We start from the raw sequence: 57504 nt of genomic DNA on the forward strand, positions 1-57504 counted from the left end.
TTTGGTGGGTTTGGTGGGTTTGGTGGGTTTGGTGGGTTTGGTGGGTTTGGTGGGTTTGGTGGGTTTGGTGGGTTTGGTGGGTTTGGTGGGTTTGGCGGGTTTGGCGGGTTTGGCGGGTTTGGCGGGTTTGGCGGGTTTGGCGGGTTTGGCGGGTTTGGCGGGTTTGGCGGGTTTGGGCGTTGTGACCCGAGGATGTGAAATTTGGCGGCCCGTTTACTTTTCCAATGATGCCCGTTTGCATGGAATCATGGACTACGGGATGCCCCATCGGGGCAGGATGAAATAGCCCAGGGCATGGCCCTGGGATTGGTGTCACCAATGATATTGAGCCCTGTAAGGGCGAAACCTAACGCGGTCCTGTCGTTCGACTTACTCCGGATTTTCCGCGCGAATGGCTTCCAGCTCTTCCCAACGGGCATAAAGACCGGTGACGTGGGTTTTGGCGGCTTCGAGCTTTTCCACCATGACCGGGATTTCGTTGAAATTCGCAGCTTGGAACGCGGGGTCGTTGAGCTTGGTTTCGAGCTCGGAAACTTCCTCTTCAGTTGCGAGGATGGATTCCTCCATGGTCTCAAGTTCAGCCCGCTCTTTGAAGGTCAACTTGCGGGGCTTGTTTTTGGCAGGCCGGGCGGGCGCTGGATTCGCCTTCTTGCTCCACGCCAACGCCTGCGCTTTCGCCGCCGCTTCGCGCGATTGGCGTTTTTCCAAATAGTAGGAGTAATTTCCTTCCTGCAACACTACGCCGTCGTCTTCAAAGGCAATGATCTGGTCGCAAATCCGATCGAGGAAATACCGATCGTGGGAGACGACGATCACAGAACCATCATAGTCAGCGAGCGCTTCCTCCAGCATCCGCAGCGATGGCAAATCGAGGTCGTTGGTCGGCTCGTCGAGGACAATCACGTTGCCGCCGTTTTTCAAAACCTTCGCCAACATCAAGCGCGCGCGCTCGCCGCCGGACATGAGATCGACCCGTTCGTTGATGCGTTGATCGTTGAAAAGAAACCGCCGCAGGTAGGCGCGGGCACCCAGCGTTTGATCGCCGAACTGGACCTTTTCGTTGCCGTCGGAAATTTCGTCGAGCAGCGAGCCGGTTCCATCGAGTTGCATCCGCGTCTGGTCGATGTAGTTGACCTTGACCCGTTTTCCAACGACGGCCGTGCCTTCGCTCGGAGTAATCTGGCCAAGGCAAAGTTTGAGCAAGGTCGTCTTGCCGACGCCATTACGACCGATGATGCCGGTGCATTGGCCCGGGCGCAGACTGAGCGTCAGATGACGAAACAACCAGCGCGGCGACCGTTCATCGCCGACGTTGATGCCGGCGTCTTCCAGTTCCACCACGACGTTGCCGAGGTCCGGCGGCGGCGGGATGAGCAGGTCCATCTCGCGCTCTTCCGGCGGGGCTTCGATGCCCTCGACTTCGTAAAACTGGTCCAATCGATGCCGCGATTTGGTGCCGCGCGCTTTGACCCCGGAGCGCACCCATTCCAGCTCGGTGCGCAAAAACCGCTGGCGGCGGCGTTCGGTTTGTTCGGCGATCTGCGCCCGAATCGCTTTTGATTCCAGGTAGGCGGTGTAGTTTCCGGGGTGGGAAAACGCTTTGCCCTGATCGATCTCGATGATGCGGGTGGCGATGACGTCGAGGAAATACCGATCGTGAGTGACGAAGATCACCGCGCCGCCGAAGCCTTTGAGATAATCCTCGAGCCAGCGGATCGATTCCGCATCAAGGTGGTTGGTCGGCTCGTCGAGCAAAAGCAGATCCGGCTGGCAGGCGAGCGCGCGGCACAGGGCGACGCGGCGTTTTTCTCCACCCGAGAGCGGGCCGACCGGTGCATCGAGCGGCGGAGTGCCGAGGGCCGTCGCGGCGGCTTTGATGCGCGCATCGAGATTCCAGCCATCGGTGTGATCGATGAAATGCAGCACTTCCGCGAGCTCGATTTCCGTGCCTTCGCCCGCTTCGTAGCGCCGGATGGCTTCGACGATGTCAGCTGCTCCTGCGGCGATGTTTTCCTGCACGGTCAGCGAGGGATCGAGCTCGAATTCCTGGGGCAGGTAGCCGATGCGAATGCCGCGCCGCAGCGAAATATCACCCGAGTCCGCATTTTGTTCGCCGGTCAGGATTTTCAGCAGCGAGGTTTTGCCGCAGCCGTTCCGGCCGACCAATCCGACCTTTTCGCCGGCGGCGACAGCGAGCGTGACGCCGTCCAGCAAGGTTTGATAACTGTAGGCGAGGCGAATTTCGGTGGCGGAGATGAGCGACATGAACAGCGGCAGACTCAGAGTTGCGGGCGCAACAAGCAAGTGAAGAGGTGGTGCGCCGATCGGGCGAATTGCAGCAATTCACCGGAAAATCGATTTTGGATCGTCATCCCGGCGAAATGTGTTTGGACTGAGAGCATTCCGATATTGAACTATGGATTCCGATTCTGAACCGACCAACGATCAACCGAAGCCATCGCTGCCTAAGCCAAGCATGCCGCCGCCTTCTCTGCCGAAGGTGCCCGCGCCATCGCTGCCGCCAGTGTCGATCAATCACCCATCGCCCGGAGAAGCACCTCCACCGCCGCCACCGCCAAAGGGGGATCCATCCATGGCTCCGTCTCCTGCCAAGGCTGAACCTGAAGAGGAAATCGTGCCTCGGATTGGTGAGGCGACCTTGGGTAGCCGGGTTGTTGGCGGGGTCATCGATATGGTGATTGCCATTTTGATCTTCGCGGTCTTTGGCAGGTTCAGTGGTGCGCTTGGGTTCCTGCTTTCGGTAGGTTATGTCCTGGTGAAAGATTCGCTGCCGTTCCTTGATGGCCAGAGTATTGGCAAAAAGGCTGTTAAAACCAAAGCGGTCACCGAAGAAGGCGAGAGCCTTTCCGGCAACTGGAAGGCAGGGGCGATTCGCAATGCATCCCTCTGCGTTTGGTTTTTCTCATGGGTCGAGCTGATCGTGCTTTTGATCAACAAAAACGAAGCGATCGGCCTCCGCCGCTTGGGTGACCAATGGGCGAAGACCAAAGTCATCACCTGGCCGCCCGTTGAGCAGCCAGAAGTGGTAGTGTCCGAGCCGGAAGCTTAAGCGAGGCTCTCAATTCTGAAAACCACCGGCGTGCTGTTCACGCAATCGAGTTCCTCGACGGCGTGCAGCGCGCCTTGCAATTTGCCGAAAGTGCAGGTGTGGAGCAGAAACACCATGTCGACGAAATCGGCATCCGGGTTGGATGGATTCACCGGCGAGTGAGTTCCCGAAATCCCGATGCCGTGGTCGGCCAGGATTCGCGCGATTTCCGCGACCACACCAGGGCGGTCGGTGACATCGAATCGCACGTAATACGGCGTCGAAGTTTCTTCCACTGGCAACAGTTCGCCCGATTCCTGATAGGGCAGGAATCCGCGGTGGCCACTGGGCTGTCGCAGCGTGCGGGCAGCCTCGACCAAGTCTGCCACGACTGACGAAGCGGTTGGGTCCTGGCCTGCGCCGCGACCGTAAAACAAGGACTCTCCGGCCGCGTCGCCGTGGACGGCGATGGCGTTGAACACGCCGTGGACCGAGGCAAGGATGTGGGCTTGCGGGATGAAAGAAGGCTGAACGCGCAGCTCGACCGCGCCGCTTGGATGTTCCCGGATCACCGCCAGCAGCTTCACCACGTAACCGAGGTTTTTGGCGAAGGTGATGTCGGTCGGGCGCACTTGCTCGATCCCTGAAACATGGATTTTTTCCGGATCGACGGTGAAACCGTAGGCCAGCGCGGCCAACAAAATCGCTTTGTGCGCCGCGTCCCAGCCGTTCACGTCCAATGCGGGATCGGCCTCGGCGTAGCCAAGGTTTTGCGCTTCCTGCAAGGCTGCTGCAAAGCTCAGCCCGGCATCGGTCATACGGCCGAGGATGTAATTCGACGTGCCATTGATGATTCCGGAAAAGGATTTGATGCGATTGCCAATGAACGAGGCCTGCACCGCATGGATGATCGGAATGCCGCCGGCCACCGCAGCCTCGAAATGGATCGGTGTGTCGGTTTCCCGGGAAATGGCGAACAATTCCGGCCCGCGCTCGGCCAAGAGAGCTTTGTTGCCAGTGACGACCGGTTTTTTCGCCCGAAGGGCGGCGGCGACGATGTCGAAAGCGTCGGTGGTGCCGCCGATCAGCTCGACCACGATGTCGACTGCTGGGTCACTGACCAGCGCGTGCCAGTCGGTGGTGAACATTTCCGCCGGGGCATCGGTGGTGGTGCTGCGAGTTTTTGCAAGATCGCGAACGAGGATTTTAGCGATGTGCATGACCACATTTCCACCGGTGCGGCCGGTGATGAGGTCGCCATTGCGCTGCAGGGTATTCCAGACTCCGGAACCGACGGTCCCGAATCCAGCCAAGCCAATACCGATTGATGAGCAGGAGTTCACGCAGGCGACTGTGCCCTCCGATGCCCATTCGTCCAAGCGGGAACGGTCGGGAATTTCAAGATTCCTTGGAAAGCTGGCTTGCGGCTTCGAGCCAATCCCCATCGCTATCGCCGGGTAGGCCGAGTTCGACACGTCGACGGTAGTTTAGATAGGCCGCCTTCGCGATTTCATCGGGTGAAGGAGGAGTTGGCTTTTTTACCGGTGCGGCTTTTGCTGTCGCCTTCTTGGCCGCTTTTTTTGCGGTTTTTACGGCCTTGGTGGTGGAAGCGGCTTTTTTTGCCGTTTTCTTCGCGGCTTTCTTCGCAGTTTTTTTAGCAGCCATGATGTCGTATAAGGTGAGGTTTCAACTGGCATTCTAGGAAATCGCCGATGCGATCTAGCACATGATTCGCGGCATTGCCAGTCTGTTTGCAGCGCGTATAGTGCCGATGTGGCAAGAAACAACACATGGGAAAATGTGCTGCGCGAGACCCACGGTCGGTCACGCGAGCCGAGCCGCTTGGGTTGGTGGGCGGCGGTGGCGATGATTCTCTCGCTGCTGCTGCATGTGTTGGTCTTTTTTGCGCTCGATCGGATCCAGATCGCCCTGGGGATCCAGGATTCCACCGATTTGGAAACCGGGCCGGTGATCGTCCAGAATGTGGAGGAGACACCACGGGATTTCCCGAGTCTTCCGCCGACGAAAGAGGTGGAAATTCCGAAGCCGGACATGACTTCGATGCTCGAGGATGTCGATATTCTGCAAGCCTTGCCGAAGGATCAGGAGCTGGAAATGCGTCCTGATGTGGAGCAGGAGAAGTTCGCTATCGAGATGGCGGACCCGGTTGCCGCATCTGGATCTCCGGACGCGCCATCCATCGATATTTCCTCCGGAATGGATCTCGACTCGAATCTGCCCGAGCTGGGTAAAATGGAGGACACTTTGATTCCTGGAGCCATCGGTCAGGTGACGATTGATCCGGGATCGATACAGGCAGATGATTTACAGCTAAGTGGTTACACGGATGAACTGCTGAAAAAGGGGGCGAACGGCAAAGTGGAAAAGGGCACTCTGGATGGCCTGGCTTCGTTGGATGATCTCCTTGGATTGCCGGCCAATGAGTTGGTCGGGAAGAAAACCATGTTGCCGAGTGATTTGCTGTTCGAATTCAACAGTTCCGAATTGCGGGAAAGCGCTAAGGTTGGGCTGATGAAGCTGGGAATGTTGATCGATTTGAATCCGGATCTTTATTGCTGGATCGAGGGCTACACCGACTTGGTGGGTAGTGATTCCTACAATCTGGAGTTGTCGAAAAAGCGGGCGGATGCGGTGAAAAATTACCTCGTGAAATCACTGCGGATGAAAGGTGACCGGATCATTACCCGAGGATTTGGCAAGGCCAGTCCGCTGGTGACGGGAGGGGATGTGGATCAGCAGGCGCCGAATCGGCGGGTGGAAATCCGCATGCGAAAAAACGCCCCACCGCCGGAGGTGAAAATCGAACCGACGCCAACTCCAGAGACAGAAGTGAGCCAGGCACCTGAGCCGCAGCCTGAAACTCCGCCCAAGGCGATTTTGGTCAAGCCGAACAAGACCTACCCTGACCGACAGGTCATCAAAGAGCCGGTCCCACCACGAGCCGTTCCGGTTGAGGAAAATCAAGTCAATCCCGCTGCTCCGGAGTCTGAGCCAGTTCCGCCGAAAGCTCAACCTGTGGAAGACCCAGATACAGTGCCGCCGCGTGCGACACCAGTGGAGGAAGAGGAATCGCCGACCATCCCGCCGAAAGCTGTGCCGGTGGAAGAACCCTAGCCAGCAGGCTGGGGTGTTGGGAAATTACATCCGCTGGTTGAAGCGGGCCATTTCGCGCTGAGCCTCGCGCAGTTCGACCTTTTCCTTCAGGTCCTGGCGTTGATCCGAGTGGGTCTTGCCTTTGCCAACGCCGATCTCGACCTTCACCCGGCGGTTCTTCCAATACATGCGCAAAAGCGGCAGGGTGCAGCCTTTGATCGCGGTGGCGGATGCCAGTTTCAGGATTTCCCGTTTGTGCAGGAGCAAACGCCGTGGGCGTTTTGGAGCATGGTTGTACCAATCACCAGCGGTCAGCCAGGGTTGGATGTCACAACCGTACAAAAAAAGTTGGTTGTTTTCGACGCGGGCGAAGGCATCGGAAACATTGATTTTCCCGGCACGGATCGATTTGACCTCGGTGCCTTTGAGTTCCAGCCCGGCCTCGTATTTCTCCAAGATATGGAAATCGCGGCCGGCCTTGCGGTTGGTTGCGATTTCCGAGCTCATGGGGATCGGGATGGGTCAGGAAAGGGTCGCGAACTCAAGGAGCGCTCTTTTCGATCAGCTTGATTTTGCCTTCGATGATTTCAGTGAGGGCAATATCAGCCACGCCCATGCTTGGGCGGGTTGGGATCAAGGGCGAACGACCGCTGTTCAATTGTCTGACACGCTGGGAGACCAGATTGACCAGTACGAGTGGATCGGGGACAATATCAGAAGCCTTTTCGACAAGATCGCTTTTCATGGGAGAGCCGGGAAATCGCGAAGTGGGACGCGCCTGCTCGAACGGGATAACGTTATCAGGGAGCATGGGCGGGACTTTTTCGCTCAAAACAAAGTGCAAGTTTGGGGTGTTCGGTGGTGACCGGACCGGTGGTCAAAGCAGTTCATGGCTTGCTTGGCAAGCGTAAACTGGTGAGGAGTGTGAGATTGCTGCCGCAAAGAGGACGATTATTTCGGCATCAAGTCGATGCCAAACCGTCTGAGTACGAACACGGTGAGCCAGAAAAAGCCTGCGGTGAGCAGGCAGTTGGCCAGAAGGGTGGGCCAGAAAGTCCAACCGTGGCGCAACATCCATGGCATGATTAGAAACATCGGCAAGGTCGGCAGGACAAACCAGAAGGTGCCTCCGGCATGGTTGGCGATGCGCTCGGACGATTGACCTCCGTGGTGCATCCAGATCATGGCCAACACCGAGGTGAGGGGGAGGGCGATCAGCAAGGCGGATAGTCGATCGTTGAAGATCTGGATCTTGTTGACGAACAGGATAATGGCGGCGGTCAGGAACAGCTTGAAAATATCAAACGGAGTGACTGCGAGAACTTTTTCCCAAGGAATACGGCTCATGGATGGAAGATGGGTGACTTGTTTAGCAAAACTTGTCGTTCGGCGCAGAGTGGCGTTATTTTAGGAGTCATGCAAGCTACCATCCTGCCGTGTTTCGCCCTCATTCTCGCCTTGAGCGCCTGTGCTCCGGGAGGGCCGCCCACTTCTGCGCCTGTGGCTGCTAGCCAGCTTTCGGCGACCCAAAAAGCCGCGATCGGTCGCAAGATCTGGCAGAATGAAAGTGGCGGCACCGTCGCTGGTTTGACCGCATGGAATAGCGGCGAGGAATTCCCTTCGCTGGGGATAGGCCATTTCATCTGGTATCCCGCCGGGTTCAACGGTCGGTTTGAGCAGAGCTGGCCCTTGTTCATCGCATTTGCCAAAAGCCACGGAGCGAATCCTCCACCAATCGCGATGGAACGCAATGCGCCTTGGAAAACCCGCGCGGCGTTTCAGGCGGAATTTAACAGCGGTCGCATGACGGGGTTGCGTAACTGGCTGGCTGCCAATGTGGAGCTTCAGACGGATTTCATCATTTCCAGATCGCGCGCCGCATTGCCGAAGATCCTGTCGGCGGCACCGGCGAGCGAGCGGGCGAAGATTTCGGGCAATTACCACAAGGTCGCGACCACACCGCAGGGGACTTATGCGTTGATCGATTATGTGAATTTCAAGGGCGACGGAACGCAAACTTCCGAGCGCTACAACGGTCAGGGCTGGGGACTGATGCAGGTGCTCGGTGGCATGCATGAGGTATCGGCTGGGCCAGCTGCTGCGGCTGAATTCGCGGCCTCTGCCAAGCGGGTTCTGTCCCGCCGGGTTTCCAATTCGCCACCTGCACGCGCGGAAGCGAAGTGGCTGCCAGGCTGGCATAACCGGTGCGATACCTACGCACGGCCCTTGTGAGGGTTTCAGGAAATGAAAAATCCAACGATGGCGGCGCTGGTGAGATTCGACAACGTGCCGGCGAGCACGGCTTTCATCCCGAGCCGTGCGATGTCGGCGCGCCGGTTGGGAGCCATGCTGCCGAGCCCGCCCAGCAGGATGGCGATCGATGAAAGGTTGGCGAATCCGCAAAGCGCGACGGAGCAGATTGCCTGCGATTTTGGAGTCAAGGCTGACTTATACTGAATGAATTCGAAATAGGCGACGAATTCGTTCAGAGCGAGTTTCTGTCCGATCAAGGTGCCACCTTGTGAGGCTTCAGACCATGGAATGCCCGTCGCCCACGCTACCGGCGAAAACACAAATCCGAAGATCTCCTGCAAGCTCAGGCTGGGGTGGTGAATCCAGTTTCCGATGCCGCCGAGCAGCAGGTTAATCAACGCGATCAGTCCGACGAAGGCCAACAGCATCGCCCCGACGTTCAATGCCAGCTTCAGTCCGCTTGCTGCACCGAGGGCGGCTGCGTCGACCACATTTGCCGGTTTTTCGTCGCCTTCCGCGAAGTCGAGTCGGGATTCGCGGGGCTTGTCGACCTCCGGCTTCATCAGTTTGGCATAAAGCAGGCCGCCTGGTGCCGCCATGAAGGATGCGGAAATCAGGAATTTCATGTCCACGCCTATGGCTGCGTAACTGGCGAGCACCGATCCAGCAATGCTCGCAAGACCTCCAACCATCACCGCAAATAACTCGGATTGAGTCATTCGCGAAATGTAGGGCTTCACGATGAGCGGAGCTTCGGTCTGGCCGACGAAAATATTTGCAGCGGCAGACATGGATTCGGCGCGACTGGTTTTCAGCACCGCGCGCAGTCCTCCGCCCAAAATGAGGATCACCTTTTGCATGATGCCGAGGTGATACAACACGGCGATGAGTGATGAGAAAAAGATGATCATCGGCAGCACCCGAAAAGCGAAGATGAATCCGAGGCTCGTGCTCCCGTCCTGGCTTAACGGTCCGAACAGGAAATCAACGCCCGCTTTTCCGGCACCGATGGTATCGGAAACGCGATCGCTCACCAGTTCCAGGATGGATCGCCCCTGCGGAACTCCGAAAACGAAGGCGCCGATCCCGATTTGAAGTGCTAGAGCCACTCCGACAGTTCGCCAGTTGATCGCCTTCCGGTTGTCACACGCGAAATAAGCGATTGCCAGAAACAACAGGATACCAAGGAGTGCGACCATCGCCCGCAGCAAGCACGAGCAAGGCCAACTCCATTTGATTGAGATGCTGACCGCCAACTAAAAGGCGCGGATCCGTTTCCAGACCCGCGCCAAATATTTGCCTAGAATACCAACTTGCGGAACAACTCGGCTCCCCCCGGATCCTTATTGCCGCTGCGCTCGCACTAGGCTGCAGCCATTCTGTAGGTAAATTTCCGATGTGTGAATAGTAAATTAATCCAAAGTGAATATTTGGATCAATTCGACATCGCAGACAGTGGCGGAATGTTGATCGAATCGTCGGTCATCAAAGGTAAGTTGGCCGATTCTGCCCGACTGAGATCATAGATATTCGTTATGCCATCTCGCGTAAGTTGAGTATGTTGAATATCTCCCAATGCTGTGGGTCCGCCGACTCGGTCAATTAAATCAGAGAGTGTGGTCTTAGGTGAAACACTGATGGCTCCAGGCTCTTTGACTTCGCCCGTTATCTGCAAATGGAGATATTTCGACCGTATCCAGGTTGCCAATGAAAGATCACCCATGGTGCTTTTCAGTGACCTGGTTGGTTTGGATGGATCCTGATAGATTGCGTGAATCTCATCGTCCGTTCCGTTTCGAAGTTTGATATAAACCAATAGCGCTGCCAAACCCAGGCAAGCAGCACCGATGAGTTTGAGAAACGACTTCATGTTAGGTTGGGGAATGCGGTGAGTGGATGATTTTTCCGAGCGTTCAGCAAGTTCACGATGATTGGATAAAAAATCAAACGACGACATTTGTCGTCTTTGTGGATTGACATGCCGACGGATGTCGTCAAAAAGGCGGGTATGAGCGATCGAAATTTACCAGCCTTGTCGCCAGCGGAGCAGGCCTTGATGGACCGGATTTGGAAAAAGCAGCCTGTAGCCGCTTCGGATTTGTTGGGCCTGGTCAATGCGGATCGCGACGAACCGATCACGCGCAACACCTTGCAGACCCAGTTATCGCGATTGGAAGCCAAGGGCTGGATCGCGCGTGAGGGGGGAGGACGGTCGATTCAGTATCGGGCTTTGGTTTCTGAGAAACGGGGTCGCGGCCGGATTTTGAAAGAATTGAAGCAGCGCATGTTCGGAGGTTCCGCCCTATCGATGATGCGTTGCTTGGTGGAGGATGGTGGATTTTCCAAAAACGAGATCAGCGAATTGCGGAAACTGCTGGAGGAAAAGAAAGGTGGTGAAAAATGAAGTCACTCCTGAACGAGATTCCGGAGTTTTGGCTAAACTTCGCGCTGCACAGCGCTTTGCTTTCAGTGATAGCTGGGCTGGCATGCCTTCTGTTGCGTGATCCCGCGAAGCGGGCGTTTGTCGCGGCAGTCGGTATCGGTGCCATTGGTGTCTTGCCGTGGATCTCAGCGATGCGGTTGAATCCGCAAATTTCAACTCCGGTATCGGAGGCTGTGCTTTCGGAGTCTGTGAACTCGAAGGCGATACCTTCGAGTTCAGTGATTCCCGAATGGACGATTCGGATAGAGCGTGCCGCTCAAGAATTCTCACAGACGCCCGTGAGGATACCTGAGTCCCCCGCGCGCGGTCAGCAGCAAAAGGTCGATCCATGGGCTGTGGTTGCCGTGATTTGGTTTAGCGGAATGTTGCTGGGATTGTTAGGGATTTCGATCCGCCAGGCGCGGGTATTCCGTTGGTTTGGAATGACTCAAGCAGTGGACCATGAGGAATGGAGGCAAATCCGGCATCACGGTTTGAAGCCGAGGCAATTCCGTGTAACGACTGCGGCGGTTAGCCCCTGTGTGGTCGGTTTTTTCAGACCAAGGATCGTGCTTCCAAAGCATTTGCTCGAACTCCGTGATGATACCAAGCTGGATTGGGCAATCCGTCATGAGGCGGAGCATCTACGATGCGGCGATTCGCGGGTCGCAGTGCTTTTATCCTGTGCTAAGGCGATCGTGTGGTGGAATCCAATGGTCCATCTGCTTTGCAGAACTTGGGCAAGCGAACGGGAGTGTGCCTGCGATGCCAGCGCGACGGCGCGGGATGAGGACCGTCGAGGCTATGGCAACTTTCTACTAGAATTATCCGAGACCTTGTCCTGTTCGGTCAACGGCGCTGTTCTGATGGCGACACCCGGGGAGTTTCGGAGAATGAAGCGGCGGCTTATTTCATTGGTGAACAGACAACCGGTCGTCCAAATGACGGCAATCTTCAAAGCGGCAACAGTTGCAATCGCAATCTCGAGCGGGCTCGCAATGTCCTGTGCGGGAATTGCATGGGCGGATGCAAACGATATGCCAGAAGACGGAGTCGTAGAGGCTCCGACTATCGATTCGGTGATAAGCGAAGCCGCGCCACCGGCAGAGACGAAAATGGTCGAAGAAAGGTCCTTGATGCTGCCTCAGCTCTATTTCGCGATGAAACTGGTTGCCACTAAAGATCCAATTCCTGAAGCCGGACAGTCTTTGAATGAAAAAGAGCTAGCGCTTCTCATGACCCGATTAAAAGCGCTGCCAGAAAACGAGATTATCGTGGCTCCAACTGTCACCATGCGCAGTGGGGAAAAGGCGACGATCGAAATCAGTCGTGAGTTAATATGGGGTGTCGAAGGTGATGACTATAACGTTGATCTGCTTGGTTGGCATACTGAGGTTAGGGCCGTAAATCATGGAGATGAAGCGATATTAGAGATCGAATCCCGTCACACTTACTTGTCTGATCTATATGATTTTGGAAATCCGAAAAAACTGCCAGAAGATTACCATTATCATGGTGGTTTGGTTGTTAATATGGCCAAGTTGAGTGGTTATGAGATGGTGAATGGGGAGACGGCAGTTGTTCAATTTAATCAGAAGGAAGAGGGTAAATATGTAACCGCGCTCATGACCCTGAAGGCAGCTGATCATTCTGGAGCTGCGGATCGAACGATTCCTGGAAAGATCCGCGTTTCCGGGGAGTTTTTCGATTCCACGGATCTTCCGAGCAATTACGGTGGAGATCAATCGGCTGTAGGAAAAAATTTTTATCGTAGACCCGAAATTGTAGGTTTCTTCAGTGCAGATCAGTTCGAAACGATTAAGGCGAAATGTAAGGAAAAAAATCCGAGCTTTGCGCCGATTGAACTGAAGACTGTTGAAGTGGATTCTGGGGTAAAGGCACAGCCATGGAATAAATTTCCAAACTTTTCCGTGAAATTGTCCAAATGGACGAATGTGTTTTGTGCGCTGGAATTAAGTGATTCGGCGGACGATGAAGGAGACTTGGTTGAAACTGTTTATGGAAAAAATTATGTATTCCTTGTGCGTTTGTTTGATGGGGCTGGTGATAACTTCAAGGTTATTGCTGTGAGATTTGAAGGGGTTGAAGAATAGGTATGTCTAACTCTTGCAGTGTTATGAATTCGATCATTTATGAATTTCCGGCATTCTGGCTGAACTTTGCGCTGCACACGGCATTGCTATCAGCTCTAGTCTGGATGGCTTGCAGATTAATGCGTGATCCCGCGAAGCGGGCGTATGTCGCGGCAGTTGGCATCGGTGCCATTTGCGTATTGCCGTGGATTTCGGCAATGCGGCTGGGTTCTGGTCATTCTAAATTGCCTGCTGGATCGGAAGAATCCGCTCAAGCAACATCAATGGGGGAATTCGTGCCAACTGAATCGCCGCTACCGGATTGGACCATTCATCTCGAACGCAAGGCTCCGTCTGAGGTTCCAGCCGAACGGACAGAAATGATTTCACCGTCGATTCCAGAAGCGAATCAAATCGATCTTCTCTCGACTGCCGGTTTCGTCTGGATCGCTGGGAGCGTGATGGGACTGGTGTGGATTTCCATTCGTCAAGCGATGGTGGTTCGTTGGGCTTCGTCGACGCGCGAGGTCGTTGATGGGGAATGGGAAACATTGAAACGCGGCGATTTAAGACGCGATCAGTTTCGGATTTCTACAGAGGTGGTGAGCCCTTGCGTGGTGGGATTTTATAAGCCGAAAATAGTGATCCCGACCTGGCTGTTAGAATCGTCCGAGAATTTGCATCGCACGTGGGCGATCAAGCACGAGGCAGAGCATTTGCACGCCGGTGACTCCAGAGTGGCGGTGCTACTATCTTTGGCAAAGGCACTGCTTTGGTGGAATCCGGTAGTGCATCTGCTCAGCTTATCTTGGGCAGCGGATCGTGAGCGGGTTTGCGATGCACGTGCAGTCGGATCAGCGAGCGAACGGCATCGCTATGGCAACTTCCTACTAGATTTATTGGAGCAATCTCAAACTTGGATTGGTGGATCGATTTCGATGGCACGTAAAGGAAAACTCAGGGAAATGAAGATGAGACTTAAGTATTTGATGAAAAATCAACCGGTGGCGAACGCTTCCTTGTCGTTTAAGGCAATGGTGAGTTGCGCTTTGTTATTAACGACTACGTTGATCGCTTTCACGGGATGTGAATTGGCAACGGTCAAATCGTCACCTTCAATAGCGTTCGGGAAAGCAGATGGGGAGATTGTAGAAGTATTAGAAGAATCTACTCCCCCTGACCAACTAGAAAGCGATCAGCTTGAAGTATATGACCGAACGCTCGCGTCCGTTGATCTGATGGTCGTCGCCACACAAGATCCTTTACCAGAGAGCGGACGAATGTTGAGTAAAGACGAAAAAAATGACCTATTGCGACGCTTGTCTCTAGCAAGTGAGTCTCGCGTGATGAAATTCCCGCATATTACCTTACGCAGCGGACAAAGAGCGAATACTGAAATCTATCGAGAGGTGACTGTCGTTTCGAAGAAACACGAAGCTACGCAAATCAAGCTCGGTTGGCTAGCAACCTTTTTTAGGAGAGGCGGAGGCAAGGATGTGATGTTGGATTTTCGTCTGAAACATACCTATCTTCCAGACTTATACGATGAAAATAAAATTTATGATGAAAAATTTGAAATCGATGAAGTCCCGGCCGACTATCTGTTTAAAGGTGATTTGGTAATAAATCTGGCGGAGGTGAAGCAGCGGGTGATGTCGAGCGAGAGCACTATCGTAGTTCCGTTCGCAAGTGTTGAGAAAGGTAAGCATCTATCAGCCCTGGTTACAGTTAACGCAATCAATTTTGCGGGGCTTCCAATCCCTGACTTTCAATCACCGGACTCGGCGAGTCCTCATTATAATGGAGTATTGGGACTTCCCGGTGATTAGTCTCAATTTCGTGATCTAATTTCGGTTGATCCACCGCGTGAGCGCATCGTGCGGTACACGGGAGCCGTCATCGAGATGCCGGATCATGATTTTCAAGTTGAAGGCGAAACGTTTCGGTATTGGACGGACAATTCCGAGCCCTTTGGACGTGCTCTGCCTCAAGTTCTACTATGGAAGCTTTGGCGCGAATCCCAAAAAACCAACTCATCGGTCAAGTGGACCGATCTGGAGCCAATCGATGTCCCAAGCGGAAAATCCACCAAGCTCTGGCCGGTTTATCCGAAACTGACAGTTACACCCGGAAAGGAAGAAAACGAGGGGCAGGTCAAGACCGAGGTGACGATCGAAGGATGGCGCACCACCGAATTTGTGAATTTTCCGAAAGGGGCGATGAGCACGTTCAAACTCGGGGATTCTGATGGCAGACGGCGCTATTTTGTGTTCGATGGCCGGTTTATTGAGAAATGAATATCAGGGAAATGTGACCATTTTCTGAATCAGTTGTCCTGGAAACCTGATTTCATTCGTAGTAGGGATATCGGGCAATGAATGCCCCGAATAACCACTCCCTACGATGACTACTCCTGTTTCCCCAACTTGTGATTCCTCCTCCGTTGAGCCAGTTCCAGCTGAAATGAACACGGTCACTCCACACCTTGTTTGTGCTGGTGCTGCGGCAGCGATCGATTTTTATCAAAAGGCATTCGGCGCGGTGGAATTGACCCGATTGGAAACCCCGGACGGCAAAATCATGAACGCCGGGATTCGCATCGGGAACTCGATGCTGATGCTCGTGGATGAAATGCCAGACTGGAATTGTTTGGGACCGAAGGCACGTGGCGGGACTTCCGTGACGATTCATTTGCAGGTGCCGGATGCCGATGCGCTATTCGCTCAAGCAGTGGCCGCAGGTGCTCAGCCGAAGATGCCTGTGACTGAAATGTTCTGGGGTGACCGCTATGGCATGGTGGAAGATGCATGGGGCCATTCATGGTCGATGGGAACCCGGGTGAAAAATCTGACTCAGGAGGAAATCGCCACTGCAGCTGCAAACGCGCAGTGTGGGGAAGGATGCTGCGAATCATAAAACTCAAACGGAATCGGAGTCATGGCGATCTCTGCTAAAATCACACCGTGTCTTTGGTTTGATTCTGAAGCTGAACAGGCGGCTGAGTTTTACGTTTCGATCTTCAAAAACTCACGAATTGTCCGGAGGACTTACTATAGCGATGTAGGCAAAGAAATTCATGGTAGGGAGGCAGGGTCCGTCATGACGATCGAGTTCGAGCTGGAAGGGCAAACCTTCACGGCTTTGAACGGTGGTCCGCTGTTTACCTTAACCGAAGCGATTTCATTCATGGTCGACTGTGCGGATCAGGCTGAAGTGGACTATTTCTGGGATCAGCTGAGTGATGGCGGACCGGAGGAGTCCCAACAATGCGGTTGGTTGAAAGATCGCTTTGGGGTGACTTGGCAAATCGTGCCATCGATTTTACCCGAATTGGTTACTGGGCCGGATCGGGAAAAATCCGACCGTGCGATGAGTGCCATGTTGGAAATGAAAAAGTTAAACATTGCCGCACTTCAAGCAGCATATGAGGGCATCGATCCAATGGAGCCATAGTTTCTTTTGTATAAGTTCCGGTTTAAATTTGTGAAGTTGACGTAGTTTGGCTGTCGCCATTATTTCATACATCAATCATGAAAATCTTAGATGGAAAACGGGCCTTGGTAACTGGTGGGAGTCGCGGAATCGGGGCTGGTATTGCCAAAGCGTTGGCCGCGGAAGGAGCGAGTGTGGTGATCACCTATGAACGTTCCGAGGAAAAGGCCCAGCAGGTCGTGCGCGAGATCGAAGAAGCAGGCGGTAAAGCGATCGCGATTGCTGCAGACAGCGCTGACCCAGCCGCTGTGAAAAATTCAGTCGAGCAGACAGTGGCCGCCTTGGGAGGATTGGATATTTTAGTCAATAACGCCGGTATTGGTCGCAGCGGAATGATCGCGGATATCAAACTGGAAGACCTCGATGCGATGTTGAATGTGAATATTCGAGGCGTGGTTTTGACCAGCCAGGCGGCGATTCCCCACCTCGGTCAAGGCGGGCGGATTGTAAATATCGGCAGTTGCTTGGGAGAACGTGTCGGCTGGGGCGGTGTTACCGTCTATTCCATGACGAAGGCAGCGCTGAACATTTTTTCGCGCGGGCTATCCCGGGAACTTGGACCTATGGGAATCACGGTCAATACGGTTCAGCCAGGGCCGACAGATACGGATATGAATCCAGCAGACGGCCCGGCGGCGGACGGAATGCGGAAAGTGATGTCACTTGGTCATTACGGCACGGTGGAAGATATTGCTGCAGCCGTGGTTTTCTTGGCTGGGCCAAGCGGTCGTCAAATTACCGGTACGGCAATCACCGTAGACGGTGGACTCAATGCCTGATGAGCCAACTGGAATTCATCCGTCTGCATGAATGGCGACGGATGAATTCTGATTTGGCATATCAAATCAAGACTGGCTGTCCTTGGTTGCTTCTTTGAGCTTGGCCATGAATTTCTCCGGGTCTTTTTTGAAATCCGGGAGACAGTGCTTGCAGCAGAACTTAATCAACTGGCCTTTGTAGACGAGCTCGGGAGGTGTTCCCATCGTGCCTACTTCTTCACCGGACACGAGGCAGACTGTGAGCGGGTATGGCTTTGCATCGGCAGGAGCTACATCATTGAATCCTGCAGGCAAAGTTTCGGTTTCTGTCGCAACTTCAGCCGGGGCGGCTGGGGCTTCGGCACTTTCTGTTTTCGTGGTTTCCGTTTTTTTAGGTTGGCAGGCAGCGAGTGCAAGGGCCGCTGCAGCGAAGGTCAGGATTCGGGTTGGTTTCATATTCGTATTTGTTTGGAGTGATGGGTTGTTAGTCGGGTGAGTTGAGATGGAGCGACTGATGCAGCGTTCCTTTTTTGAATTCCCGGCTTCGCAGCCAGAGGAAAATCACAGGTGTGACAATGAGAATGTGAAGCAGGCTGGAAATCATTCCGCCGATGACTGGAGTCGCAAGTGGTTTCATCACTTCCGCTCCTTGACGATGGCTCCACATGATGGGCAGCAAACTGGCGACGATGGTGGCCACGGTCATGACCTTGGGTCGAAGGCGCAACCGGGCGCCATCTTTTACCGCCTGCACCAGATCAGCATGGGTGAAGGCAGAGCCCAATTCGCGGAGCCGATCCCGCACGGTTTCTTCGAGGTAGACGACCATCACGACGCCAGTCTGAACCGCCGTTCCGAAAAGCGCAATGTATCCGACCCAAACCGCGCCATTGAAGTGATAGCCTAGGATTTTTTGAAGAAGGACACCGCCACTCAAAGCAAATGGAACCGCAAGCATCACGTGGGCTGCCTCAAGTGCGCTGTGATAAACGAAATAGAGGAGGACAAAAATCACCATCAACACGAGCGGGAAAACCAATGTCATGGTTTTCGCAAAGCGACGTTGGTTTTCGAAATCGCCGGTGAGCTTGTAGGTCATGCCTTCCATGTCGAAATGGGCGAGCTTTTGTTCCACTTCTTCGACGAAGCTACCGAGGTCGCGATCGCGAACATTTGCCTGCACGAACGATCGCAGCATGCCGTTCTCCGACGCGATTTCATTGGCCCCGATGTCGCGGCTGATTTTGGCGACCATGGCAAGTGGGATGTAGGGCATGGGTTGGGAATTTCCTTCACCGGCCATTCCGGGTTTGGTGGCGATGAGAATCCGGCCGAGTTTTTCAATGTCATCGCGCTCGCTACGCTCAACCCGAATCTGGATCGGAAAGCGCTCACGGCCTTCGATGGTTGTGCTGACATTCTTGCCGCCGATGGACACTTCGACTGCATCGAGCACATCTTTGGCGCTCAAGCCGTAGCGCGCCATGGCTTTGCGATCGACCTGAATGTTGAGGTAGGGCTTGCCCTGCACGCGCGATGGCGAGACGCCGTCTGCGCCAGGAATGGCTTTCACCAGCTTTTCAATTTCCAGGGCCTTGCGTTGGATTTTATCGAGATCATCGCCGTAAATCTTGATGCCGACCTGAGCGCGAATGCCGGTGTAGAGCATCAAAATCCGATTTTCGATCGGTTGCAAAAATGCCGGGACGTAGCCGGGGACGAGCTTCATTTTCTCGGTTAGCTCGGCCTTGAGTTTCGCGGTCGTCATGCCCTTGCGCCACTCAGGATTGCGTTTCATTCCGAAAATCCCATTCGGGATGTATTCGGGTTTCAGCAAGATCGTGGTCTCTAACATTTCGGTCGGTGCCGGATCGGTCGCGGTTTCGAATCGGCCCAGTTTGCCGGCGACATTTGCCACTTCCGGTGTTTCCGCGATGATCCGATCCTGCCAGGACATGACACGCTGGATTTCTGTTAGGCCGGTCTTTGGCATCATCACCGGCATGAAGAGCAGGCTGCCTTCGTTGAGTGGTGGCATGAATTCCTTGCCAAAGCCAGTGACCATTGCGGCAACCCTTGGATGACCGGAATCGGCGATTTTTCGAATGACCGGTCGAGGCAAACCGAAGGCTTCTAACAAGGCCACGGAAAGAATGACGCAGGCGGCGGCAACCACGGTCTTCTTGTGATTGAGCGCCCAATTGAGCACCGGATCATAGAGGCGGAGCAGGAATCTCATGATGAAATTCCGATCCTCGGAATGGAAGGGACCGCGCACCAGAATCGAGCAAAGCACCGGCACCAATGTGACGGCCAGCAGGCTGGAACCGATCATGGCGAAGGTCTTGGTAAACGCCAGCGGATGGAACAGTTTGCCTTCCTGGCCGGTCAGCGCGAACACCGGGACGAATGCGAGGATGATGATGGCCATGGCGAAAAAGATCGGGCGGCCGACTTGTTTGCTCGCTACCAGTGCGGTTTCCCAGGTTTCGCGGGCAGTGAGTTTTTCGCCCTTTGCCGCCTCCGCTTTTTCACCATGCCGTAGCACGTTTTCCGTGACCACGATGGCGGCATCGACCAATACGCCGATGGCGATCGCGATGCCTGTTAGAGACATGATGTTGCTGCTGATATCGAATTGCTTCATCAGCAAAAACGAGATCAGGATCGAGATCGGTAGCGGCAGTGTCACGATCAGGATGCTGCGGAAATGCCACAGGAAAAGAACGTGGGCCAGCGTGACCAGAATGATTTCCTCGATCAATGCATGCTTCAGCGTGCCAATCGTGTGGTCGATCAGTTCGCTACGGTCGTAGAAAGGCTTGATGGTAACGCCGGGCGGCAGGCTCGATTGAATTTGGGTGACCTTTTGTTTCACCCGCTCAATCACGGCCTTCGCGTTTTCTCCGGTGCGCATGACGACGGTTCCGCCGACGGCTTCATGGCCATTGAGGTCAAGCGCGCCACGTCGGAAATCCCCGCCGATTTGCACCGTGGCGATGTCCTTTAAATAAATTGGAGTACCATCTACGGCTTTAATCGTAGTCAATTCCAGATCTTCCGTGCTGGTTACCAAGCCGATTCCGCGCAGGACGAACTCCGCGCCATTTTCCTCAACCACTTTTCCGCCGACATTGAGGTTGGCGTCCTGAACCGCACTCATCACCTCCTGAAGCGTCACATTCGAAGCGCGCATTTTAGTGGAGGAAAGCTCGATCTGGTATTGTTTCACGAATCCGCCGATGCTTGCGACTTCGGCGACGCCTTGCACGCTGGCGAGTTGATAGCGAACATACCAGTCCTGGATCGATCGGAGCCGCGCGAGATCGTATCCACCGTTCGGAGCCTTAGCTGGATCGACATCAAGGTAATATTGATAGACCCAGCCAAGACCGGTGGCGTCGGGTCCGAGTTGTGGAGTGACCCCTTCCGGCATCGAGCTTTGCAGATAGTTCAATCGCTCAAGCACGCGGCTCCGGGCGAAGTACTGATCTACGCCGTCTTCAAAGATGATCGTGCTCAAGGAAAAGCCGAACATTGAGCTGGCTCGCACTTCTTTTACACCGGCAAGTCCTTGAAGGCCGGTGGTCATGGGGTAGGTAATTTGATCCTCAACCTCCTGGGGACTGCGTCCCGGCCAATCCGCGTAAACGAGAACCTGATTTTCCGTTAGATCCGGAAAGGCATCGACCGGCGTTTGATAGACCGCGCGAATGCCAAGTGCGACGATCAACAGGGTGGCACAGGCGACGAGGAACCGGTTTTTCAGGCTCCATTCAATGATGCGTTCGATCATGGCAGTGGATCAGGGATTGAGTTGTTCGCCGCAATCGATCATCTCCGAACCAAAGAATGGATTTTGTATGGGGCGGACACCGATCTGAATCCAGCGGCCTTGATCGCCGGCATCCGGGACGGCTTTGTTCACCATCGGGCATTGCCATATCTGCATGCTTGGAAAATCTTTTATGCTTCGAAGTGGCTGCAGCACCTCGGTCGCAGCCATCGTGAAAGTGAGGAATCTAGATCGGGCTTCGCCGATGCTGTCCGATCCATGAAAATGGCGGGCGTTGTTCAGTGCTTCCAGTTTGTCAGAGGGAATTTTCAGTCCGGCCAGGGCACCCGTCAGTGCGGATGTTTGCTGCATCACCGGCGTGCTCACTTGGTTGAACTTAGCGAGATCATCAGCAGCGAGCGCGGCGGCCATCGCGTCCGCCGAAGTGAGAAACTGATGGATCACTTGTTTTTGCGATTCGGAAAGGGTGGGCTGGTCGGAAGTATCGACGGGTTCAGGTTTTGCACGAAATGTCTGGTTCATTTCGGCTTGTCCATCGATGAGAAGATTGCCGTTGGTGACGACCTTATCGCCTTCTGTTAGGCCAGATTTTACCTCGATCCATGCGTCTCCGCGACGTCCTGTCTGGATCGCGACCTGGCGATAAGCGCCTCCACCTTGATCCACGTAAACGACGGCTTGCGGCCCGGTCTTGATGATTGCCGATTTGGGAATCGCCAGCACCGGCTGGGTATCGATCTCCACTTCGGCATCCGCATAGACATTGCGCAGAAGTTCGCGTTGGCCGTTGACTTCGGGATTGGGAATTTCAACCCGGACCTGGGTGGATCGGGTCGAAGGGTCCAGATTCGGATCGATGAAAGTGACCTTGCCGGTGAAGGTTTTTCCCGGTCGGGACGGGGTGGTGAGCCGGACGGTTTGGCCGAGCTGAATCGATGATAGATCGGATTCGTAGGCAATGAATTGGAACCACATGGTTGAGAAATCCGCGATCTCGAACAGCTTCTGCCCCGTTGTCACATATTGTCCCTCGTAGACATCCTGCGCGACGACGGTGCCGCCGATTGGGGCGAGAATCTGACTGACCAGCGCTTCGGCCGACTTGTTAGGGAGCGCATCAATTTGCTCTGGAGTAAGTCCCATCTGGCGAAGCCGGAGCGCAGTGTTGGTTTTCAGATCGCCGCTGAGCTGCCGGTATTCCCGTTCGGCTTGAAGCAAGGATGGACTGTAGAAATCGGCCAAGGGTTGACCTTCTTTTACTTCGGCGCCGACGTAGTTGATGTGCAGTTTTTCAATCCTGCCATCAATGTAAGCGGAAATGATGCGATGGCGTGACATGTCATCATCGATCGTCCCAGCGACCTGAAGGGTTTCGTTCAACGGCCTGATTTTTGCCTCCGCTGTCTCAACGTTGATCACGCGAATCTGGCTTTTGCTGAGCGTGATCGTGTTGGCATTCGCTGCGTTGTCGAATGCCTCTTCGCCTGGATAGATCGGAGTCAATTCCATGCCGCAAATCGTGCAACGGCCCGGCTTGTCACTTTTGATCCAGGGATGCATCGGGCTCTGATAGTAGAGCGGCTTCGGTTTGGATGACGCGGATTGCGTAGCGGACGAACGGTTGCTCTGGATGAACCAGGTGACGCCAGCGGCTAGCCCGGCAGAGATGAGAATGATGAGGATGGTTTTCATCGGACGGAAAAGTTAAGGACGGGGAACGAGGAGGTTCAGTTGCTCGATCGCGGCGAGTTGCATCGCAACGAATCGACGTTGTTGCAGCTCGATCGAAAACAGGCTGCGGTTGGCATCGAGTAGATCGGTTAGTGGTGACTCCGAGCTGATCCAAGCGGCTTCGATGGAGCGTTTGGCGGCATCGGCTTTTTCGTAAACCTCGCCAGCGTAAGCGCGTGCCTGGGCGGCGGCATTCGCGGCGTCGGTGACAGATGAAAGAACTTGGTCGGCGACGTTCAATCGAGCCGTCTCGACATCCTGGACCGCTGCTTTTTGTCGGAGTTCTGCGGCGTGGATTTGCGCGTCATAGGAGGCGTGATTGATAATGGGCAGGCTCATTTTCAGACCGATGCCGACACTCCTGACATCGCCACCCGAGTAGATCGCGGATTCCACGCCGACGGCAAATTGCGGCAGCCTGTTGCGATCGGCGATGCGAACCTCTGCATCCGCGGCGTGCGCCATTTCCTCCATCGATCGGACCTCGGGGTTCAGCCTCTGGATGCGCGCGATCTCCGAACTGGCGATGGGTGTCGGTGCAGGATTCAGGGTGAGGGTGAGCGTTGGCCATTGCGATTCCAAAGGGCGCCCGAGTCGCAGGTTCAGGCTTTGGGAAATGCTATCCCGGCTGCGCTTTGCGGCGGCGAGCACTTGGTTTTCCTGCGCAAGTTCGCTTTCCAATCGCAGTGCATCCGCGCTGGTGGAACCCGGGTTGATCGCTTTTTCCTTCGCGTTTTCGACCATCGATTTCAGCCAGTCGATTTGCGATGTTTGAAGGCGGATCGATTCATCCGCCAGGGCGAGTTCGATTGCGTCGTTGGCAGCGGCGGCACCGACTTGCAGCGCCGACATCCGGGCATTTTCCCGCTTCGCGCGCTCAATCGCTTCGGCTTTCGAGATCTTGGCTGCATAAAGCCCGGGTTTGGGGAGCGGTTGTTCAAAGCTGAGCCGGATGTCACCTTGGTTGGCGCGCATTGGGCTTTCAGCACCCATCAGCGAGAGGCCAACCCTCGGATCGTCCCAAAGCCGGACGCCCCGGATGTCTACGAGGGCGGCGTCGCTTGTTAGAGCCGAGGATTTGGCAGCGGGATGGTGGGCCGCCGCTTCTTTGCGGATGGAATCGAGGAAAGAATCGTTAACGAGTTTAGGTTCCTGCGCGTGCAGGGATCCGGCCACGCAAAGGCCGGCAAAGATCGGTCGGATCAAGTTCATGAGTCATGTGAGTCAATGGATGGAATTTCCAAATTGCCCGTGTCCCGGTTACGGAAAAATTACCGTTATCGATGGATGGGCACAGTACGCCTGTCAGGGCGCAAACTCAGATGACATAACTGCAGAAGGCCACGGAAAGCGGCACTCCTTCATAACCGACGTTCAGATCAGCAGGCACGCTCGGCGGGGCGACCGGAAGCCCGGAAGCAATCAACATCCCCGGCTCATGGTCGAGCTCGACGGGCGCGGGAAATTCGAGTTTCAGCTGTGCGGTTGCCGGAGCAATCGGCGCGGGCTTTGGCTCGTCTTCGCTGTTCGAGGCACACGGGCATGAGGCTTGGTCAGCGCAGCATGACATTGTGTGCGACTTCATTGGCGCGCAATCGTCGGTCGTCAGGCAAGCAAGGCCAGCCTGCACCTGGGAGAGCTGCAGCAGCAGTCCCAGAAAAAGTGCGACGATGGATTTGATTGCCATGAACGGAGCTACAATAACCGAACTTTTGGAATTTCCAAGTCGAGTTTCAGAGTTGGCTAAATTGGTCACTCTATCGAATCGATTTGAACTTCGATTCCAAATCCGCAGTTCACTGCAAACTCAAGGAGGGTTGGCGTCAGGCTGATCGGCTGAAAAGAGGAAGTCGTGATCGCCAGATGAAGTGTGTAGTCCGACGAACCGTCTTTTAGTTTTTCTAATGTTGCTCGATGCGGATCGAGTTGATTCAGAAGATGTGAAATCTGCTTCGGCCAATCTTGCTCTTGTCTCAACGTGGTTAATTCCAATACCCAAAGGCCACCCACCGCAGCGATCTTTTCAAAACCTGGAATCGATTCCTGACCGTTTCGGCGGCATCGCAGCAGAGCGTTGGCAATGGAGATGTCCAAACTCACGCAATCACCTCAAACTTGCCATTGGAGTCGCCGATGCGTTCGGCTTTGACATTCATGCGGTCGAGCATGGAAAGGTAGAGGTTCGTCATCGGTGTGCCGTTTTGCGCAGTGATGACGCGACCCTGGCTCAGGGTGCCATTGCCGTGGCCAGCGAGCAGCAGGGGCAGGTCGTTGTGGTTGTGGCGATTGCCATCCCCGATGCCGCCACCGTAGACGATCATGGATCGCTCCAGCAAATTGCTTTCGTCTTCCTGAGTGGTGCGGAGTTTTTCCAGGAACCACGCGAATTGCTCGACGTAGAATTGATCAATGCGGCCGATTTTTTCGAGAATTTCGGCGTTGTTGCGGTGATGGGAAAGCTGGTGATGCGCGTCCGTGACGCCGATTTCCGGGAAGGTCCGGTTTGATCCGTCATGGGCCAGGAGGAACGAGGCGATGCGGGTGGTATCGGTTTGGAAAGCGAGTGCCATCATCTGATACATCAACCGAATGTGTTCCTGATAGGTTTCCGGAATGCCATTTGGCTTTTGATCTTCCGGCACCTCAACGCGGAATTTTTCTGCTTGGGCGATCCGCATTTCGACATCGCGAACCGAGGTTAAATACTCGTCCATCTTGCCGCGATCCGTGCCGTCGAGCCGCTTGTTGAGGCGTTTGGCATCGTCCAATACGAAATCGAGAATGCTTTTTTCGTAATGGCGGCGCTTGGCGTCTTCTTCCTGATTGCCGGAGCCGAAGAGTTTCTCGAACACCAGTCTTGGGTCGCGCTCGGCCGGAGCGGGGGTGCTTTCGCCGCGCCAGGAAAGGTTGAATTGATAGGCACACGAGTAGCCGGAATCGCACTGACCGGATCGACGCGGCGGATCGGTGGAAAGTTCGAGCGATGGCACCCGTGTCAGGTGCCCGATTTGGCGTGCGGCGATTTGGTCAACCGACATGCCTACCTCGATGTCAGCGCCTGCGGTTTTGCGCGCCTGGCAGCCGGTCAGGAAGGTGGCGTTGGCACGGGCGTGGTCGCCGGGGCCGTCGCCATTCGCGAAAGCTTTTTCCTGATCGAGTCCGCGCATTACCGAATAGTGGTCGCGCAAATTTGCCAGCGGTTTCAGCGTTTCGGACGTATTCTGCGCATCCTTTGGCTGCCAGAGGTCGAGATTGACGCCGTTGGGAATGTAGACGAATGCCATGCGCAGTGGCGCAGCAGCTTTGCTGGCTTTGGCGGCGGTTGCGGTCGCTGCTCCGAGCGATTGCAACGAGGGCAAGGCCAGGGTGGTGGCGATGCCTTTGAGGAAATTGCGGCGGCTGGATGTCATGGCAGGAAAAAATTCCGGGGTTAATCGCGCTGATATTGAAACGGCACGGAGTCGATGACGGCGAGGATCAAAGGAATGAAACGCGATTCTTCAGTCTCGGCTTTCAAAACAATTTGGTCAACGGCCGGGCGGTCATACCATTCAAGTCCGCGGCCAAGGGCGTAAGTGAGTAATTTCGTGGCGAGTGCACGGTGAAACAGAGGGCGTTGCTTGCCGGATATCAACTCTCGCAATTCCGTGGAATTGGCAAACGTGCTGCCGTCCGCGAGCTTTCCTGACGAATCAATCGGCTTCCCGCGATCTTCAGAACGCCAGGCTCCCACGGCGTTGAAGTTTTCCAAGCCGAAACCGATCGGGTCCATCAGCGCATGGCAGGACGAGCAAGAGGGATCACTGCGATGCAACTCCATCTGCTGGCGCAAACTCAGGTTTTTGCCGTGCGCACCAGCGGCCTCAAGTTGCGGAATGTTTGGCGGCGGTGGTGGCGGCGGCGTGTCCAAAATGTTTTCCAACACGTATTTTCCCCGCAATACAGGTGAAGTCCGACGAGGATAGGAGGTGAGTGTCAGAACCGACCCTTGGTTGAGGATGCCACGGCGCTCCGTTCCTTCCAGCGATACTTTGCGAAACTCGTTTCCTTGTATGCCATCAATGCCGTAATGCTCGGCAAGCTTTTGATTCAGGAAGGTGTAATCCGCATCTAACAACCGATCAACCGGTTCGTTCTGATGCAGCACATCACTGAAAAGCATCAGGGTTTCTGTGGCCATGGAGCGGGCGAGATTGCCATCATAATCCGGGAAAATCTTATTGTCGGGAAAGATCGACTGCAGGTCACGCAGTTGCAGCCATTGCCCGGCGAAGTTTTCCACAAACTGCCCGGACTTCGGACTTGCGATCATCCGCTCAACTTGAGCTTTCAGATTTTCACGCAGTTTCCCACTCGCAGCCAGATCGAATAGCTGCTGGTCCGGCATGCTGCTCCACAGGAAATAGGACAAGCGGGAAGCAAGCGCATACTCACTAATCAACCGGATATCTCCATGACTTTCACCGGTTTTCGGTTCTTCGTGAAACAGAAAAGCCGGAGAAACCAGCATGGCTTCGAGTGCATGGCGGATGGCATAATCGACATTCTCACCGTTTTGTTCGGCGGTTTTGAGGAATACCAGATAGTGCTCGATTTCACCGGGCTCGGGTGGCCGACGAAATGCTCGGCGTGCGAAGCGATCGAGCACCGCCAGCATGTAAGATCGGTCATCCTGGCCTTCTTCACGACTGCCATAAATCTGGCGGTGCCGGGCTGGTTTCGGCTGGCGCGGTCCATCCAGCGGCCCCTCGATGACGAGGCGCTTCAACCGGACATTCCGATCGCGCTGGTTCGGATCCGGGATGGTCTCGTCCCAAAAATCATTGGTAAACGCCGCGCCGACCTTGAACCGGTTGCCGCTCTCAATCGTGATCTCAGTCGAGTATTCCTTCGGCGCTTCGATGGGAGCAGTAATGTCCCAGGTGTGCATCACTTCGTCTTCCAATAAAAAATCGAGCTTCGGGGCGATGCCTGCACCGCTGGTGCCTCCCGCGATGACTTTGATCAGATAACGCCCAGGTTTCGGTAGATTGACCTCTTTGCTGGCTGTTCCATTTCCATAAAAATACCAGCCTTCTTTTGATGGCTCGCCGCCCTCTCCAGCCAGCTGATTTCCTTCGATCTTGATCTGTGGAAATGGCATCGGCTTCAGGTGAACCGCCTGATCCAGCGCTTCCTTGGCGGCATCCAGATATCGCTCCAGATGCAGTGGGGAAATTGTGAGCACATCACCGATGTGATCGAAGCCATATCCACTATCATCCGGAGGAAGGATTTCATCCACCTTGATATTGGCCCCAAGCAGATCTTGAATCGTGTTCCGGTATTCCGTGCGATTGAGCCTTCGGAGTGTGACATGGCCGGGATCCGGATGATCGGGATCGATCGGAAACACGGCATCGTCAATCCATTTGACCAACTTGCTTCGCTCAAGATCGCTCGGCTGATACTCGTCCGGCGGAGGCATCAATCGAAAATCGATGTGATCGCGAATCCGTTTCCAAACGCTGCGATTGGCGATCATCGAGTCGATCGATTGGTATTCGTCCAATGCCAAATCTCCCTTGCTCAAACCATCACCATGGCAATCATAGCAGTAGTTGATAAAAATCGGTTCGATCTCATCATGAAACTGTTGCGCCGGGTCAGCGCTGACACCCAGCGGAACCACACAGGCAATCCATGCCAGGTGGCGCGCTAGTTGGTGTGATCGGAAAAATACCATGGGCAAACACCGCTACGTCGATGGGGTGCGAAAACTCACAGATATTTTCCGCAATCGTGATCATTTAAAATCCGCGGAATTCCATGGTTGCTGGCGGGATTCATGGGCGCTCCGGATGGCCTCAACTTCCTTAACTTGGACTGCCCGTGCATCATTCGACCAAGAGTGACGCACATAACTCAGGACGTCGGCGATGTCCGCATCGGACAATCCCATCACTGGTGGCATCAATGAATTCACGTCAGGTTTTCCGTCGATCTTCACCACGCCAGTCAATCCGTGGAGCACAATCCGGATCGGAACCTCAGGGTTGCCAGTCAAACGCTTCGATCCATCAAGCGGTGGAAATGCCGAGTCAACGCCGGTTCCGTCAGCCTGATGACAGGCGATGCACGTCTGACCATAAATGGTTTCGCCGCGCTTCAGCTGCTCAGCGGAAACTGGGTGCGTTTTCGGTTTCTCAGCGATCACCTGGGACTCCCGATCGCGGCTGGCAAACGCAAGGCAGCGTTGGAGAATGACACCTTGGAACAAGTCCGCATGCTGATCGTGGAGGGTTTGCAATTGAGCGGAAAGTTCAGAACTCAACGGCATGCGGCCAGCCAGCAGCAACCATTCGCGCCGCACCAATGCATCCGATTCCTTGGCGGGATCAAAGTCCGGCATTTCATCGGAATCCCAGATCGTCAGCGCGATTCGGCGTCGTTCAGGACGCGTGTGATGAACCAGCGCCGTCGGAATTTTCGCGCCCAATCCATGCAGGGCCCACAAGGCGTGATCGCCTGCGAAGCCCTCATCCGATTCCGCGAGCTGAAGCAATTTTTCCTGCAAATCGGTGCGGCGCTGCTCGACGATTTGCTGTTGCGACTTTTGCCGCCAGAACAGATTCGGACTTGAAAGGCCGTCGATCAAATCGCTGGGAACGGCGGTGTTTTTGCTACCTTTCGGGTAAACCCGGTAAATGCGGCCGAGCGGTTTTTCACGCAGCGGCGTCACATACGCAGCTCCCTTGCCGCGATCGACCTTGGTTTGTTCGAATGGCGCGCCGGGTCGGTTGTGCTGGACGATGATGTTATACCAATCCGCGATCCACACTGCGCCATCCGGGCCGACTTCGGCCGCGACGGGAGCTGACCAGGCATCGGCGCTGGCGTAGAGATTGTTGCCTTCGAAATAGGTGAAAAACTCAGCGTTCTCATGCCGCATTTCACCGACGGAAACCAAGTGCCCGGTCGGCTCGCAAACGAATGCGGTGCGATTCCACCAACTTTCCGGAAACCGCCGGGCGGTGTAAATCGCATGTCCGGCAGCAGCGGTGTAGTGGCGTGACTTTGCCCGGATTTTGCCGTTTCCGAGCAACTCGATCGGCGGTTCCCAGCCATCGCTTTGTTGCACATCCTGAGTGATCGGGAAAAATCGGGTGCCGCGATCCGCCCGGTCAGCCGGGCCATTATCACCGACAATTTGCCAGCTTGGTTGGCGGTTGGCGGTCGATCCCATTACGTCGAATTGCTCGGTGAATCCGAGGCCCCAGGTGTTGTTGGAAGTTTTGCCAAGAAACTCCAGCTTACTGTCGTCTGGTAAAAATCGGAAGGCGCCGGTGTCGAATTTCATCGGCTTGCCACCGACCTCGCCTTCGAATCCGGCGTAGCCAATGGTTGCATAAATCCATCCGTCAAAACCGTAGCGCAGATTGGATTGTCCGGCGTGGGTGTCGTGTTTCTTGAAGCCCTCGAACAGCACCTTTCGCACATCGGCGTGATCATCCCCGTCAGTGTCCTGTAAAAACAGCATGCGCGGTCCATCGCTCACGATCACCCCGCCATTGGCCTCGACCACGGAGGTGGCGAGCGAAAGCCCGTCTGCAAACACGGTGAAACGGTCGGCTTTGCCATCGCCGTCTGTGTCTTCGTAGATTTTCAGTCGATCGTTTCCGGTGTCTTCCGGCTGCTGGTGATTTGGATAATCCAGAGTTTCGACCACCCACAGACGGCCGCGGTGGTCCCAGTGGATCGCGATTGGATTCACCACATCCGGTTCACTGGCGAAGAGCGAAACCTCAAATCCTGGAGGCACCTGGGCGAGCTTCAGCGATTCTTCCGGCGCCAGCGGTTGTTGAATTTTCGGAACGGGTTGGCTTGTTTGGTATCGCTCCGGAAGTAGGGGAACCTCGTATTTCAGTTCGGGAAGATCGGGAGGTGAAATTCCTTCCCCAGCTGCCCATCGCAGTCCGCGGGTGAGCAACTCTTGAAAACCATCCTGATGCCAGCATCGCTCATCGTGACCGTAGGCGGTATAAAAAACCCGACCTTTCCCCTGGGTTCTCACCCAGGTCCATGGCTCGTCTCCATTGCGCTGTAAAATGGTGAGGTCCTTTTCCAATCGATGATGGTGATAGGTCTCGTCCCAGGTTTCGAACGGTTTGTAACCTTGCATCGTCGGGTGGTCAGGATCCGTGATGCGAGCGGTGAAAACTCCTTCGCCGTGATTTTCGATCTGCCCACCAACGAGCGCGATGTAGCCGTCAGTTTTTTTGAAGCAGGCGGAGCCACAATGCACTGGAACAAAGCCGCCGCCGTCATCGACATAGTGGGTTAGTGCCGCGAGCTGCTCGGGACTGATCTCCTGGTGATTGGCGTAGATCAACACCGCATCGTATTGCGAAAGATTGGCCGGGTTCAGCGCCTCCATCCGCTTTTCATAAGTCAGATGAATGCCGCGTTGGCCGCTGACTTCCTTGAAATCCTGGTATCGGTCCAGCGGATGGTGGTAGGCATCGTCGCCGAAAAAGAGCACTTCCAGCGGGCGCTTCTCGCTCTCTTGAGCGTGGCTGATAGATGTTGAAACGATCCAGCAAAGCCCGATCGCCAACTGGTTGATTCTCAAATTTGATCGCAGAAAACCCATGTAAGGGCCGTTCTACGCCAATATCGGAGCAAACCTCACGGAAAAACCTTATCCGCGATCCAAGTCTGCTTATTCGAGATCCCGAAATTGGCTTAAGGACTTCCTATCCGCCGATTTTTGCCGAGCGTTGGACACACATGAAGAAACTCGCTTCGCTGATCGCGCTGGCCGTGGGATTGACTGGATTTACCGCATTTGCAGGCGATGACGTGTGGATGCTCGCTTATTTCCGCCAACGCTATGAAGGCCGGGTGGAGTATGATGCGAATGGGAAACCCTATCAGGTTCCGTTGCCGAATCCGATGAAGGTCGAGCAGTTGCACCTCGCCGTTTCGGAGGATGGTCGGCATTGGAAACCCCTTCATGACAATCAGCCCGTGTGGAGCCAGAGGTTGCGTGATCCATTCATTCATCGTGGCAACGACGGGCTTTTCCATCTGCTCGCGACCGGTGGTGGGTCGGCGAGAAACGGCAAAGACCGAAAGCAAGCCGGGCCGGTTTGCCTGCATGCGACCTCGAAGGATCTCAAGCATTGGGAATCAGTTGAAGCGTTGCCCTTGATGAAAGGAGTGAGCGATGACGATGGCCGACCTTCGCGAAATATTTGGGCGCCTGAGTGGTTTTTCGACGAAGAAAAGGGCGATTACCTTTTGGTCTGGTCGTCCTCGTTCGAGGATGCGGGGTGGAAGAAAAGCCAGCTGTGGTTTTGCCGGACCAAGGATTGGAAGGAATTCACCCCTGCCAAGGTGTTGTTTTCGCCCGGTTATTCCGTGATTGATGGCACGTTGATGAAGCACGATGGCCGCTATTATCTATTCCACAAAGAAGAGGAATTCAGCCCGGCGACTGGAGAGCGTCGGGCCATCCGCCTGGCGGTTTCCGACCAGCTCGAAGGGCCGTATGAGATTCAGGATGGAGAGATGAATGGTGGCCAATTGGTGCCAACGATTACCGAAGGGCCTTCGGTGATGCCGGACCCGACCAAGCCCGGCTGGTTGCTGCTTTACGACTACTGCATGACCGATCGCTACGGGCTTTCATCGTCCCCGGACCTGAAAAAGTGGACCATAGAGGAGGATGTCTCATTTCCGCCCGATGCCCGCCATAGCAGCGTTTTCAAATTGAGCCGCGAGGAATTTGAGAAGTTGGAGGAATGATAGCTCCGGCATACAAATGGACCGAATCGGGGCAATCTTTAAAGATTCGCGTTGATTCCGGCCCCGGCTGGCGGTGACATTCACCGCGCCATGCTCGACATCCGCGTCATTCGCGAAAATCCAACCGCCATTCAGGACCGCCTCAAATTGAGGGGCGGTGACCATTGGAAGCTCATTGATGAAGTGCTCGCTTGCGACGAGTCCCGCCGCAAGGCCGAGACCGACAAGCAGCAGCTGCAAAGTTCCCGCAAAACGATTTCCAAGCAAATCGGCATGCTCAAGGGCAAAGGTGAGGACACGTCCGCGATCGAGGCCGAGGTCCGTGGCATCAACGAACAAATCGCCGCACTCGATGTGGAGGCGGAGGCTGCTTCGGCGAAGCAAAACGAATTGCTGCTCAACATTCCAAACCTGACGCACGACGCCTGCCCGGTCGGCGAGGACGAGGAATCGAATCCCGTGGTCCGCGAATGGGGGACGAAACCGGAAGTGGTCGATCCGAAAGATCACGTCGAGCTGGCGATGCAGCACGGCTTGGTGAACTGGGACGATGGCACGCGCGTCGCGGGTTCCGGCTTTGTCGTTTATCGCGGCAAAGGTGCTCGCCTTGAGCGCGCCCTGATCAATTTCCTTTTGGATACGCAGGGAGCAAACGGCTACGAAGAAGTCAATGTGCCGCATCTCGTGAAACGCGAGTGCATGGAAGGCACCGGTCAACTGCCAAAATTCGAGGACGACATGTATGGAACCGACGCCGATGAAAACGGCATCAACAGCCTGTTCCTAGCGCCGACCGCCGAAGTTCCGGTGACCAACTTGTATCGCGATACGCTTCTCGCCGAAACCGATTTGCCGATCCAAATGGCAGCTCACACGCCGTGTTTCCGTCGCGAAGCCGGATCGGCTGGTCGCGATAACAAAGGCATCATCCGCATGCACCAGTTCGACAAGGTCGAGCTCGTGCAGATCGTCCATCCGGATCTTGGATTCGAAGTGCTGGAGCAATTGACCGGTCATGCCGAGTCGATTCTGCAGAAGCTCGGATTGCATTACCGCGTGATCGAACTGTGCACCGGCGACATCGGATTTTCTTCGGCGAAAACCTATGACATCGAAGTCTGGGCACCCGGTCACGGCAAATATCTGGAGGTTTCCAGTTGCTCGTGCTTCACCGATTACCAGGCGCGCCGGATGAAACTTCGGTTTAAAGACGGCGAAGGCAAAAACCGTTTCCCGCACACCCTGAACGGATCCGGCACCGCCTTGCCACGGCTCTACGTCGCGCTGTTGGAGCAATACCAACAACCCGACGGCTCGATCAAAATCCCCGAAGCCCTCGTGCCCTATTTCGGTGCCGAGAGCATCGGGTGATGTTGGTATGCGCAGATCGAACAGATCATGAAAACTTCCCGGCTTGAGGCGTTCAGCGATGGGGTGATTGCCATCATCATCACGATCATGGTGCTGGAGATGAAAATCCCGCACGGCACCACCCTGGCTGAGCTGAAGCCTCTCACGGGAACGTTTTTGAGCTATGTGCTCAGCTTCATCTACGTCGGAATTTATTGGAACAACCATCACCATCTGTTTCATGTCACCAAGCGGGTGACGGGTGGGATTCTATGGGCGAATCTCCACCTCTTGTTCTGGCTTTCCTTGTTTCCGTTCGTGACGGGATGGATGGGTGAAAATCATTTCACCGCCCTGCCGGTCGCTCTGTATGGCTTCGTGCTTCTCATGGCTTCCATCGCGTATTGGGTGCTTCAAAGCACGATTTCGCGAGATACGAAAGCCGGTGAATTACTTCGGTCGGCGCTTGGCAAGGACTTCAAGGGCAAACTTTCCCCGCTGCTCTACCTTTGCGCGATCGGCTTTGCTTTCCTGCAACCTTGGGTTTCCGCATTTTTGTATGTGGCCACTGCGTTGATGTGGCTGATCCCGGACCGTCGATATGAGCGGGCGCTGGAGGTTGAGGCATCGGATTAGTTGAAAATCCACGGATCATTTCCACCTCGAATTTGCGGTTTCTTAAATCGACGTCGTCAGGTTAGAGTCAGACATGACTGAGTCGGGCAAGACACCGAAGAACATCGTTCTGATCGGTTTCATGGGAAGTGGAAAGACGACGGTGGGGCGTGAGCTGCACCATCGGCTCGGCTATTCATTGGTCGATATGGATGCGGTGATTGAACAGCGCGAGGGACGCCCGATTGCAAAGATTTTCGAAGAAAAAGGCGAAGCTGCCTTCCGCTCCATGGAGAGCCAGTTGCTTCATGAAATGGCGGAAATCGATGACAGTCGCCGCATCATTTCAACCGGTGGTGGAGTGGTGACCCAGGAGAGAAATCGGGCGCTGCTACGGCAGTTGGGGTATGTGGTCTGGCTACATGCGCCGATCGAAACGATTCTGGAACGGACATCGAGAAATCGTGACAGGCCACTTTTGAACGGGCCGGATGCGGCTGAGCGAGCCCGGGTTTTGCTGGAACAGCGCAAGCCTTGGTATGCGCAGTCCGCGCATCTGAAGGTGGACACCGCGGGGTTGGATTCCGCGGAAGTGGCTACGGGGATTTTGGAAAGCGCGCGCTATTTTTTCACGCGGATCTAACGAATGATGGAGCAGCAGGTCAAAGCGCTGGCGGCCGAGCTCGGATTCGATGACTGCCGCATCGCGATCGCGAAGCAGGCGAGCCATGCCGGGCTTTTTCAGGATTGGATTGCCGAAGGAAAACACGGCGAGATGACCTGGATGGAAAAGACACCGGAACGCCGCTGCGATCCGCGCGAGGTCCTGCCTGGTTGCAAATCAATCATTTGCCTGGCTCTGAACTACTATCCGGGTCGTAGTCCTTTTCCGGACGGAGCGGAAGGTGGGTATCGCATCGCGCGCTACGCCTGGAATAATGATTATCACGATCTGATTTGGAAGAAACTCAAGGAGTTCGACCTGCGCCTGCAGGAACTCGGCGGGGTAAATCGATACTACGTTGATACCGGTCCTGTGCTGGAACGTGATTTTGCAAGCGACTCCGGCCTCGGTTGGAATGGCAAATCGACGGTGCAGATCCATCGGAAATTGGGTGCCTGGTTTTTCCTGGCCGAGCTTCTAACAACTCTCGATCTCAAACCGGACGAGCCCTTCGGTGATCATTGCGGCAAATGCACCCGTTGCATCACCGCATGTCCTACCCAGGCGATCACCGCGCCACGACGTGTCGATGCCCGACGTTGTGTTTCCTATCTAACCATTGAACACAAGGGGCCAATTCCCGAGGAGTTCCGTGAGGCGATGGGCGATCGGATCTATGGCTGTGATGATTGCCTGGATGCGTGTCCGTGGAATAAATTTGCCGAGAAATCGCGTGATCTCTGGTTTCATGCGCGAGGAGAAGTGTTTGCGAAAAGCCTGCGTGATTTCCTGGATCTGGATGAGGAAGGCTTCCGAGCTCTATTTGCCAAGTCGCCGATCAAACGAATCAAGCGTCCGCGCTTTCTGCGCAATGTGTGCGTGGCACTCGGAAATACCGGGACGTCTGAAGACCTTGTTGCGCTGGAGCGAGCTGCGGCGGATGAGGATCCGCTGATTGCAGAGCATGCTGCCTGGGCGATTGAGAAGATACGCAAACGTCTGAATTAAGGTGTTCTACAACGGATGGTCAAAGTTGAGCCTCGATATTTTTAAATACAGGGTAACAACTCAAACTTGCCCGGATTGATGAATTCAGTCTAAAGTTTGCGGAGATTCATACAGTAAATATTTAAATGTCTGAGGTTTAGTCTCTTCGGAGGCTTACCGCTGGTGGTGTAAGAGTGCTTGGCGTTCTTGCTGTTTTGCAAAACCACTGGGGCAATCTTCTTGTCCCTTTCCAGTGAACGCCAGCCCTCAGGGAGTCCAAGTATTCCAGACAAAAGACATTATAGCCAATCCATAAAGACATGCGTATAATACAACTCCTCCTCGTTATTGGTCTTTTCATGCTCTCCGTGGGTTATGCTTCCGCTCAGGATGCACCAGCCAAGTTAAGCTTTCCCTCAACTGCGGCATTTGTGGGAACTTATATTGACTCCAATGTTGGTGAGGTTTCGGATAGCTCGTCGATATCCGTTATTTCTGCAAATAGCTTTACCGCTGCCAATACCACAGGGACCTACAGCTATACCAAAACTGGAGCGAGCAAGGCAACATTGAGTTATACGTCGGTGTGGTCTTCGGGGGATGATTCAGAAACGGAGCATAACACCGTTTTGCTCACGTTTACCTCAGCGGGTGGGGGAACTTATACATCATCTGGCTCATATACAGGGGTCCAGGACGATTTCAACTATAGTGGGAGCTTCACGGGATCAGGAACTTTTACCTACGACTTTGAAAATACTGCACCCACAATTTCTGCTATCTTAGATGAGGTGATCCAAATCGGTGAGACGACAGGTGAAATCGATTTCTCCATTGCTGATGAAGAATCTGAAGCTTCGGATCTCGTGGTTACGGTCGATTCGTCGAATCTGGAATTGGTTCCGTTAGATCATATCACCACTGGTGGGAGTGATGAAAATCGAATGGTATCCATTACACCAGTTGCCAATCGATCCGGCATATCAACGATCACCGTAACGGTAAGCGATGGTGAGCTAACGGATTCAACGACCTTCCAGTTGACCGTGAAAATCGGCGAGATTAGCTACATTTCAGGGGCCAATCACATGATTTCACGGGGCGGCTCGTCGAGCCAGGCTTCCTTGGGAGATCCGGTTTTTACCAATGACACGGTCATTACCGGAGCAACAGGATTGCTGCGAATCCAATTTGTTGACGGTTCTGTCGTCACGGTCAGTCCTTCATCGAGTATGGTGGTTGAAATGTTTGAACCCGTGACTGAGGGGTATTTCGATACCATGATCAATTTGCTCAAGGGATTGCTTAACTCGGCTGTGACTAGCCGCGATGGCTGGAGCTTCGGGATCAGAACAAAAAACGCCTCGATAGGTGTTAGAGGGACCAATTTTGATGTATCCTATGAGGACGATGGTTCGGTGGGATCTACGGTGGTTACCGTATCCAGTGGTGTCGTTGAGGTGACCGACCTGATGAAAGACGAGGTCAGTACCTTGACCGGTGACCAAACGATCACGATTGAAAGCAGCACTTTGCTTTCTTCCCCATCGATTGTCGGCAGCTGGACGTTTGATAACGGAGCTGGCGGGGCTTGTCTGACGTTTTTACCCAACGGAGAGTTCACTTATTTTGAAGATGGTGACAGCGTCGAAAACCCAGGTGGCCAGGATGGTGTCGAGAGAGGTACATACAGCTGGAATTCTGATGCTGGCACTTTGGAAGTGAATGTCACTCTTGATACCTGCGGAGATTGGGGATTTTCCAGTGGAGTAGGCACGGTTTCAGGAATCTCAACGGTGGTTTCAGAGACCAGTCTGAATTTAGAAAGCGCTGATGGGGAAAGTTACGGTTTTTCCCGTATTTCCACAGGTGATACGTCACTGACTGGAGCTTGGTTTCGGATGGATAACGAACTCATGACTGTTGTCTCGATCGAGTCAGATGGAACCTATTATTTGGTTCAGGACGATGATGTTGAATTGAATCCGGGAGGCCAGGATGGTGGTGAAAAAGGGACGATCAGTTGGAATGAGAGTACCGGCTTGATCACGTCGACCGTGTTGAATGATACCAATGGCGGTTGGGGACTTTCGGATCTCGGGGAGAATCCAACGCTGGTTCTGGGCGATGATGGAAATTCCTTTGTTTTCAGCGATGACGAGACCGAACCGGTGACTTTCTATCGGGTTCGCCCATTTGATGGAACTTTTGAAAGTTGGTTGACCGTGCAGTCGCTTTTCGGAGCGCAAGCCGCCCCCCATGCTGCGCCCTTCGCAGATGGGCTTCCTAACTTGGTTCGCTATGCGATGAACCTATCAAAAGAACCCTCATCGGCGGACTTGCCTAGTTTTAGAGTCGAGACGATTGATGATACCCCCTACCTCACACTTGAGTTCCGTGTTCGAAAGTTTCTTGGCGATGTTACTTTGGTGCCGATGCTGAGTGTCGATACCCTGGAAGATTGGCAAGAAGTGCCTTCGGAGTACGTCGAGGATCTGGCCGATGCTGATTCAGAGACGCTGCGAAAAATGGTCCGCGTTCCCGCATCAAGTTCGCGTGTGTTCCTTCAGCTTGTCGCCTCAGAATAAACATGGTGGCTTCGACTTGCGACACGGTGGTAGCGGGTTCAGATTCGATCTGCATGAAACTCTATCAGCTCAAGCAGGAACAGGATTTGCCGATGAGTATGGCTGAGGCTTGGGAGTTCTTTTCTTCACCGAAAAATCTGGAAGAGATCACTCCCGGAGATGTGCCATTCGAAATTATCAGTGGTGGTGATGGCAAGACGTTCGAGGGGCAGATCATTGCCTACAAAGTCGGCATTGCCCCGGGGATTCGAGTGGGCTGGGTCACGGAAATCACTTCAGTCGATGAGGGTCGCTCGTTCATCGATGAACAACGCTTCGGACCATACAAGTTTTGGCATCACCGGCATACTTTTGAAGCGATCGATGGTGGAGTCCGCATGTGTGATCACGTCCAATATGGGCTGCCTTTGGGTTGGATTGGGCAGGTAGTCCATGCGCTTTTTGTTGGCGCGAAGCTTCGATCCATCTTCGCGTTCCGACGTGAAATTTTGCAGCAGAAATTCGGGACTCTTGATGCCTGAAGCCCATCCGGCGCGAGGGTGAATCGCGCGATGGATGGGTGGCATTGGAGCCAGTCCGCTTATTTGGCGGGGATGCGTGTCCGGAAGCTGGAGAATCCGGGTGCGGATGCGCTGATCTCCCAAGCGCCCCCAGCACTGACGTTTTCTGGTTTTTCGGACAGAACGAGTTTGCCTTCGGTCACGCCTGACACAGCGCTGATGCCGTCGCCAAGGTGGAGGATGGCGTTGATGAGTTCCTGAATCTCTTCATCGTTGGCACCTAACTGCGGCGGCATGGGAACGTCGCCCCAGACCCCGGAACCGCCGGTTTTGAGTTTGTTGGTCAAATGGCTGATGGCCGCTGTGTCGCCGCGATACTTGAGTGCGACGTGGACATAACTCGGGCCTGTGGATGTTTTGTCGATTTGATGGCAGGCAAGGCAGGCCTTGGCCTCGATGAGCTTGGTGATCTCTGAACTGAATTGTGGACCGCCAGCGTCATGGCCGGTGGGCGGAATGTAGCGGGCCCGGACCTCGACTTGCTTTTGATGGTCGCCGAAGTTGCCAAATAGTTTGAACTGAAATGCTTCGCCAAATCCGAGCTGCTGCGGATGCCCGGCGATTTCCAGGCCGACTTGAGGCAGCGTTTCTTCGTGAATCAGGCTCTGGCGGGCGATCGTGTGATTTCCTGCAGTATCTGTCGCAACCGCACGGATCTCGCTGCCGCCGTGGTTTTCCGGCAGGGTGACGCTGGAGCCATTGCCAACTTTGATCTCGGTGGTGCCGGTGGTGAGCCACCAGTCGACGACGATTTTCTCATTTTCCGGGTCTTTGGCCTCGGTGACTTTGAAGGTGAGCGGGTCATCGCCTGCTGCGATGCTCAAGGTCGGTGCCTGATCGGCATCGGCCGGAAGAAGCCGGAACACGCGGCCGTTTTGGTTGAACCACCATTCGGTGCCGTATTCGAGCATCACCAGACTGCCATCCCGGTCCATTTGCAGATCGATTGGCAATTTGAAGCCGTCCGCGTAGGCGGTCAGGCTTTTGAGGGATTCGTCGTTTCCGAGCTCGGCTTTCCAGATTTTTCCACGAATCCAATCGTAGGTGAGCAAGGTGTGGTCATCCTGCTTGGGAAGCATGTTGTACTTCCGAGTGGAGTCGTAATAGAAAACCGGCCCAGCCATGGCATTTCGTCCGCCGGACCCGACCACTGGGAATTCCGGGCTATTGGCGTAAGGATACCAGATGAAGGCCGAATGAGCCGGTGGCAGGTTTTTCAAGCCGGTGTTGCTGCGGCTGGGATTCACCGGCGCTGCGGGGTCGGTCATGGGACCCGGCTCATTTTTTGAAAAGTCGAAATAGGAATAAGATTTGTTGTTCCCGACAAAGAATGGCCATCCGTAATTTCCGGCGGATTTCGCCTGGTTCACTTCATCGTAACCGCGTGGCCCGCGAGGGGTGTCGTTGCCGGCGTCCGGCCCGACTTCTCCCCAATAGAGCACATCGGTTTTGGGATCAATCGAGGTGCGGAAGGGGTTCCGACAGCCCATCACATAAATTTCCGGGCGGGTTTTGTCCGTTCCAGGTGGGAAAAGATTGCCCTTTGGGATTTCGTAGCCGTCTTCAGTCGGCTTGATGCGCAGGATTTTACCACGCAGGTCATTGGTGTTGCCAGCGCTGCGCATGGCATTGGCGAATTCGTGGCCTTCCCGATCATCGATCGGAGCGGAGCCGTCGCTCTCGAACGGGTTCGTGTTGTCGCCGACGCTGAGATAAAGCAATCCATCCGGACCAAAGGTGAGGCAGCCGCCGTGGTGACAAACCCGGTGGTCGCGGTAAAGCGGGATGTCGATCAGGATTTTCTCTGAGGAAAGGTCGAGCAGGCCATCCTTGAGGGTGAAACGGGAAAGCCGGTCGACGATCTGATCCGGTGGGCTGTAGTAGATGAAAACCCGCTGATTATGCACAAAATCCGGATCGAGCGCGATGCTCTGAAGACCGTCTTCCCGGGCGTAGTCGCTATCGGGATTGCTTTGGCGCAGCGCCTCGACAGGGATCTCGCCAATCTTGAAAAGTCCGCCAGTATCGGGATTCAAACGCAGCACCCGACCTTCCCGCTCGACGATGTAAATGTCTCCGGCGGGGGCAATCGCCAGTTTCATCGGGTCATGCAGGCCTTCGGCCAATGTCTGGCGCTGGAGCTGCTGGGCGAACGTGGAGCCGATGAGGAAAAACGGCAAGGCGAGGAGGGCTTTCATGATAAAACCTCTCCTACGTGGGCCGCATTGCAATCTATCAAATCTCGTAAGGCTCGCCGGGCTGCGGCACAATGATTTCGGTATCCGGCAAACGTGCTGCAATTTCTTGGCGGAACCACTCGATCGCCGGTTCGTCGCCATGGACGAGGAAGGCTTTTTTCGGCCGCACTTTCACGATGTAATCGGCGATGGCCTCACGCGTCGAGTGGCCGCTGAAGTCGAAGGTTTTGACCTCGCAGTTCAATTTTACTTTCGGATAGGCCGGATCGAGCAGGATCTCATCGCCCGGTTGGGCAGCGCGGATGCGGCCGCCGGGGGATTCTGGATCCGCATAGCCGACAAAGAACAATCCGTGTTTTTTGTTCTCAAGCACGCCCATGCGGGCGAAATTGTTCGACACGGTTTTCTCCGTCATCATGCCACTGGACAGCGCGTAGATGCAGCCGGGAAGAAATGGGATCGGGCCGGTGCGCTTGCGTTTTCCAGCCTCAATCTCCATGTCTTTCATGAAGCGGAACCCCTGCATCTTGCGGCGTGAGGTTTTGCTGTGCCGGTCGTAAACCAGCGTCATCTTGGTGCTCAGGCCCCCGATGTAAACGGGCGTGGTTTTCGGGATGAGCCCTTCTTTTTTGAAGCGCTGCAACATCCCCAGGACTTCCTGAGTCTTACCCATGGCGAAAACCGGGATCAGCACAGAGCCGCGGCGTTCCAGCACGCCCTGGATCGCAGCCGCCAGCGCGTCCTCTTCGTCAGAGCGAGCGTAGTCGGGTCGCCGTGCGTGATCGCCCCGCGTGGTTTCCACGATCAGCGCGTCGACCGGTTCTTCCGGGAACAATGCGCCTTTTTGGACCGTTGCGTCTTCGAAATTGACATCGCCGGTGTAGAAAATCGTTTTCCCATCGCCTTTGATCGTCATCCCGACCGATCCGAGAATATGCCCGGCATCGTGGAAAGTCGCCTTCAGCGTGCCATACTGGTCCAGCTCGAACGGGCGCTCAATGCCGCGCAACTCGTAGGTTTCGGTGATTTGATCCAGCTCCTTGTGGTCAAAAAGCGGGTATTCGGCGATGCCGAGTTCAATCCGCTTGGACTGCATGACATTGACCGAGTTATGCAGCAGGGCCGAGGAAAGCTCGGCCGTTTCCGGGGATAGGAAAACTTTCGCCTGTGGTTGCGATTCCAAAAACACGGGCAGTGTGCCGACGTGATCGAGGTGGGAATGGGAAATCACGATCGAATCGACGCTCCCCGGCTCCAAAAACTCAAAATGTGGCACGGCTTCATTGCCCTCATGCTTCGGGTGCATGCCGGCGTCCAAGACCACCCGTGCAGCGCTGGTTTCGATCAGATAGGAATTCGCACCGATTCCAGCGTGGCGGCAGAGGCTTTTAAAAATCATAAGTATTCGGACGGATGCGGATCATGTGCGGCTTGGCTCGACCTGTCAAACCTGAGGGGATTTCCTCAGGATTTGAGGTTTTGGAAGATTTCGATGGACAAAAGTCCGTCCTGCCGATACCCGGTTTGCCCCGGCGGCAAGAAACGCCGGAAATTGATGGCAGAGTAGCTCAGGGGTAGAGCAGAGGACTCATAAGCCTTTGGTCGGCGGTTCAAATCCGCCCTCTGCTACCATCAATCCGCTTTGGCACCAGATTCGCCAATTTCAGTCCGCGACCGTTTGCGGATGATCAAAATGCCAGGCGTTTGATTTTTATGACAACTGATTCACGGTTGTGGCGTAAGGCTCGATCATGAAAAGCGTTCGGTTGAGTCAAATTCCATGGGTGCACGGCGCGTGGGGCACGGTTGCGATCGCGTCATTCGTCATCGGATCGCAAATGTTTCCGAAACACGGTGGGGCTGCGGATTCGTCACAGGACCACGCCGCGAATTCCGGCGGCTCTGGCTGGTTTGGTTCTGCAGGCCGCCGCGATACCGATGGCTCATCGGACAAACGATCCGCCCGCCTGGGAGATCGGGCTTCTTTTTCTCAGGATCGGGCGGCCGTGGTGCTCACCGGTCGCGATATTGAGGATCTCGGCGAAACGTTTCGTAAAGCCGGCAGCCCGATTGAGCGGCGGCTTGCCTTTGACAAACTTCTGCAGGGCCTGACTGCGGAAAACGCGACATTGATCCGCGAGCAAATCGCCGATCTTCCCGATAATAGCCCGGAATTCCGTGAATTTCACTACGCATGGGGGGCGATTGGTGGCGCAAAAGCCGTCGCTTTCGGGGCGGATACCGACAAGAACGACATGACCGCGACGATCGCCGGTTGGGCCAGCGCGGATTCACACGCGGCGATCGAGTGGCTCAATGGCCTCGCAGATGATCCTTCGCTCTCAAAACTTTTCGCCGACAAAGGAATCGATGTCGAACAGATGAAAAACCGCCTCATGATCGGCGTGGTGTATGGATTGAGCGATTCCGATCCACAGGCCGCTTCGGATTTGGTGCTCCAGCGCGCGCAGGATGGAGACGGTCGGGCCAATTGGATGATGGGGATGGTAGCTGAGAAAATGCTGCGCAGTGAAGATACGCAGGCCGCCGCCGAATGGGCTCAGGATTTGCCACCTGGCACAGCGCGGGCTGCAGCATTGAGCAAAATTGCAGAAAGTTATTCGCGAGAAGATCCACAGCAAACCGTGCAGTGGCTCGAATCGATTCCTGGCGGCGAAGATACTTCGAACGCCATGCAATCCGCCTTTGCCGACTGGGCACGCAAAAATCCGGAAGCATCCGGCGAATACATCAACCAGATGCCCGCATCTTCGCAAAAAGATTGGGCGATCAATGGCTTCGCAACCAATGTCGTCGGCAAAGATCCACAAACGGCGATCGCCTGGGCAAACTCGGTGCAGGACCCGAAAGTCCGCGAGGACACGCTGATCCGCACCGGACAAATTTATTACCATCGTGTCGATAAGGAGGCCGCGAAAAACTGGTTGGCAACCAGCGGGCTTTCTCCTGAAGCGCAGGAGCAAATCATCCACCCGCGGCGTTAAGTTTCGCCAATCGCAAGAACCGGAGTTTTTCTTGCGCTGAAATGGGCTAGGTTTCATCCATGGATGTGAAAGTCATGGGCGAGACCCGCTCAACATTTCAGGTGGATTCGCCACATGCCGCAGTGATCGCGAAGGTTTGCCGAATGATCGATCAGGCGACGGAGGCCCCTTGCCTGGAGGAGCTGGCTGAGGCGGCGGGATTGAGCCCGCATCATTTCCATCGGGTCTTCAAAAAACTCGTGGGTCTGACTCCCAAAGCTTATGCCAATGGGGTGCGTGCGGAAAAACTCCGATCGGCACTCACCACGCGAAGCACGGTGACGGAAGCGATTTATGAGGCGGGGTTTAATTCCAGTGGGCGATTTTACGAACAGTCGAAGCAGACGCTCGGGATGGATGCGAAGCGTTACCGGGCGGGTGGCAAAGACGAGATGATCCGATTCGCGATCGGGCAATGTTCGCTCGGAGCGGTTCTGGCGGCGTCATCGGCGAAAGGCGTTTGCTGTATTTTGTTAGGCGATGATCCGGGGCAGTTGTTAGAGCAATTGCAGGACCGATTTCCCTGCGCGGAACTGGTGGGTGGCGATCCGGATTATGAGCAAACCATGGCTTTGATCATCGGCTTCGTGGATGCCCCGCGGATCGGGCTTTCTTTGCCGCTGGACATTCGCGGAACATCCTTCCAGCGACGGGTTTGGCAAGCACTGAGGGATATTCCAGCCGGTGTGACGATGAGTTATCGCGACATTGCTGAAAAAATCGGCTCGCCGAAAAGTTGCCGTGCGGTGGCAGGCGCGTGTGCCGCCAATCCTCTTGCGGTGGCGATCCCGTGTCATCGTGTGGTGAGGACTGATGGTGAACTTTCCGGCTATCGCTGGGGAGTTCAACGCAAGCGCGCATTGCTGGATCGCGAAGGCGAAGACTCCTAATCAGATGGACCTTTTTTCACCGGACCCCGCAGCCAATTTTCTTCCTCATGACGGGGTCGTGAATGATTACGGTCGGCTTTTGGATGGGAGCGATGCTGATTTCTATTTTGACCGGCTTTTCAAAACCATCCCGTGGCAACATGATGAGGCTGTCATCTTCGGCAAGCACATCGTGACCGCCAGAAAGGTGGCATGGTATGGTGATGCGAATTTTTCCTACACCTATTCAGGCAGAACCAAGCATGCCTTGCCTTGGATAGTTGAGCTGACTCAATTAAAGCAATTGGTCGAGGATCGGACTGGGATTGCTTACAATTCGTGTCTGCTCAACTTATATCATGACGGCAACGAGGGCATGGCTTGGCACAGTGATGATGAACGGTCGCTGAAGCGTGGGAGCGGCATCGCTTCCTTGAGTTTCGGCGCCGAGCGTAAATTTTCATTCCGCCACAAGATCACCAAGGAAACCCTATCTCTGATTCTCGGACACGGTGCTCTTCTGGTGATGAAAGGAGAAACCCAAACGCACTGGCATCACTGCATTCCCAAGTCCAAAAAAGTGCTGACCCCAAGAATCAACCTGACCTTCCGCTCCATGGCCGGAAGCTAAGTCGCAGGGGTGAAATTGAATGGGCGTAGTGCTAATCCCCCGCAGTCACTGCAGGTTGCAGCCTTCAGCAGATAGAGCGAGTGACATCTTGGGCAATAAGCATTTGCTTCAGGATCGTTTTCGTTGGTCGGGGGAATATCGTAGTCGGCACACGATTTGCCGAATTGAGACAGTGCCCGATCCATGAGTGGGCGGAGCGCCGCGCAACGGAGTGCGTCGGATTGATCCTGCAAGTGAGGAAACAATAACTTGCGGGAAAACTCGGCAAGCCATCGGTTCTCCGTATCCCCTGAAGACAAGATAAGCGCCGCAGGATGGGTGCTGGCCATGGCATGGACGGCCGTCATTTCGATAGCCCGCATCGCATGAAACGGCACCACGAGACACAGCCACGCGTCAGTCCTGATTTCTGATTTGAGCTTCGGATAGACGCGACTTGAGATCCACCAAAGTCTGGCGGCAATCATCCACATCAGTAGCCAAATATAGGCGGCCAGCCCGATCAGGGCGAATTGATCAAGAAGCAGATAGGCGGCTGGAAGGGCGACGAATATGCCGATTGTTAGAAGTCCAACCATCAAGACCAGCGGCTCGAAACATAGCCGCCAGCGTTGCCATTCCCGCTTCGCGCGGGTGGGGGAGAGTGCCTGGTTCCACTGCGCAAGAACCGCCGTTGAAACTGACTCGCCGAGCATCTTGCCCTGCCTCAGTCGGTCCAGTGCTCTCGGTGATGATATCCTGATTTTTTCTCCACACACCGAAATCGAATTGGCCGATTCATGGAGATCTGCCCAATCTCTGACTTCAACTGCGGAGCATGTTTCGTCGGTGTTTTGGCTAAGAAATTGTCCGTGTTCATCGACCAAAAGTGGCGGCGACTGACAAGGCGCGATGCCGATGTCAGGAAGGAACGGACGAAGGAAAACGAGGCCAAGGCGCGGTGTCGCCAGCAAATTGCCGGGTCGGATCACCTTCCAGCTTTTTTTGAACCAGCGGCGTCGGAGTATGACAGCCCTTCTGGGAAGCCATAGGCTGGATTCCCAGAGATAGATCAGTAATGCGACGACGATGAGTTTGGCGAAATCCGGCATGGATGCCGTTAGATGGATTCTTGCTTTTTGCCGCGGATGATGCGCTTGATCATCGTTCCGATGGCGACAAGCCCAGCAGCGATGGGTTTCCAGAGTTTTGCCAACAAGCCGGTTTTTGCGGCAGCCAACAAGGTGCCACCTACGATGAGGCCCGTAAGTCCATATTTCGCCACTTTGTCACCTTTGGTGAAGGCCGCATAGGACTCCTCCTTCTTGAAAGTGAATCCTTTCAACAGTTTTTCATATTGCGGAACGACTGTGGAAAGTTGCTCCTCGGAGCACACCAAAACCACATCCATGACTCCCCTCCGTCCGAGAAGTTTGGTTTTATAGTTAATGGTGTCCGTGCCATCACTACTATGCAGCTTGATCGCCCATTCCAGATTTTTAGTATCCGGGTTATAGAATGGAGGGGTGTGCCAGCCGACGACGGTCAAGGTTGGCGATCCTCTTTCCCTGAGCATTTTGTTAGCCGCTTTCTGGTTCTCGCGGAGTTGTTTCAGGATCTCATCCGCATCGAGTTTATCTTTTTCGTTGTCTTTGACGTAACCGACCTCGTCGAACTCAAATTCCGCAAACCAGCTAAAGTCCATTGGCGAAAGGTAACCAAGCTCAGCTCCACTGGTGAGGTTCCCGTATTCTCTCATCAGCTTGATGGTGCCATCGGCTCCTGTGAAACAGTAACCATCAGGAATTTCAATCTGGGCCATGGTGCCGATTGGCGAAGTTCCTTCGGTTTTCCAATCGATCGACTGGATCAATTTGACCAATTTGTCCTCCTCTGGAGCCGCTTGCTCAGTGGCTGGTTGCTGGGCATCTTCCTCCGCTTGGGCATGGGCGAGTGATGGAATTGCCAGTGAGAATACGGCGCAGAATAGGAGTGGGAGGTTTCGCAATTGCATGGCTTGATACGGTTTCTGGTTGAAACAGCGGAAAGCTTGCGACTTGGCAAGCTACAATCGCCTCCCATCGAACTTTAGGACGAATCCCGATTGCGATGAGTCATGTTAACCGGAACTTCTTTGGACCAGGATTTGAAGGCAAAGGCGAACGGGTTGTGATCCGGTTCGGCTGCTTCAGGCGTGTGACTTTTCGGGTGGACGGAAATGCTGCAGGTCATGCCAGCGGCGAGGAAACGGTCGTCGATCGGGGTGTCGATCTTGATTCTAACAGGAATGCGTTGTGCGAGTCGGACCCAGTTGAAAATCGGATCGACGTCGGCCAAGCCGGTGCCGCTGCTCGTGCTGTCCGCGATGCCACGGCTAATTGCTTCGACATGGCCACGCAGGGGAGCGGTTCCTGCCATGAAGGTAATGTCAGCAAGATCACCAGGATGGACGGAAGGCAGTTTTGTTTCCTCAAAGTAGCCGGCGACCCAATAGGACTCGCGATCAATGATCGAGAATTGCGGACTGCCAGCGGATGCATAATCGCCAAGTCGAAGGTGGAGGTTGGTGATGTAACCATTCACGGGTGAAACCACGGTGGTGCGCCTTAAGTTCAGATTTGCCAGATCGCGAGTGGCGACAGCATTGGCAAGGGCAGCTTGGGCAACCGCGACGGCAGTATCGGCACTTTGCTGCTCTTCGGCGGAGATCGCATTGGCGCTGACTAACAGGCCGCGGCGGTCGGCTTTTTGTTTGGCGAGATCCAGTTCGGATTGGCGGGTCTTGAGCTGGGCTTCCGCTTGTTCGAGAGCCAGCTGAAAGTTCTCTGGATCAATCGTGAAAAGGACATCGCCTTTTTGGACCAGCTGGTTGTCGACAACCGGGAGTTGTGCGATTTTTCCGGAAACTTCCGGGACGATTTTTACGAGCTCGGCATTCACCCGTCCATCGCGTGTCCATGGCTCGGTCCGGTAGTGCAACCAGCAGCGGCGGGCCGCTTGAACGCCTAGGAATATGAAGGCGAGGGTGAGGAAACATCGCACCAATGCCAGGAGGATGCGTGAGCGAAATAGAGATTTCATGAGTCTGTGGGAATTCGGTTAGAAGGTGGTGCTTGCAGCTAACAGCGCCAGGAAAAGCGCGAGCTGACACAGGTTGGGAAAGTAAACGATCCGATCGAATCCAAGCGCGCTGGCCAGCCGGGACAGTGGATACCAAACCGCCAGGGAAAGCAGGAAACGCGGAACAATGGAGGAAAAATACAATCCCAGAAATTCGGATTCGATGGTCATGATCGCAGGTGGTTGAATGCGTCGTTTTGCTTGATTTGCTGCAGTTGAGCGGACAGAAAACCCTGCAGTGCGGGATCCATGGATTTGGCTTCCGTGAGCAATGCCAGACCTTGGTCCGGTATTTCTGTTAGATGTGGATCTTGCCGATAAATGCTTTCAGGAAGGCGTTTCAGAACTTTCCGCAAATCCGGAAATGCCACGAGATCCGCATCGGCTTCTTGCAGATAAAGCAGCCCCGATCCCAAGTCATATAAGGCAAGCCCTCTGGATTGGTCTTCCGGCGTTGATGCGGGATTTTGCTGAAGTTGGTTTAGCAGACGATGAGCGGTGATTCTCCACGGGTGTCGTTTCAGTTGATGCTTCGGATGGCGGACGCCCGGTAGACGGCGTGTGAGGCGGTGCAAAGTTTTCCGGACTTCCCGGGGTTCCCGAGTGGGTAAAATGATCGCGAAGATCGGGACATTGAACAAGGTTCCGAAAACCGCTGCGGCTGCGAAATTCATGAAATGCTGTGGATCATAGCTCATGTGATTTGCCGGTTGCATGGTCACGAGGGTGAACAATCCCGAGGTTCCACCGATCACCGACAGCCATGGATTTCGCGAAGCGAATGGACAGGACAGAGGGATCATCACCAAGGCGATGAACAACCACATCGAAAAGAGATTGTCTGCGAGTGGCAGCAGGTAAAACTCACAGAAGAATCCGGCCACTGCGGCGATGGCCACGCTGGCGGTCATCATGAGAACGGCTTTGGCAGGTCGGTTCATGGTCGAAGCCAGTGCGCATATCGCCGCGCTTTGCATCAGGAACGATGATCCGTTTTGCCATCCGGTCAGCCCCCAGAAACCAGCGGCAAGAAGTACGGAGCAGGTCGTACGTATCATGTGCCTTACCGCGCCACGGGTATCTGGATCGAATGGATCTTTGAGCGAAGCCTGATCCAGGACGGCGGGCTGCAGTTTTTCGATCCACGGGGTTAGCGATTGGATGATGGGCTGCAGTTCTATCGCCTCCGGCGCCGTCCGCATTCTGGAAAGAATCTGTGAAAGGCGATGGCGAGTTTGGTTCAGAATCGTATGGCTCGCATCCTGATAGGCGGGTTCCAGCGCCTGCTGAATTTCTAACAGGTAAGGATGAACTCCCTGCTGATGACGGCCTGCATCGAGCAGATCAAACAACAAGCCAGTCATCGCGCGGCGGCGATGGATGCGATGACGGAAGCCGGGGTTTTCAATATCGGCAAATTCCAGCTTCTCTTCGGCCTCAATGTATTCGCGACTGAGCATGAGTCGTCGATCACGGATGATATCGATCGGAGTTTGATGCCGAATCGTGAGAGCTTGCAGTAGGTGGATTTGAACGCGCTTCAGCTGTTCCTCCATCTGTTTGCCGCTGCGTCTTTTGCCGATCAGCGAGCAGACCAGGGACATGCTGAGCACGCCGATGACGATGCTAGCGGTCCGGTCCAGCGCGACGTTCATCACTTGATCAGGTTGGGTTTGTGCTCCGATCAGGACGAACGCCGCGGTGTAGCCGGAAAGCAGCCCGGCATAGGTGCGGAAGTGCCGGAAAAGATTGCCCAAGCCAGTGCAGACTCCTACCCACAGAGCCAGTGAAGTGAACATCAGCACTGGCATGTTATCCATCGTGGCCACCAGGAAAATGGCAAAACTTGCCCCTACCAGGGTGCCGACGATGCGATAAAAACTCTTGGCGAGAACTTGACCCGGCTGGGTGTTGGCCACGACCCAAACCGTGAGTGCGGCGGAGTAGGGAGTTTTGAGATCGAGCAAGATGGCGGCGTAAAAAGCGAGAGAGGTCGCCAACATTCCCTGGATGCCAAATTCGAGACCTTGCCATTTTTCCCGCCACGCATCCGCGCGCTGCGGAAGCGATTTGAGGGCAATGCAAAAGTTGGAAACAGCGGCGGTCATCGGGGTGGAACTGGATCGGGAAGCGACTTTATCACGATCGGTGGTTCATCCGAATTGCTATTAAACTCTAATGGAGATACCTTTTTGGTATGGAGAGGATCGAAGTCCGTGAAATCGAATGTTTCGTCGCAGTGGCGGAGAATTTGAGTTTTTCCAGGGCAGCGCGGTTGCTGCACATGACCCAGCCGCCGCTTTCGCGCCAAATCCAGAAACTGGAGGGAAAACTTGGAGTGGAATTATTTTTCCGGAACAACCAAGGCGTGGAAATGACTCCGGAAGGGCAGCTCTTTTTGCAGGAGAGCATTTTTTTGCTGCGTCATATCGATCGCGTTTCGGATGCGGTTCGGTTTGCCCACTCGGGCAGACTCAGCACGCTCAATGTCGGATTTCTCGGGGCGTTGCTGGATGACCAGATTGTCGGCTTGCTGAGACAATTTCGGGAGGGGATGCCGGATTGTCGTGTGAACACTCATGAGGTCAGCCTGGATACCGTGGCGGATCGATTGGCAAACCGGGAAGTGGATGGAGTTTTCGTTGGCAGCGCGGAGGACGTCACTGGTAAGGATCTGGGGTTTTTGCAGTGGAGGATTCCTAAATACAAAGTGTTGCTGGCAGCCAATCATCCGCTGGCGAATCGGCAAGAGTTACGGCTCAAGGATTTGATCGATGAGAACTGGATGATGCTATCACGCAATAGCGCTCCATTTTTCCACCGGCAGTTCATCGATGCCTGTGTGAAGCAGGGATTTCAGCCGAAGATTGTGGCGGAATCAGATCGACTGCCTGCGATCCTCGCCATGGTGGCGCTTGGTGAAGGGATTGGTCTGCTTTCGCATGAAAACATGCTCGTTTCGATCCCGCGACTGGTCCTGAAGCCTCTGATCGGCGGCATTCCCAAAGTGAAACATAGCTTCGTCTATCGGAAATCGGATCGGATTCCGGCTTTGGAAGCGTTGAAAAAACTTCTAACGGAGAAGCGGACGAAGCCGTCTCAGAAGTGAGACAAATCGATCAAAGAGATTTCACAGATCTGTTCTTTTCAAATGCATTCAAACTGCTAACAAAACGATGAATGAACCAAGTGCATTTGATCGGTGGCGAAAAGGGCGGCGTCGGGAAATCCGTGATGTCGAGAGTGTTTGCGCAATACTGCATCGACCGTGAGATTCCATTTGCTGGATTTGATTCGGATCGCTCCCACGGTTCGTTCACCAGATTTTACTCGGAGTTCACCAAGCATTTGATTCTGGAGGATTTTCAAAGCCTGGATCAGCTGGCGGAAACCGCGCTGACGGGGAATCGTCTCCAGGTAGTGGTGGATTTGGCTGCACAGAGCAGCACCTCCCTGCGTGGATGGATGGAGGACACGGGGGTGCTGGAGCTGTTCCGCGAGGCCGGCGTGATGGTGACGTGCTGGCACATTCTTGACGATGGAAAGGATTCGTTAGAAATGCTGGGACGTCTGTTAGATGATTTCAAAACCGGAGTCCGCTATGTTGTGGTCTTGAACCACGGGCGCGGAAGCCGGTTTGACGCGTTTTTTGCCTCCAGGGAAAAGAATCGCGCTGTGGAATTGGGAGCCAAAATCATCGAGCTTCCGAAGTTGAGCGAAGGCTCGATGCGCCTGGTCGACCATTCCAATTCCAGCTTTTGGGCTGCGGCCCACGGCGGAACCAATGGCGAACAATTGTTAGGCTTGTTAGATCGTCAGCGGGTGAAAATCTGGCTGAAGAAAGTTTATGCGGAGCTCGATAAACTCGGACTGCAGCAGAACTGATGAAAGCCGAACGGTAGCTCACTTCCAGACGGATTGGATCCGGTGGATTTTCAGGGAATCGAAATGCGCGGCACCACCCTCTGCGACCACGCGGATGGCAGGAGCCTCCGGATTCTGGCGAATGTAGCGACTGGTGTAAGTGCCGTTGACGAACACTTCGAGTGATACGGTATCGACAAAAACCTGCAGCCGGATCTTGCCGTCCACCGGCGGCTGAGGTCCTTCGGCTCCGGTGAAGGATTGGTCCGCTTTTTTCCAAACGACCGTGTTTTGACCGAATAGATTCAAGCCGATGGCTGCGGCTGGTGAGTCCGCATCGATGACGGCATCGATTTCGAATTGTCCGCCTTTGAAATCTGCAAATGGGTCAGCTTCTCCAGCTGACCAGTTCAGGTTGTCCCAGGATTTGGTTTCCGATCGGAGTTTTTCGACTTCCTTCGATGGCTCAGCCCACAGTCGGAGTTCTCCTGCGGCATCGGTTCGCAGTGAGAAATCCATCGGCAATGTCATTTGAAGGTTGAATGGAGCACCATCAAGGCCCGGTCCGCCATCGCGCATCCAGCCGATGTGTACTCGGCGACCATCTGGTGCGTTGTCATAACTCTGGCCTGCGTAGGCACTGCCAAAGTAATGGCGATGAGGGCCGCTCTCGGCTTTGAATTTTTTGCCGTCGAATTTGCCAATCATGTATTTGCCGTTGGCTCCCCAAACGATCCAACGGGTATCCTTCGGATTGCCATCGACCGGTAACTCGAACATGTCCGGGCACTCAGCTTCGCCCGGGATTTGATACTCATCGGTCTTGGTCCACTTCACCAGATCCGGTGAAGTATAAATTCCGTAATCATTGGCATCATAATAAAGGTTCATGATCCAGTGATGATCCGGAGCATACCAGGCGATCTTTGGATCCCGGTTTTCCGCCCGATCGTGAGCGACTACGGGATTGCCTGCGTATTTCGTAAATGTTTTCCCGTGGTCATTGCTGAAAGCGACCGACTGAACGGGCAAGCGATCCGCCTCGTAGCTGAGATTTCCATTCGCGGTATAGGCGAGGACGATGCCTTCCGAACCTTGCAGTGGTAGCGAGGTCGTGGATTTTGGCGCAATGGTGGCAGACCCGGAATACATGTAACCTTCCGCATCCGGGAACAAAGCGTCGGCATGCTCGTGCCAATGGAAAAGATCGGTGCTGGTCGCATGTCCCCAATGCATGTTGTCCCAGCCGTGGTTGTATGGGTTGTGCTGATAGAAAAGATGCCAGGTGCCATCTTGATACACCAAGCCGTTCGGGTCGTTGAGCCAACCCCGGCGACTGGTGAAGTGGTACTGGGGACGTAGTGGTTCGGAGTAAAGTTCCGACTCACCTGGATAGCTTGCGCTGATTTTGACCAACTTCCACGCGTCCTGCAGGTTGCCAGGAATCTTGCCACGGATGGTGATGGTCCGGCCCTGATAATTTTCCAGATCCGTGAAGACCCAGAAATCCGGTTTGTCGGTTAGATAGATGTCAGAGTAAAAAAGCGGATCGGTAGCCCCATCAAGAGTGCCGAAAAAACGCAGCCTGTGTGAGGTATCGCGAGTCACCGGCCAGATCAGGTAGCGCTGGTTGATCTTGAACTGCTGGTCGATCGCGACCACTGCCGGTGAATCACTCTGGGTGATTTGATCGATGCTGATGTGTCCCCAGGTTCCGGTTTGAGCATCGACGATTTCGAGCGTTACCATTTCGCCTTTGAATTCGGAAACGTCCCAGGTTTCCCAAGCCAGACGCTCGCTACCGCCGGGTTTTTGATTCGGGCCGGTCGCGGTGCGGACGACCTTACCCTTGGAGATCAGATTGATGCAGGTTTTCTCAGGAAATCCACCGCCGCCGATGAGGAAGTTCAGGTTCGATCGTTCGATCTTGAAGGGCTTCGATTTCAATTTTCCGGTCGATCCGTCCCTGCCGTGAAAGCTGCTGGCGAAACTTTTGCCTTCGAAGCCATCGACTTTCATTTGCCCGTCCAGAGCTCCGCTGGCGGGTCCTTTGCCAAATGCATCTCCGGTGGCTTTCCAATCCCCGAAGGTGTCATTCTCAAAATCGGCCACCACCAAGTCCTCTGCTCCTAGAGCAACTGAGCAAAGAAGTAGCGGGATCGAGAGAAAATGAATTCTGGGAAAGGTCATGAGTGGGAAATACGTGATGACGAATTTTTCCTATCATGCTGACAGCTCACAATGTTCATGTTGCGAACCTGAAAGGTTTCTGCCAGTACAGGATGCCAAGCCTGTCACTATGAGCGAACTTCCTGAGCACCCGGTCCGATATCGTGAAGTAGCGCGTCAGCTACGGGACGAAGTGATTTCCGGTCGCTACGGCAAAAACGGTAAGATGCCGAGCGAGGCGCAATTGGTGAGTCGGTTTGGCGTTTCCAGGCCGACGGTGGCCAAGGCGCTATCCTTGTTGGGAAGTGAAGGATTGGTTGAACGTCGAGCCGGCTCCGGGACTTATGCGAAATCAGAACCCGCGGTGGCGGAGTCGTCGAAGTTGTTAGCGCTCTTGATCCCCAATCTTGAGAATACCGAGATTTTCCAACTCATCTGTGGCGAAATTGCCAGCCTGGCGCGGCTTCACAACTTCAGCTTGGTTTGGGGTGGCTCGGGGCAGCCCAAACTGGATGCGCAGCTGAATTACCAGCAGACCGAGGAGCTGTGTCGGCAATTCATTGAACGCCGCGTCTCCGGAGTGTTTTTCGCACCGCATGAGTTGATCGAGGAAAAGGAGAAAGCGAATCGCGCCATGGCGGTGATGCTGAGGGAGGCGGGGATTCCGGTCGTGTTGTTAGATCGCGATTTTACCCCGTTTCCGACGCGCAGCGATTTTGACCTGGTTGGAATGGACAACGCAGCCGCCGGTTTTTTGCTGGCGGATCACTTGCTTCGACTTGGCTGCACGCGGATTCACTTTGTCGCGCGCCCGCATTCTGCTCCGAGTGTCGATGCCCGCATCTCGGGTGTCCGGGAAGCGCTCGGCAGAAAAGGGATCAATCCCGATCGAAACTGGCTGCATGTCGGCGAAATGAGTGATCGCAAATTCATCCGCGGATTGATTGGGCCGCTGCGACCGGATGCCTACATTTGCGCCAATGATCATACGGCAGCCTTGTTGATGCGGGAGTTTCACAAGGCAAATGTCAGGGTTCCGCAAGACGTGCGGGTGGTGGGATTTGATGACGTGAAATTTGCCACTTTGGTATCGCCGCCGCTGACAACGGTCCAGCAACCCTGCCGGGAAATGGCGTTGACCGCATTTCGGGCAATGATGGCGAGACAGTCCGATCCGATGCTGCCGGCGTGTCATCTGACTTTGCCGCCACGACTGGTGATCCGTGATTCATGCGGCGCATATTTGCCACGGACCTCAGCGGTTTCGTAAACGGGGTGAAGGCTTTATTCGGGCGGGTAGACTTCGATCGAAAGGTCGTCCAAAAATAGAACCGCATCGGGAGATCGGCTGTCGATCGAGAGCGATAGCTCGCGATTCTCCAAATTGATCGGGGGTGGTTGCTGGGTAAAATTGATCGAACTATCGCTCGGTGGCGCTTGCAAATCGTCCGGGACGATCAACTCCATCTGGAACTTTTTCCACCCGCCGGTTTCGACCTTGATGGTCGTTTGAGCCGCCTCGTATTGGATCATATCCGGGTAGCCGCTGGCGACGAATCGCAGGCTGCTCCGCAAATGGTGTTCGGTGCCACCTTCGCAATAGACCCAGCCGGTCAGAGCGACGCGAAGCCCGGGTTTGGCTTTGAGGGGCTTGCCGAATTTGTTGAGGATCAGTTGATTGATGAATGCTCGATTTTCCAGACGGACGACGTTTCTGCCGGATTTTGCATAGATTTTTCCTTGGGATACCCTGCCGATTTCCTGGAGCTGTGCGTCCTCGGTGGAAAAATTGTCCTGCCAATACAAGATCGATTTCGCTCTGCCGGATGGACTTTGGCTCAAGTCCATGGCTTCGAAATCACCATTCCTCAGTTGGAAGCTCTTGGACTGGCCGAGGGCGAAGAAAATTGCTCCGACCGCCACGGCCAGGAGAGTTCCGCCAATGATGAACATCGGCCATCTTTTGCGGACTGCGGTCGATAACAACGGACGGCGTGGATTGCCGAAGCGAAGCGTCTGCTCGCGTTGAATGGACCACGCTGGAGTGCCCTGTTTCGGATCGAAAACGATTCGCCGGGTTTCTTCCCATTCCAGAGTTTGAGGTTCTAACACCTCCTGCATCGCTGCGTCAAAACGAAGGCATTGCGCACAATATTGTTGCGCTGCGGGTTCTTCGCGCAGCCGTTGTTCCAGGCGTTTCGTCTCCGCATCGGTCAGGCATTGATCGAGAAATCGGGAGACGAGCCGCTGCAGCTCTGCGTCCGGCGGATCTGGGGCGACAGGGTGGCTCATTCAGATTGGGAAGATTTTGCGTCGACGCAATCGCGCAATCTGGATCGCAGCCGTTCCAGTTTTTTATAGATCGCATC

51 protein-coding genes and 1 tRNA gene (1 of these 52 only partly in view) are annotated in these 57504 nt (G+C 54.7%); 24 read left to right on the top strand and 28 right to left on the bottom strand.

Annotation, left to right across the window (positions count from 1 at the left end; translation table 11 throughout):
• The coding region (locus JIN85_RS21360) for a hypothetical protein (protein WP_234047353.1) at window positions 1-241 on the bottom strand (241 nt) is incomplete at its 3' end.
• A gap of 128 nt (window positions 242-369) precedes the next feature.
• Window positions 370-2265, bottom strand: coding sequence for an ABC-F family ATP-binding cassette domain-containing protein (locus tag JIN85_RS10020; protein ID WP_200270225.1), 1896 nt, complete (start codon window positions 2263-2265; stop codon window positions 370-372).
• A gap of 151 nt (window positions 2266-2416) precedes the next feature.
• Here JIN85_RS10020 and JIN85_RS10025 point away from each other — a divergent pair, with 151 nt between their 5' ends.
• The gene (locus tag JIN85_RS10025; protein WP_200270227.1) at window positions 2417-3070 is read left to right on the top strand and encodes an RDD family protein; all 654 of its coding nucleotides are present in this window, start codon (window positions 2417-2419) and stop codon (window positions 3068-3070) included.
• Here the strand turns inward: JIN85_RS10025 and JIN85_RS10030 are convergent.
• On the bottom strand, window positions 3067-4428 hold the full coding sequence (locus JIN85_RS10030; protein ID WP_234047354.1) for a homoserine dehydrogenase: 1362 nt from the start codon (window positions 4426-4428) through the stop codon (window positions 3067-3069). The two genes, JIN85_RS10025 and JIN85_RS10030, sit on opposite strands and share 4 nt — an antisense overlap.
• Before the next feature lie 19 nt (window positions 4429-4447).
• Window positions 4448-4714 carry a hypothetical protein gene (locus JIN85_RS10035; protein WP_200270229.1) on the bottom strand — a complete coding sequence of 89 codons (267 nt, stop codon included), beginning with the start codon at window positions 4712-4714 and terminating at the stop codon, window positions 4448-4450.
• 108 nt (window positions 4715-4822) lie between these two features.
• Between JIN85_RS10035 and JIN85_RS21950 the strand changes: the two genes are divergently transcribed.
• The gene (locus JIN85_RS21950) at window positions 4823-6184 is read left to right on the top strand and encodes an OmpA family protein (RefSeq protein ID WP_200270231.1); all 1362 of its coding nucleotides are present in this window, start codon (window positions 4823-4825) and stop codon (window positions 6182-6184) included.
• A gap of 24 nt (window positions 6185-6208) precedes the next feature.
• On the opposite strand, the gene smpB is transcribed toward JIN85_RS21950, so the two are convergent.
• From smpB to JIN85_RS10055, 3 genes are all read right to left on the bottom strand, one after another.
• Window positions 6209-6670: an SsrA-binding protein SmpB gene (smpB, locus tag JIN85_RS10045; protein ID WP_200270233.1), complete on the bottom strand. Its 462-nt coding sequence runs from the start codon at window positions 6668-6670 to the stop codon at window positions 6209-6211.
• Between the two features lie 34 nt (window positions 6671-6704).
• Complete coding sequence (locus JIN85_RS10050; protein ID WP_200270235.1) at window positions 6705-6908, bottom strand: DNA-directed RNA polymerase subunit omega; 204 nt, start codon at window positions 6906-6908, stop codon at window positions 6705-6707.
• 206 nt (window positions 6909-7114) lie between these two features.
• Window positions 7115-7510 carry a DUF3147 family protein gene (locus JIN85_RS10055; RefSeq protein WP_200270237.1) on the bottom strand — a complete coding sequence of 132 codons (396 nt, stop codon included), beginning with the start codon at window positions 7508-7510 and terminating at the stop codon, window positions 7115-7117.
• A 69-nt stretch (window positions 7511-7579) separates the two neighbouring features.
• Here JIN85_RS10055 and JIN85_RS10060 point away from each other — a divergent pair, with 69 nt between their 5' ends.
• Complete coding sequence (locus JIN85_RS10060) at window positions 7580-8395, top strand: hypothetical protein (RefSeq protein ID WP_200270239.1); 816 nt, start codon at window positions 7580-7582, stop codon at window positions 8393-8395.
• A 5-nt stretch (window positions 8396-8400) separates the two neighbouring features.
• Here the strand turns inward: JIN85_RS10060 and JIN85_RS10065 are convergent, their stop codons facing one another.
• Window positions 8401-9624, bottom strand: coding sequence for a NupC/NupG family nucleoside CNT transporter (locus JIN85_RS10065; protein ID WP_343225489.1), 1224 nt, complete (start codon window positions 9622-9624; stop codon window positions 8401-8403).
• A 227-nt stretch (window positions 9625-9851) separates the two neighbouring features.
• Window positions 9852-10286 (bottom strand): SLBB domain-containing protein, encoded by a 435-nt coding sequence (locus tag JIN85_RS10070; RefSeq protein ID WP_200270243.1) that lies wholly within the window; start codon window positions 10284-10286, stop codon window positions 9852-9854.
• A 108-nt stretch (window positions 10287-10394) separates the two neighbouring features.
• Here JIN85_RS10070 and JIN85_RS10075 point away from each other — a divergent pair, with 108 nt between their 5' ends.
• The 7 genes from JIN85_RS10075 to JIN85_RS10105 all read left to right on the top strand — a co-directional run bounded on the left by JIN85_RS10075 (window position 10395) and on the right by JIN85_RS10105 (window position 17202).
• Window positions 10395-10820, top strand: coding sequence for a BlaI/MecI/CopY family transcriptional regulator (locus JIN85_RS10075; RefSeq protein ID WP_200270245.1), 426 nt, complete (start codon window positions 10395-10397; stop codon window positions 10818-10820).
• Entirely contained in the window at window positions 10817-12952 is a 2136-nt protein-coding gene (locus tag JIN85_RS10080) for a M56 family metallopeptidase (protein ID WP_200270247.1), read from the top strand. Before JIN85_RS10075 ends, JIN85_RS10080 begins: the two co-directional genes overlap by 4 nt.
• A 23-nt stretch (window positions 12953-12975) precedes the next feature.
• The gene (locus JIN85_RS10085; protein WP_200270249.1) at window positions 12976-14760 is read left to right on the top strand and encodes a M56 family metallopeptidase; all 1785 of its coding nucleotides are present in this window, start codon (window positions 12976-12978) and stop codon (window positions 14758-14760) included.
• A 48-nt stretch (window positions 14761-14808) separates the two neighbouring features.
• Window positions 14809-15228, top strand: a complete 420-nt coding sequence (locus tag JIN85_RS10090) for a hypothetical protein (protein WP_200270251.1) — start codon at window positions 14809-14811, stop codon at window positions 15226-15228.
• A gap of 106 nt (window positions 15229-15334) precedes the next feature.
• Entirely contained in the window at window positions 15335-15847 is a 513-nt protein-coding gene (locus tag JIN85_RS10095; protein WP_200270253.1) for a VOC family protein, read from the top strand.
• A 21-nt stretch (window positions 15848-15868) separates the two neighbouring features.
• The gene (locus JIN85_RS10100; protein WP_200270255.1) at window positions 15869-16384 is read left to right on the top strand and encodes a VOC family protein; all 516 of its coding nucleotides are present in this window, start codon (window positions 15869-15871) and stop codon (window positions 16382-16384) included.
• Window positions 16385-16461: 77 nt separating this feature from the next.
• Window positions 16462-17202 (top strand): SDR family NAD(P)-dependent oxidoreductase, encoded by a 741-nt coding sequence (locus JIN85_RS10105; protein WP_200270256.1) that lies wholly within the window; start codon window positions 16462-16464, stop codon window positions 17200-17202.
• A gap of 66 nt (window positions 17203-17268) precedes the next feature.
• Here the strand turns inward: JIN85_RS10105 and JIN85_RS10110 are convergent, their stop codons facing one another.
• The 9 genes from JIN85_RS10110 to JIN85_RS10150 all read right to left on the bottom strand — a co-directional run bounded on the left by JIN85_RS10110 (window position 17269) and on the right by JIN85_RS10150 (window position 31319).
• Complete coding sequence (locus tag JIN85_RS10110; RefSeq protein ID WP_200270258.1) at window positions 17269-17637, bottom strand: hypothetical protein; 369 nt, start codon at window positions 17635-17637, stop codon at window positions 17269-17271.
• Between the two features lie 28 nt (window positions 17638-17665).
• On the bottom strand, window positions 17666-20977 hold the full coding sequence (locus JIN85_RS10115; RefSeq protein ID WP_200270260.1) for an efflux RND transporter permease subunit: 3312 nt from the start codon (window positions 20975-20977) through the stop codon (window positions 17666-17668).
• A gap of 9 nt (window positions 20978-20986) precedes the next feature.
• Complete coding sequence (locus JIN85_RS10120; RefSeq protein WP_200270262.1) at window positions 20987-22669, bottom strand: efflux RND transporter periplasmic adaptor subunit; 1683 nt, start codon at window positions 22667-22669, stop codon at window positions 20987-20989.
• A 12-nt stretch (window positions 22670-22681) separates the two neighbouring features.
• Entirely contained in the window at window positions 22682-23920 is a 1239-nt protein-coding gene (locus tag JIN85_RS10125) for a TolC family protein (RefSeq protein ID WP_200270264.1), read from the bottom strand.
• A 106-nt stretch (window positions 23921-24026) separates the two neighbouring features.
• Window positions 24027-24395 carry a hypothetical protein gene (locus tag JIN85_RS10130; RefSeq protein WP_200270266.1) on the bottom strand — a complete coding sequence of 123 codons (369 nt, stop codon included), beginning with the start codon at window positions 24393-24395 and terminating at the stop codon, window positions 24027-24029.
• A 65-nt stretch (window positions 24396-24460) separates the two neighbouring features.
• Window positions 24461-24718, bottom strand: coding sequence for a DUF4279 domain-containing protein (locus tag JIN85_RS10135; protein WP_200270268.1), 258 nt, complete (start codon window positions 24716-24718; stop codon window positions 24461-24463).
• A gap of 86 nt (window positions 24719-24804) precedes the next feature.
• Window positions 24805-26118, bottom strand: a complete 1314-nt coding sequence (locus tag JIN85_RS10140; protein ID WP_200270270.1) for a DUF1552 domain-containing protein — start codon at window positions 26116-26118, stop codon at window positions 24805-24807.
• Window positions 26119-26138: 20 nt separating this feature from the next.
• A complete protein-coding gene (locus JIN85_RS10145) occupies window positions 26139-28433 on the bottom strand; it encodes a DUF1592 domain-containing protein (protein ID WP_200270272.1) in 2295 nt (764 codons plus the stop codon).
• 60 nt (window positions 28434-28493) lie between these two features.
• The gene (locus JIN85_RS10150; RefSeq protein WP_200270274.1) at window positions 28494-31319 is read right to left on the bottom strand and encodes a PVC-type heme-binding CxxCH protein; all 2826 of its coding nucleotides are present in this window, start codon (window positions 31317-31319) and stop codon (window positions 28494-28496) included.
• 158 nt (window positions 31320-31477) lie between these two features.
• Here JIN85_RS10150 and JIN85_RS10155 point away from each other — a divergent pair, with 158 nt between their 5' ends.
• The 7 genes from JIN85_RS10155 (at window position 31478) to JIN85_RS10185 (ending at window position 39222) form a co-directional block, all read left to right on the top strand.
• Complete coding sequence (locus JIN85_RS10155) at window positions 31478-32497, top strand: glycoside hydrolase family 43 protein (protein ID WP_200270276.1); 1020 nt, start codon at window positions 31478-31480, stop codon at window positions 32495-32497.
• A 90-nt stretch (window positions 32498-32587) separates the two neighbouring features.
• Complete coding sequence (serS, locus tag JIN85_RS10160) at window positions 32588-33868, top strand: serine--tRNA ligase (protein WP_200270278.1); 1281 nt, start codon at window positions 32588-32590, stop codon at window positions 33866-33868.
• 27 nt (window positions 33869-33895) lie between these two features.
• Window positions 33896-34483, top strand: a complete 588-nt coding sequence (locus JIN85_RS10165; protein WP_200270280.1) for a TMEM175 family protein — start codon at window positions 33896-33898, stop codon at window positions 34481-34483.
• 73 nt (window positions 34484-34556) lie between these two features.
• Window positions 34557-35105, top strand: a complete 549-nt coding sequence (locus JIN85_RS10170) for a shikimate kinase (protein WP_200270282.1) — start codon at window positions 34557-34559, stop codon at window positions 35103-35105.
• A 3-nt stretch (window positions 35106-35108) separates the two neighbouring features.
• On the top strand, window positions 35109-36134 hold the full coding sequence (queG, locus tag JIN85_RS10175) for a tRNA epoxyqueuosine(34) reductase QueG (RefSeq protein ID WP_200270284.1): 1026 nt from the start codon (window positions 35109-35111) through the stop codon (window positions 36132-36134).
• 299 nt (window positions 36135-36433) lie between these two features.
• Window positions 36434-38701, top strand: coding sequence for a FecR domain-containing protein (locus JIN85_RS10180; protein ID WP_200270286.1), 2268 nt, complete (start codon window positions 36434-36436; stop codon window positions 38699-38701).
• Between the two features lie 53 nt (window positions 38702-38754).
• On the top strand, window positions 38755-39222 hold the full coding sequence (locus JIN85_RS10185; protein WP_200270288.1) for an SRPBCC family protein: 468 nt from the start codon (window positions 38755-38757) through the stop codon (window positions 39220-39222).
• Between the two features lie 59 nt (window positions 39223-39281).
• On the opposite strand, the gene JIN85_RS10190 is transcribed toward JIN85_RS10185, so the two are convergent.
• Together JIN85_RS10190 and JIN85_RS10195 are read right to left on the bottom strand one after the other, a co-directional pair.
• Window positions 39282-41459, bottom strand: a complete 2178-nt coding sequence (locus JIN85_RS10190) for a PQQ-dependent sugar dehydrogenase (RefSeq protein ID WP_200270290.1) — start codon at window positions 41457-41459, stop codon at window positions 39282-39284.
• Window positions 41460-41496: 37 nt separating this feature from the next.
• On the bottom strand, window positions 41497-42858 hold the full coding sequence (locus JIN85_RS10195) for an MBL fold metallo-hydrolase (RefSeq protein ID WP_200270292.1): 1362 nt from the start codon (window positions 42856-42858) through the stop codon (window positions 41497-41499).
• 158 nt (window positions 42859-43016) lie between these two features.
• On the opposite strand from JIN85_RS10195, the gene JIN85_RS10200 reads away from it, so the two are divergent.
• From JIN85_RS10200 to JIN85_RS10215, 4 genes are all read left to right on the top strand, one after another.
• Window positions 43017-43091: transfer RNA gene (locus JIN85_RS10200), tRNA-Met, on the top strand.
• A gap of 119 nt (window positions 43092-43210) precedes the next feature.
• Window positions 43211-44464 carry a hypothetical protein gene (locus JIN85_RS10205; protein ID WP_200270294.1) on the top strand — a complete coding sequence of 418 codons (1254 nt, stop codon included), beginning with the start codon at window positions 43211-43213 and terminating at the stop codon, window positions 44462-44464.
• A 59-nt stretch (window positions 44465-44523) separates the two neighbouring features.
• Window positions 44524-45393, top strand: coding sequence for a methylated-DNA--[protein]-cysteine S-methyltransferase (locus tag JIN85_RS10210; RefSeq protein WP_200270295.1), 870 nt, complete (start codon window positions 44524-44526; stop codon window positions 45391-45393).
• Window positions 45394-45397: 4 nt separating this feature from the next.
• Entirely contained in the window at window positions 45398-46003 is a 606-nt protein-coding gene (locus tag JIN85_RS10215) for an alpha-ketoglutarate-dependent dioxygenase AlkB family protein (RefSeq protein ID WP_200270296.1), read from the top strand.
• Here JIN85_RS10215 and JIN85_RS10220 read toward each other — a convergent pair.
• The 5 genes from JIN85_RS10220 to JIN85_RS10240 all read right to left on the bottom strand — a co-directional run bounded on the left by JIN85_RS10220 (window position 46000) and on the right by JIN85_RS10240 (window position 51210).
• Window positions 46000-47094 carry a hypothetical protein gene (locus JIN85_RS10220; RefSeq protein ID WP_200270297.1) on the bottom strand — a complete coding sequence of 365 codons (1095 nt, stop codon included), beginning with the start codon at window positions 47092-47094 and terminating at the stop codon, window positions 46000-46002. The two genes, JIN85_RS10215 and JIN85_RS10220, sit on opposite strands and share 4 nt — an antisense overlap.
• Window positions 47095-47102: 8 nt before the next feature.
• Window positions 47103-47996, bottom strand: coding sequence for a DUF2167 domain-containing protein (locus tag JIN85_RS10225; protein WP_200270298.1), 894 nt, complete (start codon window positions 47994-47996; stop codon window positions 47103-47105).
• A gap of 74 nt (window positions 47997-48070) precedes the next feature.
• Window positions 48071-49063, bottom strand: a complete 993-nt coding sequence (locus JIN85_RS10230) for an efflux RND transporter periplasmic adaptor subunit (RefSeq protein ID WP_200270299.1) — start codon at window positions 49061-49063, stop codon at window positions 48071-48073.
• Window positions 49064-49081: 18 nt separating this feature from the next.
• Window positions 49082-49273, bottom strand: a complete 192-nt coding sequence (locus JIN85_RS10235) for a DUF1656 domain-containing protein (RefSeq protein ID WP_200270300.1) — start codon at window positions 49271-49273, stop codon at window positions 49082-49084.
• A complete protein-coding gene (locus JIN85_RS10240; RefSeq protein WP_200270301.1) occupies window positions 49270-51210 on the bottom strand; it encodes an FUSC family protein in 1941 nt (646 codons plus the stop codon). Before JIN85_RS10240 ends, JIN85_RS10235 begins: the two co-directional genes overlap by 4 nt.
• A gap of 89 nt (window positions 51211-51299) precedes the next feature.
• Between JIN85_RS10240 and JIN85_RS10245 the strand changes: the two genes are divergently transcribed.
• Entirely contained in the window at window positions 51300-52211 is a 912-nt protein-coding gene (locus tag JIN85_RS10245; protein ID WP_200270302.1) for a LysR family transcriptional regulator, read from the top strand.
• A 71-nt stretch (window positions 52212-52282) separates the two neighbouring features.
• Complete coding sequence (locus JIN85_RS10250; RefSeq protein ID WP_200270303.1) at window positions 52283-52987, top strand: P-loop NTPase family protein; 705 nt, start codon at window positions 52283-52285, stop codon at window positions 52985-52987.
• A gap of 18 nt (window positions 52988-53005) precedes the next feature.
• Here JIN85_RS10250 and JIN85_RS10255 read toward each other — a convergent pair whose 3' ends face one another.
• Window positions 53006-55156, bottom strand: a complete 2151-nt coding sequence (locus tag JIN85_RS10255) for a glycoside hydrolase family 32 protein (RefSeq protein ID WP_200270304.1) — start codon at window positions 55154-55156, stop codon at window positions 53006-53008.
• Between the two features lie 109 nt (window positions 55157-55265).
• On the opposite strand from JIN85_RS10255, the gene JIN85_RS10260 reads away from it, so the two are divergent.
• Window positions 55266-56405: a GntR family transcriptional regulator gene (locus tag JIN85_RS10260; protein ID WP_200270305.1), complete on the top strand. Its 1140-nt coding sequence runs from the start codon at window positions 55266-55268 to the stop codon at window positions 56403-56405.
• Window positions 56406-56419: 14 nt separating this feature from the next.
• Here the strand turns inward: JIN85_RS10260 and JIN85_RS10265 are convergent, their stop codons facing one another.
• Together JIN85_RS10265 and JIN85_RS10270 are read right to left on the bottom strand one after the other, a co-directional pair.
• Entirely contained in the window at window positions 56420-57427 is a 1008-nt protein-coding gene (locus JIN85_RS10265) for a hypothetical protein (protein WP_200270306.1), read from the bottom strand.
• Window positions 57424-57504, bottom strand: partial view of a sigma-70 family RNA polymerase sigma factor gene (locus tag JIN85_RS10270; protein ID WP_200270307.1) — the end only. The gene runs 564 nt beyond the window's last position; 81 of the gene's 645 nt are visible here — the last part of the coding sequence; its start codon lies beyond the right edge, outside the window; its stop codon occupies window positions 57424-57426. Before JIN85_RS10270 ends, JIN85_RS10265 begins: the two co-directional genes overlap by 4 nt.

The sequence above is a fragment of the Luteolibacter pohnpeiensis genome (genome assembly GCF_016595435.1).
Taxonomy (GTDB): domain Bacteria; phylum Verrucomicrobiota; class Verrucomicrobiia; order Verrucomicrobiales; family Akkermansiaceae; genus Luteolibacter; species Luteolibacter pohnpeiensis.

What these genes read in the sequence shown, in the direction of transcription:
- JIN85_RS10020 (WP_200270225.1), bottom strand. Translation starts at nt 2,265, where the DNA reads ATGTCGCTCATCTCCGCCACCGAAATTCGCCTCGCCTACAGTTATCAA.
- JIN85_RS10025 (WP_200270227.1), top strand. Translation starts at nt 2,417, where the DNA reads ATGGATTCCGATTCTGAACCGACCAACGATCAACCGAAGCCATCGCTG.
- JIN85_RS10035 (WP_200270229.1), bottom strand. Translation starts at nt 4,714, where the DNA reads ATGGCTGCTAAAAAAACTGCGAAGAAAGCCGCGAAGAAAACGGCAAAA.
- smpB (WP_200270233.1), bottom strand. Translation starts at nt 6,670, where the DNA reads ATGAGCTCGGAAATCGCAACCAACCGCAAGGCCGGCCGCGATTTCCAT.
- JIN85_RS10050 (WP_200270235.1), bottom strand. Translation starts at nt 6,908, where the DNA reads ATGAAAAGCGATCTTGTCGAAAAGGCTTCTGATATTGTCCCCGATCCA.
- JIN85_RS10055 (WP_200270237.1), bottom strand. Translation starts at nt 7,510, where the DNA reads ATGAGCCGTATTCCTTGGGAAAAAGTTCTCGCAGTCACTCCGTTTGAT.
- JIN85_RS10060 (WP_200270239.1), top strand. Translation starts at nt 7,580, where the DNA reads ATGCAAGCTACCATCCTGCCGTGTTTCGCCCTCATTCTCGCCTTGAGC.
- JIN85_RS10070 (WP_200270243.1), bottom strand. Translation starts at nt 10,286, where the DNA reads ATGAAGTCGTTTCTCAAACTCATCGGTGCTGCTTGCCTGGGTTTGGCA.
- JIN85_RS10075 (WP_200270245.1), top strand. Translation starts at nt 10,395, where the DNA reads ATGCCGACGGATGTCGTCAAAAAGGCGGGTATGAGCGATCGAAATTTA.
- JIN85_RS10080 (WP_200270247.1), top strand. Translation starts at nt 10,817, where the DNA reads ATGAAGTCACTCCTGAACGAGATTCCGGAGTTTTGGCTAAACTTCGCG.
- JIN85_RS10085 (WP_200270249.1), top strand. Translation starts at nt 12,976, where the DNA reads ATGAATTCGATCATTTATGAATTTCCGGCATTCTGGCTGAACTTTGCG.
- JIN85_RS10095 (WP_200270253.1), top strand. Translation starts at nt 15,335, where the DNA reads ATGACTACTCCTGTTTCCCCAACTTGTGATTCCTCCTCCGTTGAGCCA.
- JIN85_RS10100 (WP_200270255.1), top strand. Translation starts at nt 15,869, where the DNA reads ATGGCGATCTCTGCTAAAATCACACCGTGTCTTTGGTTTGATTCTGAA.
- JIN85_RS10105 (WP_200270256.1), top strand. Translation starts at nt 16,462, where the DNA reads ATGAAAATCTTAGATGGAAAACGGGCCTTGGTAACTGGTGGGAGTCGC.
- JIN85_RS10110 (WP_200270258.1), bottom strand. Translation starts at nt 17,637, where the DNA reads ATGAAACCAACCCGAATCCTGACCTTCGCTGCAGCGGCCCTTGCACTC.
- JIN85_RS10115 (WP_200270260.1), bottom strand. Translation starts at nt 20,977, where the DNA reads ATGATCGAACGCATCATTGAATGGAGCCTGAAAAACCGGTTCCTCGTC.
- JIN85_RS10120 (WP_200270262.1), bottom strand. Translation starts at nt 22,669, where the DNA reads ATGAAAACCATCCTCATCATTCTCATCTCTGCCGGGCTAGCCGCTGGC.
- JIN85_RS10125 (WP_200270264.1), bottom strand. Translation starts at nt 23,920, where the DNA reads ATGAACTTGATCCGACCGATCTTTGCCGGCCTTTGCGTGGCCGGATCC.
- JIN85_RS10130 (WP_200270266.1), bottom strand. Translation starts at nt 24,395, where the DNA reads ATGGCAATCAAATCCATCGTCGCACTTTTTCTGGGACTGCTGCTGCAG.
- JIN85_RS10140 (WP_200270270.1), bottom strand. Translation starts at nt 26,118, where the DNA reads ATGACATCCAGCCGCCGCAATTTCCTCAAAGGCATCGCCACCACCCTG.
- JIN85_RS10145 (WP_200270272.1), bottom strand. Translation starts at nt 28,433, where the DNA reads ATGGTATTTTTCCGATCACACCAACTAGCGCGCCACCTGGCATGGATT.
- JIN85_RS10155 (WP_200270276.1), top strand. Translation starts at nt 31,478, where the DNA reads ATGAAGAAACTCGCTTCGCTGATCGCGCTGGCCGTGGGATTGACTGGA.
- serS (WP_200270278.1), top strand. Translation starts at nt 32,588, where the DNA reads ATGCTCGACATCCGCGTCATTCGCGAAAATCCAACCGCCATTCAGGAC.
- JIN85_RS10165 (WP_200270280.1), top strand. Translation starts at nt 33,896, where the DNA reads ATGAAAACTTCCCGGCTTGAGGCGTTCAGCGATGGGGTGATTGCCATC.
- JIN85_RS10170 (WP_200270282.1), top strand. Translation starts at nt 34,557, where the DNA reads ATGACTGAGTCGGGCAAGACACCGAAGAACATCGTTCTGATCGGTTTC.
- queG (WP_200270284.1), top strand. Translation starts at nt 35,109, where the DNA reads ATGATGGAGCAGCAGGTCAAAGCGCTGGCGGCCGAGCTCGGATTCGAT.
- JIN85_RS10180 (WP_200270286.1), top strand. Translation starts at nt 36,434, where the DNA reads ATGCGTATAATACAACTCCTCCTCGTTATTGGTCTTTTCATGCTCTCC.
- JIN85_RS10185 (WP_200270288.1), top strand. Translation starts at nt 38,755, where the DNA reads ATGAAACTCTATCAGCTCAAGCAGGAACAGGATTTGCCGATGAGTATG.
- JIN85_RS10190 (WP_200270290.1), bottom strand. Translation starts at nt 41,459, where the DNA reads ATGAAAGCCCTCCTCGCCTTGCCGTTTTTCCTCATCGGCTCCACGTTC.
- JIN85_RS10195 (WP_200270292.1), bottom strand. Translation starts at nt 42,858, where the DNA reads ATGATTTTTAAAAGCCTCTGCCGCCACGCTGGAATCGGTGCGAATTCC.
- JIN85_RS10205 (WP_200270294.1), top strand. Translation starts at nt 43,211, where the DNA reads ATGAAAAGCGTTCGGTTGAGTCAAATTCCATGGGTGCACGGCGCGTGG.
- JIN85_RS10210 (WP_200270295.1), top strand. Translation starts at nt 44,524, where the DNA reads ATGGATGTGAAAGTCATGGGCGAGACCCGCTCAACATTTCAGGTGGAT.
- JIN85_RS10215 (WP_200270296.1), top strand. Translation starts at nt 45,398, where the DNA reads ATGGACCTTTTTTCACCGGACCCCGCAGCCAATTTTCTTCCTCATGAC.
- JIN85_RS10220 (WP_200270297.1), bottom strand. Translation starts at nt 47,094, where the DNA reads ATGCCGGATTTCGCCAAACTCATCGTCGTCGCATTACTGATCTATCTC.
- JIN85_RS10225 (WP_200270298.1), bottom strand. Translation starts at nt 47,996, where the DNA reads ATGCAATTGCGAAACCTCCCACTCCTATTCTGCGCCGTATTCTCACTG.
- JIN85_RS10230 (WP_200270299.1), bottom strand. Translation starts at nt 49,063, where the DNA reads ATGAAATCTCTATTTCGCTCACGCATCCTCCTGGCATTGGTGCGATGT.
- JIN85_RS10235 (WP_200270300.1), bottom strand. Translation starts at nt 49,273, where the DNA reads ATGACCATCGAATCCGAATTTCTGGGATTGTATTTTTCCTCCATTGTT.
- JIN85_RS10240 (WP_200270301.1), bottom strand. Translation starts at nt 51,210, where the DNA reads ATGACCGCCGCTGTTTCCAACTTTTGCATTGCCCTCAAATCGCTTCCG.
- JIN85_RS10245 (WP_200270302.1), top strand. Translation starts at nt 51,300, where the DNA reads ATGGAGAGGATCGAAGTCCGTGAAATCGAATGTTTCGTCGCAGTGGCG.
- JIN85_RS10250 (WP_200270303.1), top strand. Translation starts at nt 52,283, where the DNA reads ATGAACCAAGTGCATTTGATCGGTGGCGAAAAGGGCGGCGTCGGGAAA.
- JIN85_RS10255 (WP_200270304.1), bottom strand. Translation starts at nt 55,156, where the DNA reads ATGACCTTTCCCAGAATTCATTTTCTCTCGATCCCGCTACTTCTTTGC.
- JIN85_RS10260 (WP_200270305.1), top strand. Translation starts at nt 55,266, where the DNA reads ATGAGCGAACTTCCTGAGCACCCGGTCCGATATCGTGAAGTAGCGCGT.
- JIN85_RS10265 (WP_200270306.1), bottom strand. Translation starts at nt 57,427, where the DNA reads ATGAGCCACCCTGTCGCCCCAGATCCGCCGGACGCAGAGCTGCAGCGG.